Source organism: Flavobacterium soyangense, from assembly GCF_015277675.1.
Classification (GTDB): domain Bacteria; phylum Bacteroidota; class Bacteroidia; order Flavobacteriales; family Flavobacteriaceae; genus Flavobacterium; species Flavobacterium soyangense.
This window is the reverse complement of sequence record NZ_JADHEC010000006.1, coordinates 1-57,671: the sequence shown is the minus strand read 5'-3', so window position 1 is coordinate 57,671 and position 57,671 is coordinate 1. Positions and strand designations below refer to the sequence as shown.

59 protein-coding genes (1 of these 59 running past the window's edge) are annotated in these 57,671 nt (G+C 34.8%); 38 read left to right on the top strand and 21 right to left on the bottom strand.

Annotated features, from left to right (window positions below):
* From IR213_RS04330 to IR213_RS04325, 3 genes are all read left to right on the top strand, one after another.
* A protein-coding gene (locus IR213_RS04330; protein ID WP_194311082.1) for a T9SS type B sorting domain-containing protein crosses the window boundary here: on the top strand, positions 1 to 1,009 show its 3' end. 3,245 nt of this gene lie to the left of the window's left edge; 1,009 of the gene's 4,254 nt are visible here — the last part of the coding sequence; its start codon lies beyond the left edge, outside the window; it ends in the stop codon at positions 1,007 to 1,009.
* A gap of 252 nt (positions 1,010 to 1,261) precedes the next feature.
* Entirely contained in the window at positions 1,262 to 1,690 is a 429-nt protein-coding gene (locus IR213_RS16555) for a carboxypeptidase-like regulatory domain-containing protein (protein WP_317173115.1), read from the top strand.
* Between the two features lie 46 nt (positions 1,691 to 1,736).
* Positions 1,737 to 3,629 carry an outer membrane beta-barrel family protein gene (locus IR213_RS04325; protein ID WP_317173114.1) on the top strand — a complete coding sequence of 631 codons (1,893 nt, stop codon included), beginning with the start codon at positions 1,737 to 1,739 and terminating at the stop codon, positions 3,627 to 3,629.
* A gap of 98 nt (positions 3,630 to 3,727) precedes the next feature.
* On the opposite strand, the gene IR213_RS04320 is transcribed toward IR213_RS04325, so the two are convergent.
* The gene (locus tag IR213_RS04320) at positions 3,728 to 4,735 is read right to left on the bottom strand and encodes a 3-oxoacyl-ACP synthase III family protein (protein WP_194311081.1); all 1,008 of its coding nucleotides are present in this window, start codon (positions 4,733 to 4,735) and stop codon (positions 3,728 to 3,730) included.
* A 197-nt stretch (positions 4,736 to 4,932) separates the two neighbouring features.
* Between IR213_RS04320 and IR213_RS04315 the strand changes: the two genes are divergently transcribed.
* From IR213_RS04315 to IR213_RS04300, 4 genes are all read left to right on the top strand, one after another.
* Positions 4,933 to 5,883: a T9SS C-terminal target domain-containing protein gene (locus IR213_RS04315; RefSeq protein ID WP_194311080.1), complete on the top strand. Its 951-nt coding sequence runs from the start codon at positions 4,933 to 4,935 to the stop codon at positions 5,881 to 5,883.
* A gap of 81 nt (positions 5,884 to 5,964) precedes the next feature.
* Complete coding sequence (locus IR213_RS04310) at positions 5,965 to 7,827, top strand: ABC-F family ATP-binding cassette domain-containing protein (protein WP_194311079.1); 1,863 nt, start codon at positions 5,965 to 5,967, stop codon at positions 7,825 to 7,827.
* A gap of 299 nt (positions 7,828 to 8,126) precedes the next feature.
* Complete coding sequence (locus IR213_RS04305; protein WP_194311078.1) at positions 8,127 to 8,723, top strand: hypothetical protein; 597 nt, start codon at positions 8,127 to 8,129, stop codon at positions 8,721 to 8,723.
* 114 nt (positions 8,724 to 8,837) lie between these two features.
* Positions 8,838 to 9,140, top strand: a complete 303-nt coding sequence (locus IR213_RS04300) for a hypothetical protein (protein WP_194311077.1) — start codon at positions 8,838 to 8,840, stop codon at positions 9,138 to 9,140.
* A 136-nt stretch (positions 9,141 to 9,276) separates the two neighbouring features.
* On the opposite strand, the gene IR213_RS04295 is transcribed toward IR213_RS04300, so the two are convergent.
* Entirely contained in the window at positions 9,277 to 10,041 is a 765-nt protein-coding gene (locus IR213_RS04295) for a hypothetical protein (RefSeq protein WP_194311076.1), read from the bottom strand.
* Between the two features lie 221 nt (positions 10,042 to 10,262).
* On the opposite strand from IR213_RS04295, the gene IR213_RS04290 reads away from it, so the two are divergent.
* The gene (locus tag IR213_RS04290) at positions 10,263 to 10,721 is read left to right on the top strand and encodes an FKBP-type peptidyl-prolyl cis-trans isomerase (RefSeq protein WP_194311075.1); all 459 of its coding nucleotides are present in this window, start codon (positions 10,263 to 10,265) and stop codon (positions 10,719 to 10,721) included.
* 173 nt (positions 10,722 to 10,894) lie between these two features.
* Here the strand turns inward: IR213_RS04290 and IR213_RS04285 are convergent, their stop codons facing one another.
* A complete protein-coding gene (locus tag IR213_RS04285) occupies positions 10,895 to 12,442 on the bottom strand; it encodes an SDR family NAD(P)-dependent oxidoreductase (RefSeq protein ID WP_194311074.1) in 1,548 nt (515 codons plus the stop codon).
* A 159-nt stretch (positions 12,443 to 12,601) separates the two neighbouring features.
* Here IR213_RS04285 and IR213_RS04280 point away from each other — a divergent pair, with 159 nt between their 5' ends.
* From IR213_RS04280 to IR213_RS04240, 9 genes are all read left to right on the top strand, one after another.
* On the top strand, positions 12,602 to 13,381 hold the full coding sequence (locus IR213_RS04280; protein WP_194311144.1) for an O-methyltransferase: 780 nt from the start codon (positions 12,602 to 12,604) through the stop codon (positions 13,379 to 13,381).
* A 156-nt stretch (positions 13,382 to 13,537) separates the two neighbouring features.
* Complete coding sequence (locus IR213_RS04275; RefSeq protein ID WP_194311073.1) at positions 13,538 to 14,224, top strand: ABC transporter ATP-binding protein; 687 nt, start codon at positions 13,538 to 13,540, stop codon at positions 14,222 to 14,224.
* Positions 14,225 to 14,295: 71 nt separating this feature from the next.
* Positions 14,296 to 14,865 carry a cob(I)yrinic acid a,c-diamide adenosyltransferase gene (locus IR213_RS04270; RefSeq protein WP_194311072.1) on the top strand — a complete coding sequence of 190 codons (570 nt, stop codon included), beginning with the start codon at positions 14,296 to 14,298 and terminating at the stop codon, positions 14,863 to 14,865.
* A gap of 195 nt (positions 14,866 to 15,060) precedes the next feature.
* Entirely contained in the window at positions 15,061 to 15,282 is a 222-nt protein-coding gene (locus IR213_RS04265; protein ID WP_007138072.1) for a DUF2795 domain-containing protein, read from the top strand.
* 87 nt (positions 15,283 to 15,369) lie between these two features.
* A complete protein-coding gene (secA, locus tag IR213_RS04260) occupies positions 15,370 to 18,711 on the top strand; it encodes a preprotein translocase subunit SecA (RefSeq protein ID WP_194311071.1) in 3,342 nt (1,113 codons plus the stop codon).
* Positions 18,712 to 18,875: 164 nt separating this feature from the next.
* Entirely contained in the window at positions 18,876 to 19,226 is a 351-nt protein-coding gene (locus tag IR213_RS04255) for a hypothetical protein (protein WP_228479087.1), read from the top strand.
* Positions 19,227 to 19,328: 102 nt separating this feature from the next.
* The gene (locus IR213_RS04250) at positions 19,329 to 20,249 is read left to right on the top strand and encodes a transporter (RefSeq protein WP_194311070.1); all 921 of its coding nucleotides are present in this window, start codon (positions 19,329 to 19,331) and stop codon (positions 20,247 to 20,249) included.
* A gap of 148 nt (positions 20,250 to 20,397) precedes the next feature.
* On the top strand, positions 20,398 to 21,573 hold the full coding sequence (locus tag IR213_RS04245) for an MFS transporter (protein ID WP_194311069.1): 1,176 nt from the start codon (positions 20,398 to 20,400) through the stop codon (positions 21,571 to 21,573).
* A gap of 157 nt (positions 21,574 to 21,730) precedes the next feature.
* A complete protein-coding gene (locus IR213_RS04240) occupies positions 21,731 to 22,978 on the top strand; it encodes a hypothetical protein (RefSeq protein ID WP_194311068.1) in 1,248 nt (415 codons plus the stop codon).
* Between the two features lie 118 nt (positions 22,979 to 23,096).
* Here IR213_RS04240 and IR213_RS04235 read toward each other — a convergent pair whose 3' ends face one another.
* Both IR213_RS04235 and IR213_RS04230 read right to left on the bottom strand, forming a co-directional pair.
* On the bottom strand, positions 23,097 to 23,453 hold the full coding sequence (locus IR213_RS04235) for a helix-turn-helix domain-containing protein (RefSeq protein ID WP_194311067.1): 357 nt from the start codon (positions 23,451 to 23,453) through the stop codon (positions 23,097 to 23,099).
* 4 nt (positions 23,454 to 23,457) lie between these two features.
* The gene (locus IR213_RS04230) at positions 23,458 to 23,784 is read right to left on the bottom strand and encodes a type II toxin-antitoxin system HigB family toxin (protein ID WP_194311066.1); all 327 of its coding nucleotides are present in this window, start codon (positions 23,782 to 23,784) and stop codon (positions 23,458 to 23,460) included.
* Positions 23,785 to 23,892: 108 nt separating this feature from the next.
* Here IR213_RS04230 and IR213_RS04225 point away from each other — a divergent pair, with 108 nt between their 5' ends.
* Positions 23,893 to 24,240, top strand: a complete 348-nt coding sequence (locus IR213_RS04225; RefSeq protein ID WP_194311065.1) for a DHCW motif cupin fold protein — start codon at positions 23,893 to 23,895, stop codon at positions 24,238 to 24,240.
* A gap of 362 nt (positions 24,241 to 24,602) precedes the next feature.
* On the opposite strand, the gene IR213_RS04220 is transcribed toward IR213_RS04225, so the two are convergent.
* Positions 24,603 to 26,066 carry an aminoacyl-histidine dipeptidase gene (locus tag IR213_RS04220; RefSeq protein WP_194311064.1) on the bottom strand — a complete coding sequence of 488 codons (1,464 nt, stop codon included), beginning with the start codon at positions 26,064 to 26,066 and terminating at the stop codon, positions 24,603 to 24,605.
* Positions 26,067 to 26,171: 105 nt separating this feature from the next.
* On the opposite strand from IR213_RS04220, the gene IR213_RS04215 reads away from it, so the two are divergent.
* The 3 genes from IR213_RS04215 to IR213_RS04205 all read left to right on the top strand — a co-directional run bounded on the left by IR213_RS04215 (position 26,172) and on the right by IR213_RS04205 (position 28,552).
* Positions 26,172 to 27,233 (top strand): DUF3810 domain-containing protein, encoded by a 1,062-nt coding sequence (locus IR213_RS04215; protein WP_194311063.1) that lies wholly within the window; start codon positions 26,172 to 26,174, stop codon positions 27,231 to 27,233.
* Positions 27,234 to 27,243: 10 nt separating this feature from the next.
* Positions 27,244 to 27,807 (top strand): Crp/Fnr family transcriptional regulator, encoded by a 564-nt coding sequence (locus IR213_RS04210; RefSeq protein ID WP_194311062.1) that lies wholly within the window; start codon positions 27,244 to 27,246, stop codon positions 27,805 to 27,807.
* A gap of 97 nt (positions 27,808 to 27,904) precedes the next feature.
* Entirely contained in the window at positions 27,905 to 28,552 is a 648-nt protein-coding gene (locus tag IR213_RS04205) for a hypothetical protein (RefSeq protein WP_194311061.1), read from the top strand.
* 62 nt (positions 28,553 to 28,614) lie between these two features.
* Here the strand turns inward: IR213_RS04205 and IR213_RS04200 are convergent, their stop codons facing one another.
* Positions 28,615 to 29,919, bottom strand: coding sequence for an NAD(P)/FAD-dependent oxidoreductase (locus IR213_RS04200; protein ID WP_194311060.1), 1,305 nt, complete (start codon positions 29,917 to 29,919; stop codon positions 28,615 to 28,617).
* A 314-nt stretch (positions 29,920 to 30,233) separates the two neighbouring features.
* Here IR213_RS04200 and IR213_RS04195 point away from each other — a divergent pair, with 314 nt between their 5' ends.
* Positions 30,234 to 30,728: an RNA polymerase sigma factor gene (locus IR213_RS04195; RefSeq protein ID WP_194311059.1), complete on the top strand. Its 495-nt coding sequence runs from the start codon at positions 30,234 to 30,236 to the stop codon at positions 30,726 to 30,728.
* A gap of 1 nt (position 30,729) precedes the next feature.
* Positions 30,730 to 31,365, top strand: coding sequence for a hypothetical protein (locus IR213_RS04190; protein ID WP_317173113.1), 636 nt, complete (start codon positions 30,730 to 30,732; stop codon positions 31,363 to 31,365).
* A 25-nt stretch (positions 31,366 to 31,390) separates the two neighbouring features.
* Here IR213_RS04190 and IR213_RS04185 read toward each other — a convergent pair whose 3' ends face one another.
* A complete protein-coding gene (locus IR213_RS04185; protein WP_194311058.1) occupies positions 31,391 to 32,200 on the bottom strand; it encodes a lysophospholipid acyltransferase family protein in 810 nt (269 codons plus the stop codon).
* 53 nt (positions 32,201 to 32,253) lie between these two features.
* Positions 32,254 to 32,892, bottom strand: a complete 639-nt coding sequence (locus IR213_RS04180) for an NUDIX hydrolase (protein WP_194311057.1) — start codon at positions 32,890 to 32,892, stop codon at positions 32,254 to 32,256.
* 89 nt (positions 32,893 to 32,981) lie between these two features.
* Here IR213_RS04180 and IR213_RS04175 point away from each other — a divergent pair, with 89 nt between their 5' ends.
* On the top strand, positions 32,982 to 33,425 hold the full coding sequence (locus IR213_RS04175) for a DUF4268 domain-containing protein (RefSeq protein ID WP_194311056.1): 444 nt from the start codon (positions 32,982 to 32,984) through the stop codon (positions 33,423 to 33,425).
* Between the two features lie 23 nt (positions 33,426 to 33,448).
* Here the strand turns inward: IR213_RS04175 and IR213_RS04170 are convergent, their stop codons facing one another.
* The 6 genes from IR213_RS04170 to IR213_RS04145 all read right to left on the bottom strand — a co-directional run bounded on the left by IR213_RS04170 (position 33,449) and on the right by IR213_RS04145 (position 39,402).
* The gene (locus tag IR213_RS04170; RefSeq protein WP_194311055.1) at positions 33,449 to 33,679 is read right to left on the bottom strand and encodes a DUF3820 family protein; all 231 of its coding nucleotides are present in this window, start codon (positions 33,677 to 33,679) and stop codon (positions 33,449 to 33,451) included.
* A 147-nt stretch (positions 33,680 to 33,826) separates the two neighbouring features.
* Positions 33,827 to 34,228, bottom strand: coding sequence for an OsmC family protein (locus IR213_RS04165; RefSeq protein WP_194311054.1), 402 nt, complete (start codon positions 34,226 to 34,228; stop codon positions 33,827 to 33,829).
* Between the two features lie 97 nt (positions 34,229 to 34,325).
* Positions 34,326 to 36,254, bottom strand: a complete 1,929-nt coding sequence (locus tag IR213_RS04160; RefSeq protein WP_194311053.1) for a PBP1 and LysM peptidoglycan-binding domain-containing protein — start codon at positions 36,252 to 36,254, stop codon at positions 34,326 to 34,328.
* A 137-nt stretch (positions 36,255 to 36,391) separates the two neighbouring features.
* A complete protein-coding gene (guaA, locus tag IR213_RS04155; protein WP_194311052.1) occupies positions 36,392 to 37,921 on the bottom strand; it encodes a glutamine-hydrolyzing GMP synthase in 1,530 nt (509 codons plus the stop codon).
* Between the two features lie 57 nt (positions 37,922 to 37,978).
* A complete protein-coding gene (locus tag IR213_RS04150; RefSeq protein WP_228479086.1) occupies positions 37,979 to 38,662 on the bottom strand; it encodes a hypothetical protein in 684 nt (227 codons plus the stop codon).
* A 143-nt stretch (positions 38,663 to 38,805) separates the two neighbouring features.
* Positions 38,806 to 39,402 (bottom strand): hypothetical protein, encoded by a 597-nt coding sequence (locus IR213_RS04145; RefSeq protein ID WP_194311051.1) that lies wholly within the window; start codon positions 39,400 to 39,402, stop codon positions 38,806 to 38,808.
* A 354-nt stretch (positions 39,403 to 39,756) separates the two neighbouring features.
* On the opposite strand from IR213_RS04145, the gene IR213_RS04140 reads away from it, so the two are divergent.
* The 7 genes from IR213_RS04140 to mgtA all read left to right on the top strand — a co-directional run bounded on the left by IR213_RS04140 (position 39,757) and on the right by mgtA (position 48,413).
* Positions 39,757 to 40,143, top strand: a complete 387-nt coding sequence (locus IR213_RS04140) for a RidA family protein (RefSeq protein WP_194311050.1) — start codon at positions 39,757 to 39,759, stop codon at positions 40,141 to 40,143.
* Positions 40,144 to 40,209: 66 nt separating this feature from the next.
* On the top strand, positions 40,210 to 41,457 hold the full coding sequence (locus IR213_RS04135; protein ID WP_194311049.1) for a voltage-gated chloride channel family protein: 1,248 nt from the start codon (positions 40,210 to 40,212) through the stop codon (positions 41,455 to 41,457).
* 233 nt (positions 41,458 to 41,690) lie between these two features.
* Entirely contained in the window at positions 41,691 to 42,695 is a 1,005-nt protein-coding gene (locus IR213_RS04130; RefSeq protein ID WP_194311048.1) for a DHH family phosphoesterase, read from the top strand.
* Between the two features lie 6 nt (positions 42,696 to 42,701).
* Positions 42,702 to 43,370 carry a gliding motility-associated peptidyl-prolyl isomerase GldI gene (gldI, locus tag IR213_RS04125; protein WP_194311047.1) on the top strand — a complete coding sequence of 223 codons (669 nt, stop codon included), beginning with the start codon at positions 42,702 to 42,704 and terminating at the stop codon, positions 43,368 to 43,370.
* A 7-nt stretch (positions 43,371 to 43,377) separates the two neighbouring features.
* Positions 43,378 to 44,490, top strand: a complete 1,113-nt coding sequence (locus tag IR213_RS04120; RefSeq protein WP_194311046.1) for a peptidylprolyl isomerase — start codon at positions 43,378 to 43,380, stop codon at positions 44,488 to 44,490.
* Positions 44,491 to 44,531: 41 nt separating this feature from the next.
* Entirely contained in the window at positions 44,532 to 45,752 is a 1,221-nt protein-coding gene (locus tag IR213_RS04115) for a peptidylprolyl isomerase (protein WP_194311045.1), read from the top strand.
* A 141-nt stretch (positions 45,753 to 45,893) separates the two neighbouring features.
* Positions 45,894 to 48,413: a magnesium-translocating P-type ATPase gene (gene mgtA, locus IR213_RS04110; protein WP_194311044.1), complete on the top strand. Its 2,520-nt coding sequence runs from the start codon at positions 45,894 to 45,896 to the stop codon at positions 48,411 to 48,413.
* Positions 48,414 to 48,612: 199 nt separating this feature from the next.
* Here mgtA and IR213_RS04105 read toward each other — a convergent pair whose 3' ends face one another.
* Both IR213_RS04105 and IR213_RS04100 read right to left on the bottom strand, forming a co-directional pair.
* Positions 48,613 to 49,053, bottom strand: a complete 441-nt coding sequence (locus IR213_RS04105; protein ID WP_194311043.1) for a hypothetical protein — start codon at positions 49,051 to 49,053, stop codon at positions 48,613 to 48,615.
* 320 nt (positions 49,054 to 49,373) lie between these two features.
* Positions 49,374 to 49,757 carry an HU family DNA-binding protein gene (locus IR213_RS04100; RefSeq protein ID WP_194311042.1) on the bottom strand — a complete coding sequence of 128 codons (384 nt, stop codon included), beginning with the start codon at positions 49,755 to 49,757 and terminating at the stop codon, positions 49,374 to 49,376.
* 298 nt (positions 49,758 to 50,055) lie between these two features.
* Here IR213_RS04100 and xerA point away from each other — a divergent pair, with 298 nt between their 5' ends.
* From xerA to IR213_RS04070, 6 genes are all read left to right on the top strand, one after another.
* Positions 50,056 to 51,093: a site-specific tyrosine recombinase/integron integrase gene (gene xerA, locus IR213_RS04095; protein WP_194311041.1), complete on the top strand. Its 1,038-nt coding sequence runs from the start codon at positions 50,056 to 50,058 to the stop codon at positions 51,091 to 51,093.
* A 180-nt stretch (positions 51,094 to 51,273) separates the two neighbouring features.
* Positions 51,274 to 53,013 (top strand): trypsin-like peptidase domain-containing protein, encoded by a 1,740-nt coding sequence (locus tag IR213_RS04090; RefSeq protein ID WP_194311040.1) that lies wholly within the window; start codon positions 51,274 to 51,276, stop codon positions 53,011 to 53,013.
* Positions 53,013 to 53,774, top strand: coding sequence for a hypothetical protein (locus tag IR213_RS04085; protein WP_194311039.1), 762 nt, complete (start codon positions 53,013 to 53,015; stop codon positions 53,772 to 53,774). The genes IR213_RS04090 and IR213_RS04085 overlap by 1 nt, the downstream gene beginning before the upstream one ends.
* Before the next feature lie 184 nt (positions 53,775 to 53,958).
* Positions 53,959 to 54,564 (top strand): peptidylprolyl isomerase, encoded by a 606-nt coding sequence (locus IR213_RS04080; protein ID WP_194311038.1) that lies wholly within the window; start codon positions 53,959 to 53,961, stop codon positions 54,562 to 54,564.
* Positions 54,565 to 54,919: 355 nt separating this feature from the next.
* Entirely contained in the window at positions 54,920 to 55,396 is a 477-nt protein-coding gene (locus IR213_RS04075; RefSeq protein ID WP_194311037.1) for a hypothetical protein, read from the top strand.
* Between the two features lie 184 nt (positions 55,397 to 55,580).
* Positions 55,581 to 55,721, top strand: coding sequence for a hypothetical protein (locus IR213_RS04070; RefSeq protein WP_194311036.1), 141 nt, complete (start codon positions 55,581 to 55,583; stop codon positions 55,719 to 55,721).
* Here the strand turns inward: IR213_RS04070 and IR213_RS04065 are convergent.
* Positions 55,718 to 55,882, bottom strand: coding sequence for a hypothetical protein (locus IR213_RS04065; protein ID WP_194311035.1), 165 nt, complete (start codon positions 55,880 to 55,882; stop codon positions 55,718 to 55,720). The two genes, IR213_RS04070 and IR213_RS04065, sit on opposite strands and share 4 nt — an antisense overlap.
* A 246-nt stretch (positions 55,883 to 56,128) precedes the next feature.
* Between IR213_RS04065 and IR213_RS04060 the strand changes: the two genes are divergently transcribed.
* Complete coding sequence (locus IR213_RS04060) at positions 56,129 to 56,386, top strand: hypothetical protein (RefSeq protein ID WP_194311034.1); 258 nt, start codon at positions 56,129 to 56,131, stop codon at positions 56,384 to 56,386.
* On the opposite strand, the gene IR213_RS04055 is transcribed toward IR213_RS04060, so the two are convergent.
* The 3 genes from IR213_RS04055 to IR213_RS04045 form a co-directional block, all read right to left on the bottom strand.
* Complete coding sequence (locus IR213_RS04055; RefSeq protein WP_194311033.1) at positions 56,367 to 56,588, bottom strand: hypothetical protein; 222 nt, start codon at positions 56,586 to 56,588, stop codon at positions 56,367 to 56,369. The genes IR213_RS04060 and IR213_RS04055 overlap by 20 nt on opposite strands.
* A 274-nt stretch (positions 56,589 to 56,862) precedes the next feature.
* Positions 56,863 to 57,255 carry a DNA methyltransferase gene (locus IR213_RS04050; RefSeq protein WP_317173117.1) on the bottom strand — a complete coding sequence of 131 codons (393 nt, stop codon included), beginning with the start codon at positions 57,253 to 57,255 and terminating at the stop codon, positions 56,863 to 56,865.
* A gap of 81 nt (positions 57,256 to 57,336) precedes the next feature.
* Positions 57,337 to 57,507: a hypothetical protein gene (locus tag IR213_RS04045; protein WP_194311031.1), complete on the bottom strand. Its 171-nt coding sequence runs from the start codon at positions 57,505 to 57,507 to the stop codon at positions 57,337 to 57,339.
* Positions 57,508 to 57,671: the final 164 nt, after the last annotated feature.

Sequence of the window (57,671 nt, the reverse complement as noted above, 5' to 3'; positions counted from 1 at the left end):
TGGTCCAAATGATGGTATTTTCCAATTCGATTTGACCACATTAGCCATTAGAAATCAAGTATTAAATGGCCAAACACCTGATGCTAACTTTACTTTAACATTTTTCAATTCTTTGGCTGAAGCCAATAATAGCAATGCAATTCCTATTACGAATCCTGCTGTTTACCAAAACGACAATCCGTTTAATGACAGCGTCTGGATTAGAATAACAAACAATACTGTCACAACTCCATGTTTTGATGTTGTCGAATTAAAATTCATTGTGAATCCATTGCCTATTTCTCAATTAAAACCGGAATATTTTATTTGTGAAGATTATGAAACCGGAACTTTATTGAATTCCGCTATTTTAAACACAGGTATAATCGCATCAAATTATACATTTGAGTGGACCTTTGACGGGAATCCATGTGGAAACACTTCATCAATTACAACGAGTCAAATAGGAAATTATGCAGTAAAAATAACGAACACAAATACAAATTGTATCAATACATCTATAACCAAAGTCACTAAATACTCACCATATCTTGAAATTACATACAGTGATGCATTCGAAAATCCAAGTTTTATTTCTGTAAATGTTTCAGGAGCGGGATCCGGAAATTATCAATATCAAATTGATGATTCATTATTTCAAGACAGTAACATTTTTAATACTATCTCTCCGGGAGAACATACCATTTCAGTTAGAGATAAAAACGGACACTGCAATCCAGCTCCCATTAATGCTGTAATCATAAATTATCCAAAATATTTCACACCAAATGGTGATGGCTATCACGAAACCTGGAATATTACCCATTTAGCATCTACAAATCCAGATGCGCCCATATTTATTTTTGACAGATTTGGAAAACTAATCAAAGAAATAACTCCTTCTACTGATGGTTGGAACGGGATGTATAATGGGGAACCTTTACCTTCTTCTGACTATTGGTTCACGGTTAATTATTCTGAAAAAGGAACTGCAAAATTTTTTAAAGCCCACTTTTCGTTGAAAAGATAACAATAGCTAATTCTAGTTATAAAAAAACCTCAAAGGCATTTATTCTTAAAAATGAACTACTTACACCAACAAAGGTGCAGATTAAGGTTTTTTTAATACTTTTTTTGTAACATTTTGTTCATTACACAGTCTACTTGTTATCTATTCTTAAAAGATAATGGATTTCTATTTGAACCGGAACATACATTTCATTTTTTAGAATCACACGAACAACTTTAAATCATCTAAATCAATTATTAATTAAAAAAACTTATGAACTTTAAACTAATTTTAATTTGCGTCTTGGCTAGCTTTACCACTTTACAGGCACAAAATTCCGTCAATACTATAAATTTAAATCCTTCAGGAAGTATCACCGGAAAGGTTATTGACAAGAAAAGTGGCGAACCGCTTCCTTATGTAAACATCGTTATAAAAGAAAACTCCAAAGTAATTTCAGGCGGCATTACGACTGAAAAAGGAAATTTTGCAATTAAAAATTTAGAATTAAAAAATTACACCGTCGAAATTCAATTTATAGGATATAAAGCCATTTTGGAGAATGTGAGCCTTACGGATAAAGAAAGTACCCTTAACTTAAAAACAATTTCATTGGAGGAAGATGCGACACAACTTTCGGAGGTAGAAATCGTAAAAGAACGCTCGACAATCGAACAAAAAAATCGACAGGAAAATCATTAACGTTGGTAAAGACTTAATTTCATCCGGAGCAACCGCGTCCGAAATAATGAACAACATTCCATCAGTAAGTGTTGATCCGCAGACGAATGCCATAAGCTTGAGAGGAAATTCGAATGTTCGAATTTTAATCGATGGGAAACCAAGTAACATTGATGCTTCGCAATTATTGCAACAAATTCCATCAAGTTCCATCAAGCAAATCGAACTAATCACTAATCCTTCGGCTAAGTATAATCCCGAGGGATTTAGCGGCATTATTAATATTGTGTTGAATAAAAACAGTAAAATTGGTTTTAACGGAAACATCAATAACGGCGTCACTTTTGGAAAAACGCCGAAATTAAATTCTTCATTAGACATGAATTATCGAACAGGAAAATTCAACATTTATGGAAATTATGGTTTGAGTACGGGAATGCATTCGAATCATGGATTCATAAACACATTAGATATTGGAAGAGAAGATTTTCAAAAATTTAATTTTGTTGATAACAACACTTCTCATCTGGCAAAAGTGGGTTTTGATTTTTATGTGAATGATAAAAATACGATTTCCTTTTATACAACACAAAACATATTCAAAGGAATTGGAAACTCGCGGGTAAGTATCGATTATCTTGATGTCGCTCAACCCGATATTATCCAGCTATTTAACAATGAAAACAATAACTACTCTCAAACCTACAATTTAGATTATAAAAAAAATTTAAATAAAGAGGGACATAGCTTAGAGTTTGAGGTAAATTACAATAGCAATGACGACAAAGAGAATTCAATTTACAACACTCCCGCTACAAATTATATAGTCAACAACGGAACGAATACTTTGATAAATTTGGATTACACAAATCCGCTATCAAAGACGTTAAAAATGGAACTGGGATTGGAAAGCCGAATCGAAAACACGCGAAATAATTTTCAAAAAGACAATTCTTATGATTCGGATTTTGCTTATGACAGAGATATTTATTCGGCTTATGCAACTTTCTCTAAACAATGGGGAAAATGGAGTGCACAAGCTGGAACGCGTTTCGAAAAATACAATGCAAAAGCACTATTCAAAAAAGCAAATGAAAATAATGCAACTTTTGAAGATAATTTGCTTACCCTTTATCCTTCAGGCTTTTTAAATTATTCGCCAAGCGAAAAAAACTCCTTTAATTTGAGTTTTTCAAGACGTGTTGACAGACCAAGCATCAATCAAGTAAACCCAATTCGTGAATGGAGCACACCACAAATTGATTCAGAAGGAAATCCCAATCTTTTTCCGCAATTCACTAATTCATACGAATTAAATTATACCCGAAAAACTAAATTAGGTTCAATAACAACCGGCGTCTTCTACCGAAGAATAAATGACGAAATTTCCAGAACCTTATTCGAAAACCCAACAAATCCTTCAAAATTAATTTTGTCATACGACAACCTAGACGACAACAATGCCTATGGTTTTGAAATTTCGGGAAACCTGCAATTCACAAAATGGCTTAGTTCTAATATTAGTTTTGATTCCTATAGCAAAAAATCAAGAGGAATTGTTGACAATGAATCTGTTGAAGTAAATGTTAGTTCCTTCAACACACGAATCAGCAACACCTTTAAGGCTTCAAAAAATTTAAAATTCCAATTATCAGGAATGTACAGTGGACGTGATTTAGGGCTGCAATTTTTAAGACAACCAATGTGGAAAATAGACTTAGGTTCAAGTCTTACTGTTTTAAAAGGCAACGGAACAATTACCGCAAGATTCAGCGATATTTTTAATACAATGCACTTTGCCTTCGAAACGAGTAAACCAAAAAATCAGGTGGGACAATTCAATTGGGAAAGTCAATCCGCTTACATAGGATTTAATTATCGTTTTGGGGCTGGAAAAAACAAAGCATTGCAGCGTAAAGAGAGAGATAAAAACGAAACCCATGGAGGTGGTGGGTTTTAAATAGTAAGTTTTAATAATTTCAGATTGCAAAAAGAAACCCGAAGTATGCCACTTCGGGTTTTTTGATTTATAAATTTCTAGGAAATAAATATTGTTTATTACCATTTAATAATAACACTTCCCCAAGTAAATCCGCTACCAAAAGCAGCCAAAACCACAGTGTCACCTGATTTTATTTTTCCTTGTTCCCAAGCTTCTGTTAACGCAATCGGAATTGAAGCTGCTGTTGTGTTACCGTATTTTTGGATGTTATTAAAAACCTGATCATCTCTCAATCCAAATTTCTTTTGGATAAATTGGGATATCCTCAAATTCGCCTGATGCGGAATGAGCATATCAATGTCTGAAACTTGCAGATTATTGGCTTGCAAACCTTCATTAATAACTTCGGCAAAGCGAACCACGGCATTTTTAAACACAAATTGGCCGTTCATATACGGAAAATAACTCTCGTCGTCTGGGTCTTTATCTGCTATAATATCTGTAATCCAACGACCTCCCATTCCTGGTGCTTTCACAATAAGTTCTGCGGCGTGTTGCCCTTCTGAGTGCAAATGAGTTGACAAAATTCCTTTAGACAAATCTTCTTCCCTACTCAAAATAGCTGCCCCGGCTCCGTCTCCAAAAATCACTGAAACTCCACGACCGCGATCCGTCATATCCAAACCTGTTGATTGCACTTCGGAACCTATAACGAGAATATTTTTATACATTCCGGTTTTAATATACTGATCCGCAACGGAAAGCCCATATACAAAACCTGAACATTGATTTCTTACGTCTAATGCACCTACAGTTTTTAATCCTAAATCACGTTGTACCAATACTCCCGGGCCAGGAAAATAATAGTCAGGACTCAAGGTGGCAAAAACCACAAAATCGATATCTTCTTTGGCTATTCCGGAACGTTCGATTGCAATTTTTGCCGCTTTTACTCCCATTGTTGTCGTAGTATCTTGACCTCGAATGATATGTCTTCTTTCTTGAATTCCGGTTCGCTCTTGAATCCACTCATCATTTGTGTCCATTATTTTAGACAAATCATCATTAGTTACTATATTATCAGGGACATAATATCCTAATCCTGTTATTTTTGAATGAAACATAATAGTGTTGTTTTAATAAAATTTCGTTTGCAATTTAAGAATACTCTAAAATCAAGTACAATGTAGCACTAATTTTGACAGTGCCAATTTTTTGTTTCAATACTCAGAAAAAATCTTTGTTTCAGACTCGAAAATTCGCATAAAGTAAGTTCCAATATAAAAACTTACTTTTGGCAAATTAGTAATTTCCGTTTTTAATGAAAAAAATAGTTGTTTTCCTATTTTGCATCACTTCAGCCTATGGCCAAATTTCGGGCTGTACAGATTCATTTGCAAAAAACTATAATCCAAAAGCAACTAATAATGATGGAAGTTGCCAATATGCTTCTGCCAAAATCAAACCCGAATCTTCTATAAATTTAAGCGATTCTTTAATCGAAACTTCTGGTCTAATTGCTTTCAACGATTTATTCTGGACACACAATGACGATCACGATACAACTATTTATGGCTTGGATTCCAAAGGAAAAATTCAAACTAAAATCAAACTCGAAAAAGTAAAAAATACCGATTGGGAAGAGATTTCTCAAGACAGTTCTTATATTTATATTGGCGATTTTGGGAATAATTATAAAGGTAATCGGACTGATTTACATATTCTGAGAATCGAAAAAAACTCCTTCTTGTTGCATCAACCCGTAATTGATACTATTTCATTTTCGTATTCTAATCAAACGGATTTTAGTGTTCAAAAGCAAAATACCACCAATTTTGATTGTGAGGCTTTTATAATTTCACAAGACAGTATTTATTTGTTTACAAAGCAATGGCATCAAGAAAAAACAAGCGTTTATATGTTGTCAAAAACGCCCGGAAACCATATCGCAATATTAAAAGAAACAATTGATGTAAAAGGATTAATAACTGGTGCCGCTAAATTAGCTTCAAAAAACGAAATCATTCTTTGTGGATATTCTAAAATACTAAAGCCTTTCTTATTCCTATTGTATGATTATAAAAAAAATAATTTCTCATCAGGAAATAAGCGAAAAATTATTCTTTCTCTCCCTTTCCATCAAATAGAAGGCATTGCCACTGATGACGGAAAGTTTTTTTACCTAACCAATGAATCTTTCATTCGAAAACCGATTATCAATACACCTCAACAAATGCATTCGGTTAATTTAAGTCCCTTTTTGAAACCCTAAATTCAAAAATAGAACTCCTTACAAAATAAACAATTCGCAAATAGTGTTATAATAGTTTACTTTTGCAAAAAAATTAACCTTGTGAATTACTTATCAGTAGAAAATATATCGAAATCTTTTGGAGAGCGCACGCTTTTCAAAGACATTTCGTTCGGGATCAATAAAGACCAAAAAATTGCTTTTATAGCCAAAAATGGTTCGGGTAAAACCACTATAATGAACATCATTAATGGCTTTGACGAACCTGACACTGGACAGGTTGTACTTCGAAAAAGCATCAAAATGGCTTTCTTGTCGCAAGACAATAAATTGCAAGATGAGTTAACGATTGAAGAAAGTATTTTTGCTTCGGATAATGAAACTTTGAAAATAATTGAAGCCTACGAAAAAGCATTGGAAAATCCTGAAGACGAAGAAGCCTACCAAAAAGCTTTCGACGGAATGGACCAACATAATGCTTGGGATTTTGAAACCCAATACAAACAAATCTTGTTCAAATTGAAGTTGGAAGACTTTAAACTGAAAGTAAAAAACCTTTCTGGCGGACAAAAAAAACGTTTGTCACTGGCCATTATTCTGATTAATCGTCCCGACTTGTTGATTCTGGATGAGCCAACGAATCACTTGGATTTAGAGATGATCGAATGGCTCGAAAGTTATTTTGCCAAAGAAAATATCACCTTGTTTATGGTAACGCACGACCGTTTCTTTCTGGAGCGTGTTTGCAACGAAATCATCGAACTCGACAACGGAAAGATATACCAATACAAAGGAAATTATTCATACTATTTAGAGAAAAAAGAAGAGCGCATCGCCTCCGAAAATTCAAGTGTTGACAAAGCCCAAAACTTGTTTGTCAAAGAACTTGAATGGATGCGCCGCCAACCAAAAGCGAGAACGACAAAATCGAAATCGCGTCAGGATGATTTCTACGATATTAAGGAAAAAGCCCAAAGTCGTCGTCGCGAGAATGTGGTCGAACTCGAGATTAATATGGAACGAATGGGAAGTAAGATTATTGAACTTCACAAGATTTCGAAAAAATTTAAAGACCACGTCATTTTAGATAATTTCAATTTTGATTTTCAACGTGGCGAACGCATTGGAATCATAGGAAAAAATGGAACCGGAAAATCGACTTTCCTAAATTTATTGACAGGAACTTTGCCTTTAGATTCTGGAAAAGTAGTCGTTGGCGACACCATCAAAATAGGGTATTATACCCAAAGCGGGATTAACCCAAAACCGGGTCAGCGCGTGATTGATGTCATCAAAGAATATGGCGATTTTATTCCGTTGATGAAAGGCAGATTAATTTCGGCTTCGCAATTGCTGGAGCGTTTTCTTTTTGACTCGAAAAAACAATATGATTTTGTCGAAAAATTGAGCGGTGGCGAATTGAAACGTTTGTATTTGTGTACCGTTTTAATACAAAACCCGAACTTTTTAATTCTGGATGAACCCACGAATGATTTAGACATTGTGACTTTGAATGTTCTCGAAAGTTTCTTGATGGATTATCCGGGCTGTTTGCTTGTAGTGTCGCACGACCGTTACTTTATGGATAAAATTGTCGATAATTTATTTGTTTTTAGAGGACAGGGCGAAATAGAAAATTTCCCCGGAAACTACTCTGATTTTAGGGCTTATGAAGACAGTGCGGATGTTGCCCAAAAAGAAGACAACAAAGCCGATAAAAAAGACTGGAAGCAAAACAATCCTACAGGAAATCTAACTTTTAACGAGCAAAAAGAATATCAAAAAATCGAAAGGGAAATCAAAGATTTAGAAATCGAAAAAACCAAAATAGAACAACTTTTTTCTGACGGAAAAGTAGCTGACGCCAATATTTCTGCCAAAGCAAAAGAACTGGAAAATATCAACAATAAAATTGAAGATCGAGAAGAACGATGGTTTGAATTGAGTGCGAAGATAGAAGGATAGAGACTACTATTTGTCATTTCGACGAAGGAGAAATCACATAACGAGAGCAACTAATGTGATTTCTCCCTCTGGTCGAAATGACAAAGTAATACATATTATTACCAACAACCCCAATACTTTTAGCGGTAACGTTGAAAATGTTGGGGTTTTGGTTTTCTACAAATAAAGACTTTATAAATTAATATGAAAAACACCAAAAATTAGAAAGTTATTACATCCATAAATTAAAAAGTTATACATTAGCAAAAGAACCAAATTGTGATTTTATCACAACTATAATCAAATCGCAAACAATTTAAATGGAAGTCCTAGAAGAAATAATCAAGCTATCAATTGGCGGAACTACAGTTGGAATTATAATTGTTTATTTAGGTAAATTTTTCCTAACTAAAAGTTCTGACTTGCTAATGGAAAACCATAAAAATCAACTTGAAATATCAAAAACTGAACATCAAGTTAGATTTTCAAAGCTTCACTCTGAAAGAGGTGAAATTATAAAGTCAATCTATCTCGACTTATATGAACTTGAAAAAAAATTGGAACATTTAACAACTTTATTTCAAGGTCCAGAATGGAAAACAGACAAAGAACGAGATGATGATGCAAGAGCAAAATATAAAGAAACTTTTGAAAGACTTGAGAATAATCGAATTTATTTTTCAGAAGAATTATGCAATCAAATTTCTTTGGGACTAGAAAATTACAACAATATTATTCAGCTGATGTTTAAAGCTAAAAACAAAGCCCATTATGAATCGGATGGAACTGGATACAGATTTCCTGATGGGCAGGGTTCTCTTGATTTATGGAAGGAAGCTGAAAATAAAACAAAAAATGAAATTAGACAATTAAGATTCGAATTAGCTAATGTTTTTCGTAAATTAATAGGAGTTTAAAAAAACACGATTGCTAATTGGAATTGGAACAGAATACAATTCTGCCTAACTAAATACTAGCTAGCGCGAGCATCTTGCTCGTGCCCATAAAATCAAGCAGTTAATAAAAAATAAATGAATCTAAAAAACACTTTGTCAAAATATGCTGGAAAACCCAACTCTTTATTTAAAAAGATCTTTGTGCTATTTTCATTTGCTTATCTACCATTTTTACTATTGTTTGTAATCTTGGTCAGTTTTGGTCTTATGCCAGTAAATTTCAACGATGTAGATTATTACGGTTTAAAAGGCGTTGTTATTATGATTTGCTTTGCCCCTTTTATGATTGTAATGTTTAGTGGCTTTGCTTACTTGTGGTATATATTTGGAAATTTCGTTTTACAACTCTTTATTAGCCTTTTGCCAGAAAAGAAATAATAATGTTGTTAGATTTCTTACCATTTTAAAATCAATATTAGCATATTTATAAACGACTGATTTTTGGATAAATAAGCAGAACGCTCTAATTTAAACAAATTATTCACGTCTATTCAATGTCTCCCGACTTTGTACACTAGTTATAAACCTTTATTTCTTTCAATTTTCGGATTCCTTTCATACGCTTCCAAGCAATTAAATTTCGTTGTTTGTATAACCACAAACATCCTAAATCCAATAAGAAATAAAACAAACTAATTCCACTGGGTGGGTTGGCACTTTTTAAAAAAGGAAATACGCCATAAGCTATTTTTGGCCAAGCCCAACAACGGTAATGGGTTCCTACAATTTCCAGAAAAGCGACGACTATATACATCGTTAAAAAGAACAAACGTTCTCTTGGTTTGTTTCTTAAGAAGTAGATAACTAGCAAAGACATTACAAAACCAAAGATGTCATTTGCAAAAATTAAAAAAAGTGTGGCATATACTAATACGAAAATGGTAAAGAGTATTTCGAGTTGTTTTCTATGTGTTTTAACTATTGCATCTTTACAAAAATACACTGCAGCAATATACACAATGGCATGTCCCGGAGGAACGTATAAAGGAACATTGCCTAATCGATACGCATACATCCCTAAAGCGATTGAAAATAAATGTTCGCCAAAAAAACCAATAATTACTGCAAATAACATTTGCGATTTAATCCTGGATGGTGATCTATAAAACAATATAGAAAACCCTATTAGCATTACTAATGTGGCTAAATGTTGCGTGTTTTCATAAATGGGCACCATATATTTACTATCCAAAAATAACCCAAAGGCAATAAATAGAAATAAATAACCAATGGTTTTATAGAAAGCTAAAAAAAGTGAAATGGCAATTTTACTATTCATGTGGCGAAAATACATACTATTTATAAAAAATTCAATTCCAATTTATCATTTATGGTAAACACTGAAAATCTTCAATTCATTGTAACTAATGAATTTCTATTAAAAAAGACTCTCTTTCATTTTATTAAAATTTACTCCAAAAAAAATAAGAAGCTTTGCAAAGTTTACCAACTTCAAACCATAACAAATTTTACTATATTTGCCGCTCAAAAAAAAATCCAATGAAATACCTCTTAACTGCCCTACTAGCCTTGACTCTTTTTATTTCTTGTTCTAAAGATAAAGAAGCAAATATTGATTATGTTGCAAAAAATGAACTTGAAATTAAGGACTATATTGCTAAAAACAATTTAACTGCCCAAAGAAGTGATACGGGTTTGTATTATGTGATTACTAATCCCGGAACTGGAACACAACCTACTGCAACATCAAATGTTACCGTAGCCTACAAAGGTTATTTTACAAATGGATCTGTATTCGATCAAAGTGGTTCCGCAGGGATTTCGTTTGGTTTGAACCAAGTAATAAAAGGCTGGACTGAAGGCATTCCACATTTTAAAACTGGTGGTAACGGTATTCTTTTGATACCGTCTCAATTAGGTTATGGCAGTAGTTCAAACGGCCCAATTCCTGGAGGTTCAGTACTTATTTTTGAGGTTAAATTAATTTCAGTAAATTAGAAATTATCTGATTTTGCTCCGCAAAGTCTCCGCCTTTGCGGATGTGGCAGTCAGTCTTTTACTGACAAAAAAATCAAATAGTGCATAATCAAATCGGTTAAAAACCGAAATTCACTACCTCAAAGTCGGAGACTTTGCGGAGCAAAAGCAGATCAGAAACTGGAACTTACTTTTTACCAAGGAATCGGATTATAATCTTTCAAAAACTTCCCGCACCAATGTTTTCCTGTATTAATACCGTCAAACAAAGGATCCATAACACGCGCCGCACCATCAACAATGTCTAATGGCGGTTGAAAATCTTCTTCTTCCTGTTTCCTTTTGGCTAATTCTGCGGGATCTTCATCGGTTACCCAACCCGTATCAACGGCATTCATAAAAATTCCGGCTTTCGCCAAAGTTCCTGAGGAAGTGTGTGTCAACATATTCAAAGCGGCTTTTGCCATATTCGTATGAGGATGGCGATCTTCTTTGAAGAAGCGGTGAAACTTCCCTTCCATTGCCGAAACATTGATGATGTGTTTTTGTCCCGTATGGTCTTTTTTCATTACTTCCGAAAGTCGGTTGCACAATACAAAAGGCGCTACCGAATTCACAAGTTGCACTTCAATCATTTCGGTGGTTTCAATTTGCCCCAAACGCAATCGCCAGCTGTTGGTTTTTCGTAAATCGACTTGCTGCAAATCAGCATCGAGTTCCCCTTCTGGAAAAACTTCATTGACCGCGAGCGCATTATCGAAAGAATACGGAATCTGCGATAATTTGGCGGAAGCCCGCAAACCAATTCCAGGTTCCGGTCCGTGCCAAGTCACCGGCATATTTTCATTCGATGAAAAACCAGTTGTTAGTACTTTTAATTCCTCCAAACAATTGGTATGATCCAATAGTAATTCCTGCGCTTCCTTGGGTAAAGAGCCAATTGGCAGTTCTTCGTTCTCCATCAAATGGGAATAAAACCCGGCTGGTCGTCGCACGGTTTGCGCCGCATTATTGATAAGAATATCCAAACGATGGTATTTTTGTTCGATAAAATTGCAGAAAATTTCCACACTCGGAATATGCCGTAAATCCAATCCGTGAATTTTTAAGCGGTGTCCCCATTCCATAAAATCATCTTCCTTAGAAAATCGCAAAGCCGAATCCACCGGAAAACGAGTCGTGGCAATAACAGTCGCTCCGCCACGCAAAAGCATTAGCGAAATATGATACCCAATTTTTAGGCGTGAACCTGTAATCACAGCAATTTGGCCTTTTACATCGGCAGTTTGAAAACGTTTGGCATAATTAAAATCGCCGCAATCCTTACACATAGTATCGTAAAAGTGGTGCATTTTGGTAAATTCCGTTTTGCAGACATAACACTTCCTGGGAGTTTCAAGTTCTAATTGTTCTTTGAGTCCCAAATCGTGCAAAGCCAATAATTTTGGAGCCACAAAAACGCTTGCTTCACGGGCATATCGAATTCCAGTTTCTTTGCGAGCGGTTCTGTCTTTCTTTTCCTGCTTACGCTTAGCCACAGCTTTTCCGTCCTTTTTCCTTTTGGCTAATTCGTCCCGATTAGGGCGTGCAAATTGTCCAGCAGATTTGATTAAAGCTGTACGTTGTGCTGAAGGGATATCAAATATTTGGTCTGTATCCGAGTTTAATTGTGTCAAAATAGCGATGCATCGGTCAATTTCTTCCGATGCTATGGCGTTCTTATTGTTTATTGCTGATGTCATTAGGTTCTAAAAATCAAGGGGACAAAGATAGTCTTTAAAGTGAGACGCAAATCGTGAAAAGTGATGAATGGATAGTGAAAAGTGAAATATCTAAATTCTAACGATTCACTTCTCACGATTCACTTTTTCGTATCTTCGCACTCCTATTTGCAACTTTTTATGTTATTCCAAATAAAATCTTATATCAAATTCCTTTGGAAATCCAAGAACGAACATGCGGTGCATTCACCTTTTGTGTTTAATTTGGTCACCAAATGTTTTTATGATAAAACGAAGTTTTCTAAATATTCCATTTTAAAAAACTATCGGAATACACTTTTAGAAAACAAAAACACCATTAAAGTAACAGATTTTGGAGCTGGTTCGAAAGTTTTCAAATCCAATACAAGAGAAATATCAAAGATTGCCAAAACCGCTGGAATTACTCTTAAACGAGCAGAATTATTGTACCGAATTACAAATTATTTTCAGCCAGATAGCATTTTAGAAATTGGAACTTCATTGGGATTAGCAACTTCTGCACTAGCTTTTGGAAATCCAAAAGCAAAAATTACAACATTGGAAGGTTGTCCGGAAACGGCAAAAATTGCTAAGGAACAATTGGGAAAATTTGGTTTAACCAATGTAAATTCTGTTGTAACAGAATTCAATAGCTACCTGCAAATCTGCAATCTGAAACCTGAAATCTGCAATCTGATTTACTTTGACGGCAATCATTCAAAAAGCGCCACTTTAGATTATTTCGAACTTTTATTACCAACAATAACTAATGACAGCGTTTGGATTTTTGATGATATTCATTGGTCTCCAAATATGGAAGAAGCTTGGAAAATAATTAAAAGCCATCCAAAAGTTACCGTAACCATAGATACTTTTCAATGGGGAATTATTTTCTTTAGAAAAGAACAGCATAAAGAACATTTTGTAATTCGTGTTTAAAAAAGTAACAGTTTTCAGGTTGTATAAATTATATGTAACATTTTTGAAAAACGGCTACTTATTGTAAATATCATCCGTATTTTTGATTTTTGATATTTTGACTGACCCGAGCAAAGCGAACTGACGAAGTAAAACTGCGACTGAAAACTAAAAACTATGAGCAAGCCACTAATAAAAATAACCAATATCAAGAGAGATTTTGTTCTTGGAAACGAAATCGTTTATGTGCTAAAAGGTATTGATTTAGAAATAAATAAAGGAGAATATGTAGCATTAATGGGACCGTCAGGTTCTGGAAAATCTACATTAATGAATCTTTTGGGTTGTTTGGACACGCCAACTTCCGGAACTTATATTCTCAACGGAAAAGATGTAAGCCAGATGCACGATGACGAATTAGCTGAAATCCGCAATAAAGAAATTGGATTCGTTTTTCAAACATTTAACCTTTTGCCGCGAACAACGGCTCTGGATAATGTGGCTTTACCAATGATTTATGCAGGATATTCCAAGTCAGAAAGAAGAGCTCGAGCCACTAAAGTATTGGAACAAGTAAACTTGGCCGACAGAATGGATCACCAACCCAACCAACTTTCGGGAGGACAAAGACAAAGAGTTGCCATTGCCAGAGCTTTGGTCAATAAACCATCCATCATTCTTGCTGATGAACCTACAGGAAATTTGGACAGTAAAACGTCCGAGGAAATCATGGTTCTTTTAGAGGAAATTCACAAAAACGGAAATACTATAATTGTGGTAACCCACGAAGAGGAAATCGCCGCACACGCAAAGAGAATTATTCGTTTAAGAGATGGAATGATTGAAAGCGACACTACAAAGTAATTTTAGATTCCAGATTTAAGATTTACATTTTGTAATCCAAAATCTGGAATTTAAAATCTAAAATCCTTAAAATGAAAATATATACAAAAACAGGCGATAAAGGAACAACAGCACTTTTTGGCGGAACTCGAGTTCCAAAAGACCATATTCGCATAGAAAGTTACGGAACGGTTGATGAATTAAATTCCTATATTGGACTGATTCGGGATCAGGAAATAAATGAGCATTATAAAAAAATCTTGATTGAAATTCAGGATCGATTGTTCACCGTTGGAGCCATTCTCGCTACGCCTCCAGAAAAAGAAGTAAAAAAAAATGGAGAATTGCGTTTGAAAAATCTAGGGATTACAGAAAGCGATATCGAATTGCTGGAAAACGAAATTGATTCTATGGAAGAAGCGCTTCCGCCAATGACCCATTTTGTTTTGCCAGGAGGACACACCACTGTGTCATATTGTCATATTGCAAGATGTGTTTGCCGCCGTGCAGAACGTATGGCAGTACATTTAGACCATAATGAACCCGTTCCCGAAATCGTAATTATGTACCTAAACCGACTTTCTGACTACCTTTTTGTATTGGCACGAAAGTTGTCAAATGATTTAAATGCCAAGGAAGTAAAATGGATTCCGAGGAAGTAATCAGTTTACATATGGCAGTTTTCAGGTTGCAGATTTTCTGCACTTTAAATAGTTTTTCAGCTTACGAATCTGAAATCTGCAACCTGAAAACCGCAACCTGAAAACACGTTCTTAACTTTAATAAAAAATAAATGATTTTTTACTTGTCTTTTTCAGTAAAAAATTTATTTTTGCACAAAACTAAACAGACAAAAGATGTATTGGACATTAGAACTAGCATCCTATCTTAGTGATGCGCCGTGGCCTGCTAACAAAGACGAACTTATCGATTACGCTATTAGAGCAGGAGCTCCATTAGAAGTAGTAGAAAACCTACAGTCTATAGAAGACGAAGGTGAGATATATGAGTCGATGGAAGAGATTTGGCCAGATTACCCCACTGACGAAGATTATCTTTGGAATGAGGACGAATATTAAAAAAATATCCCAAGAAAAAAGTCTCTAAAGAGGCTTTTTTTTTGGTTAAATTTACACACTTTTATAAAATAGAAATACAAACATATTATGAGTTTCATAAACAACATCCTTAAAGCCTTTGTAGGTGATAAATCTCAAAAAGATGTCAAAGCTTTACAACCTTATCTAGCAAAAATTAAAACTTTTGAAAGTACTCTAGCCGCATTATCGAATGATGAACTCCGAGCCAGAACCACTTTTTTTAAAGAAAAAATAAAACAAGATCGCGCTGATAAAGACGCAAAAATTGCTTCGCTTAAAATAGAAGCAGAAAGTATCGAAGATATCGACAAACGCGAAGATATTTATGTGGCTATTGATGCTTTAGAAAAAGAAGCCTACGAAATTTCGGAAAAAACTTTAATGGATATACTTCCGGAAGCTTTTGCGGTAGTTAAAGAAACAGCTAAAAGATTTAAGGAAAATACTCAAATAGAAGTAACTGCGACAGCTAAAGACCGAGAACTTTCTGCTACGAAAACCTATATTACACTTGACGGAGACAAGGCTTTTTGGTCAAATTCATGGAATGCTGCCGGAAAGCAAATTACCTGGGATATGATTCATTATGATGTCCAACTGATAGGTGGAATGGTTTTGCATGAAGGTAAAATTGCCGAAATGCAAACGGGTGAAGGAAAAACATTGGTGGCAACTTTGCCTCTTTATTTGAATGCTTTGACTGGAAACGGGGTTCATTTAGTAACTGTAAATGACTACTTGGCTAAACGTGACAGCACTTGGAAAGCTCCTCTTTTCGAATTTCACGGTTTGACTGTGGATTGTATCGATAATCACCAACCCAATTCTGAAGGACGTAAAAAAGCATATGATTCTGATATAACTTACGGAACGAACAACGAATTTGGTTTCGATTATTTAAGAGATAATATGGCGCATTCGCCGGAAGATTTGGTGCAACGAAAACACAATTATGCCATTGTCGATGAGGTGGATTCCGTTTTGATAGATGATGCCAGAACTCCATTGATTATTTCAGGACCGGTACCGGAAGGTGACCGTCACGAATTTAATGAATTGAAACCAAAAATCGAAAACTTGGTAAGTCTTCAAAGACAATTAGCGAATGGTTTTCTCGCTGAGGCCAAAAAATTAATCAAGGAAGGTAATACTAAAGATGGTGGCTTTTTATTATTGAGAGCGCACAGAAGTTTGCCAAAAAATAAAGCATTAATTAAATTTTTAAGTGAAGAAGGAATTAAACAATTGCTTCAAAAAACCGAAAACTCCTATATGCAGGACAACAATCGCGAAATGCCAAAAGTGGATGAAGCTTTGTATTTTGTAATTGAAGAAAAAAACAATCAGGTAGAATTGACTGATAACGGTATTAAATTCCTTTCAGGAGATACAGACAGTAATTTCTTTGTTTTACCAGATATTGGAACTGAAATTGCCGCAATCGAAAAGAAAAATTTATCCAAAGATGAAGAGGCTGAGGAAAAAGAAAAATTATTTCAGGACTTTGGTGTAAAAAGCGAACGTATTCATACTTTGACACAACTTCTAAAAGCCTACACACTTTTCGAAAAAGATGTAGAATACGTGATTATGGACAACAAGATTATGATTGTCGATGAGCAAACAGGTCGTATTATGGATGGTCGTCGTTATTCTGACGGTTTACACCAAGCGATTGAAGCGAAAGAAAGCGTGAAAATAGAGGATGCAACCCAAACTTTTGCAACGGTAACACTTCAGAATTATTTCAGAATGTACAGCAAATTAGCAGGAATGACGGGAACTGCCGTTACCGAAGCAGGTGAGTTGTGGGAAATATACAAATTGGATGTAGTAGAAATTCCTACCAACAGAGGGATGGCTAGAATCGACAAAGAAGATTATATCTACAAAACTACTCGTGAAAAATTTAATGCCGTAATCGAAGATGTAACCGAATTATCAAAAGCGGGAAGACCAGTATTAATTGGTACAACATCAGTTGAAATTTCGGAATTATTGAGTCGAATGCTTAAAATGCGTGGTGTTGTTCACAATGTTTTGAATGCAAAAATGCACAAACAAGAAGCACAAATTGTGGAAGAAGCAGGAAAGTCTGGCGTTGTAACCATTGCTACCAATATGGCTGGTCGTGGAACGGATATCAAACTTTCTGCAGAAGTAAAAGCTGCAGGTGGTTTGGCAATTGTTGGTACTGAACGCCACGATTCACGTCGTGTTGACCGTCAGTTGCGTGGTCGTGCCGGTCGTCAGGGAGACCCAGGAAGTTCACAGTTTTATGTTTCGCTTGAAGACAACCTGATGCGTCTATTTGGTTCTGAAAGAGTTGCGAAAGTGATGGACAGAATGGGATTGCAGGAAGGCGAAGTGATCCAACATTCGATGATGACAAAATCTATCGAAAGGGCACAGAAAAAAGTCGAAGAAAACAACTTTGGTGTCCGTAAGCGTTTGTTAGAATATGATGACGTTATGAATGCACAACGTGAAGTGGTTTACAAACGCCGTCGTCACGCCTTGTTTGGAGAACGCCTAAAAGTGGATATCGCCAATATGCTTTATGACACTTGCGATTTAATCGTAACAGAAAATAAAGCGAACAATGATTTCAAAAACTTTGAATTCGAATTGATTCGGTATTTCTCAATCACTTCCCCAATTTCTGAAAATGATTTCAATAAATTAACTGAAATAGAATTGACAGGAAAAGTGTATAAATCAGCTTTGGCATTTTATACTGAAAAAACAGAACGCAGCGCTAGAGAAGCTTTTCCAATTATTCAAAATGTTTATGAAGATAAAAATAACCAATTTGAACGTATTGTTGTTCCGTTTACCGATGGAATAAAATCATTGAATGTGGTTACTGATTTGAAAAAAGCCTACGAATCAAACGGAAATCAACTGATTGCTGATTTTGAGAAAAACATCACTTTAGCAATTGTTGATGAAGCTTGGAAGAAACATTTACGTAAAATGGACGAGTTGAAACAATCGGTTCAATTAGCGGTACACGAACAAAAAGACCCTTTGCTTATCTATAAATTCGAGGCATACAATTTGTTTAACTCGATGTTGAATGGTGTAAATAAAGAAGTAATTTCGTTCTTGTTTAAAGGTGATTTACCGCAACAACAAGCTCCTGCAATTCAAGAAGCTAAACAAGTTAAAGTTAAAGAAAATTACAAAACAAGTAAAGACGAAATTGTAAATAGCGAAAATTTGAACCACGAAGCTGGACAAACACAACAACGTCAGATTACTGAAACCATAGTTCGTGATCAACCTAAAATTAATCGTAACGATACAGTAACGATTCAAAACGTTGCCAATGGTCAAACACAAGAAATGAAATACAAAAAAGCCGAAAGCTTAATCGCAAACGGAACTTGGGTTTTAGTTCATTAATAAAATTCAGTTTGCAGAAAGCAGGTTTCAGTTTGCAGAAAGCAATACTAAAAAATAATTCAGTCCTCGATTACAAAAGTAGTCGAGGATTTTTTTTTAAGTTTAATCCAAAATATATATATTCGCACTTTAAAATAAAAAGCCTGAAAAAGTATTTCTTCATATTGCTATCCTTCATCATATTGCTTCCTAGTTTTGGGAATATGGTGGTATATGTGACATTTAAAATCAATCAGGATGAAATTTCTAAAACCATTTGTGTCCAAAGAAAAGTAGCCAATAACACTTGTAACGGACGTTGTGAACTTCGAAAAAGTTTAAAAAAATTCGGGGATAACGAAAGAAAAATGGATAATAATCTAAAAGAAAAATCAGAGTTTGTTTATATTCAAAATAGCGTTGAAACCAATATCTATACTCCAAAAAATATAGAAAGTAGAACAATTCTTTTTTCTCATTTCACGAAGAAACCCATCTCGGTTTCAAATACCACTTTTCGTCCACCACTAGTATAATTATTTTTTAGTTTTTCCATTTCAACCCATTTGAAGTGTATTTTTTCATTGTGATAAAGACAATGAAGAGACAGCTATTTTAAAATAATTTACAAAATAAAAATGAAAAAAATATTATTACTTATCGTCCTTTTATATTCTACAGCACAAGTTTATAGCCAATGTGCATGTTGTGCTGCTTCCGGTGCTAGCGCATCGTCAAACGATTTCAACAACGGAATATTTACTTTACCAAAAAACCAATGGGTTCTTGAAAGCAATGCGGATTATAGAACCATCAAAAAAGGAGATGCGCCGGAAGACGAGGAAAAACTCCTTAAAAATATGTTCATAAGCTCATTGGGCATTCGTTATGGTATCACTGATAAAATTACCATTTCGGCATTAGTACCTTATGTTTTTTTACATACAAACTACGGAAATGACAACGGACTTGGTGACTTAGATCTTATGGCGACATATAATCTCTACTCAAAAAACGGTTATGGCTTTGCCGTTCAGGCTGGTGTTGAACTTCCTACTGGAATTCAGAAAGACTCTAACTTCGATAATACAGCAGTGATTGTAGGTTCTGGTTCATATGACCCAATGGTGGGAATCCTGTTTTCAAAACATTGGGACAAAATGACTTTAATTGGCAATGCCCTTTATAAATACACGACCAACGGTTTTCAAGGGAATTATTATGGAAGCATCGCAATTCAAAACCTGGCATTGTCCTATAAAATAAAGGCAGGAGGAAGATTACTCGCCATGGATGAAAAAGGGGAAAAAGATATGTCAAATTTTGGTTGGAATCTTTTTGGAGGTTATTATGGTGAATGGCTCGACAAAATTAAGGAAGATGGCATTGTTGATGAAAACTCCGGCTATTATCTAGGATTTGCCAATTTAGGAACTACTATTTCTTATAAAAAATGGAGTTTCCCTTTAACCATTTCAGCACCTATCATTAATAAAATGAACGGATTGCAAAATGACACAGGCTATCGATTTCGCATCGGAATTATAAAATCACTATAATAAAATTACTAGATTGCATTAGAAGATTTTTAATCTTAATTCATTTAAAAATTTAAAAGCTTCATAACAGGAGCAATAGAATTTCAATCCTTAATTACGAAAGTAGTTGAGGATTTTTTTTACATTTGAGATAAATAAAAGCATTACTATGAAAACCATTACACGCACCGTTTGGATTTTATCATTCGTAAGTTTGTTTACTGATATGGCAAGCGAAATGCTGTATCCCATAATGCCAATATATTTGAAAACCATCGGTTTTTCGATCGTGCTGATTGGGATTCTTGAAGGCGTAGCCGAAGCCATTGCGGGATTGAGCAAAGGTTATTTTGGCAAACTTTCGGATAATTCGGGAAAGCGAGTTCCGTTTGTGCGCATTGGCTATACTTTCAGTGCTCTTTCAAAACCAATGATGGCATTTTTTGTTTATCCGCTTTGGATATTCTTTGCACGAACCATAGACCGTTTCGGAAAAGGAATAAGAACTGGAGCAAGAGATGCCATTCTTTCGAATGAAGCCACTCCTGAAACCAAAGGAAAGGTTTTTGGTTTCCATCGTTCTATGGATACTTTGGGCGCGGTTTTTGGACCATCATTGGCCTTGCTTTATCTCTATTTTTATCCGGAAGATTACAAAACCTTATTTTACATTGCCTTTTTTCCGGGACTTTTTGCCATTTTGGCTTCCTTCTTGCTCAAGGACAAAAACAATACACATCCAAAAGAGAACAAGTCCGCCTCCCTTTTGGCTTCCTTCAACTATTGGAAAGACAGTCCAATATTGTACCGCAAAGTCGTGATTGGATTATTGGCTTTTGCCTTGTTTAATAGTTCGGACGTTTTCTTGCTATTGAAAGCCAAACAATCCGGTTTAAGCGACACCTTGGTCATTGGAATTTACATTTTCTACAACTTGATTTATGCTTTGGGTGCTTTCCCGATTGGAATTCTCGCGGACAAAATTGGATTGAAAAAGACGTTCATCATCGGATTGTCACTATTCGCCATCGTGTATTTAGGAATGGGTTCGAGCACGAATGGTTACGTTTTAGTTGGACTTTTTTTACTTTACGGAATTTATGCCGCTGCCACCGAAGGCATTGCCAAAGCCTGGATCAGCAACATCACCGACAAAAAAGACACGGCCACGGCGATAGGAACTTACGCCGGTTTCCAAAGCATTTGCACGATGCTGGCAAGTTCCTTGGCAGGGTTGATTTGGTACCGATTCGGGGCAAGCGAAACTTTTATGGTTACGGGAGTTGCCACGATTTTGATTTTGCTTTATTTTGTGTTTTGGGCGAAGTTGAAAGCTGAGAAATAGTGAGTTTTACAATCTGAATTTGATTATATTAGTAGAATAATAAGACAATCATCATTTTAATCAATCTGATTTTGAGTAGATTTGTGTGATAAAATTATACTTAAAAAGAAGTTATCAAACATTTTGCAAAGAATCTTATAAAAAAGAATTATTTATAATGTACAATAGAAGGCGAACATCAAGAATATTTGGACAGGGAAGAATAACAGATATTTTTCAAAACTCATTAAATACAATAAAATCAATAATAGAAAATGAAAAAGAAGATTATATTCTAAATGTAAATATCACGGATTATATTGAACATTTTGTCTCAAAATACAAACTAGAAATTCCTGAAATACATTTTGAAGAAGTTTATGCAGACAGTTATGAAGATGAAGTACCTGCAGAATATTTCCCATTTAATTATAATGTTTATCAAGGAGAAGTATATAAAAAAGAAATTATACAATTTTTTATCCCTTGCAGTGGAAATGTAAATCTACTAAATTATACTCCTGCTTCAAGATATTTTATTGGTAGCAGTGGCAGTAATTTTGAAGTTAGAAAAGATACAATTGTAACAGAATTTATCAACTTTTCAAATGATGCAGATGAAATAAATAAACAATTCAAAAATGAACAAAATGGAATTCAAAATGATTATAATTCATTAAAAGTTGATATAGAAAATTTCAATAAAATTCTTGAAAGTGAAACTTCATCTTACATTTCACAGAGAAAACATAAATTACTTTCAAAAAATAATCTTTTATCTTCACTTGGTGTCCCATTAAGAAAAAAAGATAACGTTGTTTCAACATTTGCCGTACCAAAACCGCTATTAAGAGAAAAAATTATTGTAAAGCCAATTGTTCACGAAAAAGGATTTAAACCTGAACCAACACTAGACAATGAAAATTATCAAAAAATATTAAAACTTATAAATGATGTCGGAAAAAACTTTGAAAGAATGCCAAGTCTTTTTAAAGGAAAAGGTGAGGAAGATTTAAGAGATCATATTTTAATGACACTTGATCCAAATTTTGAATTTGGAAGTGTAAGCGGAGAAACATTTAATAAAACAGGAAAAACTGATATTCAATTAAGACATGATAGTTCTGTGATTTTTATTGCAGAATGTAAGTTTTGGAGTGGTGAAAAAAACTATTTATCAACAATAGACCAACTACTTGGATATTTAACTTGGAGAGACACTAAATCGTCAGTTATATTGTTTGTAAATCAGAAAGACATAACTGCAATAATAAAAAAAGTAGAAACTGAAACAAGTAAACATTCAAATTATTTAAGTTTCACAAATAAATCTGATGAAAATTGGTTCAATTTTAGTTTTCACATCAATGGAGACAGGAATAGAGAAGTAAAATTAGCTGTTCAACTTTATCATTTACCAAAATAAGATAACGACAAACTAGAAGTGAAACCCACAAATATCAAAAAAGAACAATACAAATGACTCTCCTATTCCAAACCATAAACTGGAGCAATATAGAAAAAACGGAATAAATCAGAGCCTTTTAAGCACTGTGCAGGAAAACTTCAGCTGGAATACTAAAATAATCTTTCAGTTTTTGCGCCATTTTTAAGGTTATCTCTCGTTTGCCGGAAAGAATTGCAGAAACGTGTCCTTTGCTTCCTATTATGGGCTCAAGATCTTTGGCTTTCAACCCCATTTCCTGCATTTTATATTTGATGACTTCCAATGCGTCGAGCTCTGGCAATTCATAATGCTTTTCGTCATAATCTTTTACCAAAACCAATAGTAAATCCAGCTCATCACCCTCTGGCGTGTTTGGTTCTGCGTGAAATATTTCCATCAGTCGAATTGAAGCTTTATTGTAATCTTCCTCGGTTTTTAATACTTTCCAGTTCATAATTCTATTTTTTATCGGTTAAGATTGCGGTATCAAAAGTAACAGTTCCCGCATTAATCTTGTCATATCCCGCGTGGGTTCCAAACCAAATTACATAGCAAGCCGTTTGCGAAAAATTGATGGAAACCACCAGTCGAAAATCATTTCCTTTTATATTAAAAACAACTCTGTTATGATTAATAACGCTTGCGTTTCCATAAACCTTTTTGAGTTCATTAAAATTGCTGAACTCTAATTTTGAAAACTCATTATACCAAATTAATAATGGCGTTTCAGCCATTGGATATTTTTTGATATAAAATAAAATCGTTTTCTTTACAAGGATTTTCATAAGCAAATGTACTTAAAAGTTTTCAATTTGCAAACTAATTGTTGAGTTATTGAATTTAAAAAAAAAAAAAAAACGAGGATGATTCAACAACCTAAACCATTATTTTAAATGACCATTCCTTTCCAAACCATCGACTGGAGCAACATAGAAAAAACGGAACACAAAGGTGAAACCGGAACTTCGTTTTGGCAAACAATGCAATTTGCCGGACTTCGGGTTCGTAAAGTGAAATATTCCGAAGGTTATCTGGCGGATCATTGGTGCCAAAAAGGGCATATTGTGCATTGCTTAGAAGGCGAATTCATCAGCGAACTGGAAAACGGCGAGCGATTCCATCTTTCGAAAGGAATGACATATATTGTTTCTGACGATTTGAGTTCGCACCGTTCCATTGCTACAAAAGGCGTAACTTTGTTAATCATCGACGGTGATTTTTTGAAAATTGACGAAGTATGAAAAATGCCTGAAACCTTTTTCTTATAAAAAATATTCTTTATATTTACTCCATTAAAAACAGAAAAGTTAACCTTTAAATATACCTATTATGGCAAAAAGTCAAGACGCAAAAAAAACCGTAAAAAAAGAACCTCTTAAGACCGCCAAGGAAAAAAAGGAGGAAAAAAGAGAAAAGAAAAACAGCCCTAAAAGGGATTAGTTTGCTTCTCCAGTTCGACCTTCGGTCTCGGGTGCAGGTCACAGATTGCAGGTGGCAGAAAAAAAGCAGTTTAAAAATGATTCATTTCATTTTTATACTGCTTTAATCATTTCTACAAAATTGTCTGATTTCTATGTGCTGAAATCTGCCACCTGAAATCTGATTACATCTTCACCGGAATATTTTCAAGAATTTCCAATACAAATTTCCAGAATTTCTGGGAAGACTTTATAGAAGCTCTCTCGTCTGGTGAATGCGCTCCCTGAATGGTTGGCCCAAAAGAAATCATATCCATATCAGGATAATTTGTTCCCAGAATTCCACATTCTAATCCAGCGTGACAAGCCACCACTTTTGGTTTTTCGTCGTTTTGTTTTTCATAGATTTTGACCAATAAATCCAATATTTCAGATTTTACATTGGGTGTCCAACCCGGATAAGAACCCGTCAAATTTACTTCGCAGCCGCATAATTCAAAAGCGGAACGCAAGGCATTGGCCAAATCAAACTTAGAAGTTTCAACCGAAGAACGCGTTAAACATCCAATAGAAATTTCGCCATCTTTGATGATAACACGCGCTACATTATTCGAAGTTTCCACTAAATCTTCCATATCGGCAGACATTCGGTAAACGCCATTATGCGCTGCATAAATAGAACGAATAATGCCTTCCTGCACGCCTAAATCCATCACTTTTTGGGGCAAATCGCATTTCACGATTTCGATGGTCAGGTTCGGTTCGGTAGTTTTGAATTCGGTTTTGATGTCATTAATAACTTCCTGCATATCGAAAATATAGGCTTCGTCATACATTCCGGCTATGATAACTTTGGCAATACTTTCCCTTGGAATGGCGTTGCGCAAACTTCCACCGTTAATTTCGGAAACCTGAAGTCCAAAATTTTCGAAAGCATCAAACAACAAACGATTCATAATTTTATTGGCATTCCCCAAACCTTTGTGAATATCCATTCCGGAATGTCCGCCATTTAGACCTTTTACAGTGATGGTATAACCCACAGAATCTTCGGGAGTTTCCTCTTCGTGATATTCCCTAGTAGCTGTAACATCAATTCCTCCGGCGCAACCAATGTCGATTTCGTCATCTTCTTCGGTATCCATATTCAAAAGAATTCCACCTCTCAGAATTCCACCTTTTAGATTCAAAGCACCTGTCATTCCCGTTTCTTCGTCTATCGTAAACAAAGCTTCAATCGCTGGATGTTTGATTTCTTTAGATTCTAAAATTGCCATAATCATCGCCACTCCAAGACCATTATCGGCGCCAAGTGTTGTTCCTCGCGCACGCACCCAATCCCCGTCTACATACATATCGATTCCTTGGGTATCGAAATCGAAAACGGTATCAGAATTTTTTTGATGTACCATATCCAAGTGCCCTTGGAGCACTAATGCTTTACGATTTTCCATTCCTGCAGTTGCTGGTTTTCGGATAATTACGTTGCGAATTTCATCTTCAAAAGTTTCTAATCCTAAAGAATTACCGAAGTTTTTCATAAATTCAATAACTCGATCTTCTTTTTTAGAAGGCCGAGGAACTGCGTTTAAATCGGCAAATTTGTTCCAAAGTGCTTTGGGTTCCAGATCTCTTATTTCTTGGCTCATTATATATTTTTTTTAATTATAGTTTAAAATTCGAAAGTTCAAAGTTAGAATAATGTATTTTAAAAGTCATTTATTTTGTGCTAATTTTACAAAAATTCATTTTAAATGCAACGCAAATACATTCTTCCACTATTCCTACTGATCCAGATTCTGGTTTTGCAAATCATTCCGTTTTTTCCCGAGTTTGTGGAACGATTTTACAGCAATGGATTGTATGTGTTTACTTCTAAAATTTCACGGCAAACATTGGGGAAACTTCCGTTTTCTTTTGGAGATATTATCTATGGAATCGTGATTATTTATGTATTGAAATCGATTTGGGACAGCCGAAAATCTTGGCGATTCGAAAAGAGAAACACCGCTTTGAAAATAGTAGGCATACTGTCAGTGATCTATTTCCTTTTCCATTTCTTGTGGGCAATGAATTATTACCGCCAACCGCTATTCGAAAAAATGAAAATAGAAAGGGATTATACGGATGCAGATTTATTGACTTTCACCAAAAAACTAATTGCCAAAACAAACGAAATTCAAAGCCAAATTATGAAAGACGACAGCTCAAAAGTTGTATTTCCCTATTCGCAAGAACAGGTTTTCGAGATGAATTTAAATGGCTATAAAAAGCTTTCCGACCAATATGCTTTCTTTGAATACACGAATCCCAGCATCAAGAAGTCACTTTTTAGTTTGCCTTTGACTTATATGGGTTTTGGCGGATATTTGAATCCGTTTACCAATGAAGCACAAGTAAATTATTTGATGCCAATGTACAATTCACCAACGACCTCTTGCCACGAAATGGCGCACCAAATGGGTTTTGCCAGCGAAAGCGAATGCAATTTCATCGGGTTTCTGGCTTCCGTGAAAAATGATGATTTGTATTTTAAATATTCGGGATACAGTACTGCATTGCGTTATTGTTTGGCCAATTGGCAAGTTCGTGACGAAAAAGTTTTTGAAGAACTACTGAAAACTGTTCATCCCGGAATCCTGGAAAACTACCAGGAAAGCGAGGATTTCTGGAAACAATACGACACTTTTATAGACAAGGGTTTCCATATTTTTTACGACAATTTCCTGAAATTCAATCAACAAAAAGACGGTATGGAAAGTTACAGCAAATTCGTGAATTTGATGGTGAATTATTATAAAGACAAAAAATTATAACAGTAGGAATATGGAAAAAGTGAAAACATATTTTCAGGAGATTGGATTTGAGGGAGAAAGCCTGAACAGAATTTTGGATGCCTTTACCTATCAAGAATTCGAAAAAAATGATTTCGTTGTTGAATATGGAAAAACCAGCAGACATATAGGTTTTATAGAAAGTGGCCTGTTTCAATATTATGTCATAAAAGAGGGGGAAGAAAAAACCACTTATGTGTCGATTACCAATACTTTTTTCGCTTCACTACTAAGTTTTATAAGTGAAAAACCCGCCCTTGAAAACGTAAAGGCATTCACTAAAGGAAGTATTTCACTCATAAGCAAAACGGAACTTAAACAATTAGTGAACGAAGTTCCAGGCTTCAAAGATTTTTATATTGGGCTACTCGAAAGTTCGATTTGCGGCATTGATTCAAGTCGGTTTGACTTAATTGTACTCACGGCAGAGCAACGTTATGCCAAAATGCTGCAAACCGAACCGCATTTGTTACAACAAATACCGCTATTACATCTTGCCTCGATGCTTGGAGTAACGCCACGTCATTTGAGTAGAATTCGCAGTAATATCAAATAATTTGATTTATGGACATTTGTCCAGTTAGTTGTTGTCCCTTCACCCGAATTTTGCATCGTTAATTAAAAACATAAACAATATGCAAAATTTTACAACTATGAAACATTTTACAATTACACTCGCTTTTATTTTTGGATTAAGCAACCACGGATTTTCACAAACTATTGAACCTTCAACTTCTGACTCGAGCCTTCAGGACGAACAGACGCAGCCAAAAAAGGAATGGAAAATTTTTTCTGAACTTGATTTGGGGTTATTAGCATTGACAGGCGGAATTGGCAGTTATTCTGGAGTACGCAAAGGACCACATAGTTTTGAAGTGGGTTATCAAAAATTCAAAAGTCCTGAAGGGTTTGGGGGTACACCAGAAGGATTTGATTTGAAAGTAGATTATATTTATTCTGTACATTATAGCTATTTTTGGAATGGCAAAACCGACAAAGGATTGTATACCCGCATTATGTACCAAAATAAAAAACAAATCGTGACAGAGGAAAGCACGGGCATCTCGGAAAATTTATATTCTGATTTAGTTGGAGTTGAGCTTGGCTATATCTTTCGCATTTACAAGGGATTATATGTAATGCCAAGAATTGGCGCCTTATACTACCTTAAAAGCCCACAAGGGAAAGACAACAATCCGGTTCCTGTTGGGGATAGCTTTTATGACAATGACAGACATAAAACTTGGGATACTTACTTTATTCCGACCGTTTCTATTGGATATTCTTTTCCAATAAACTAAGCTGCAAATTCTTATTGGGAACCAAGATTCAAAAAGGGATAACAAATCGTTATCCTTTTATATTAAACCTCGTCACTCGTAAAAGTGACAAAACTTTTCTTTTTGAACGGGCGAATAATCAATCGGCCTTCACGGTCAAAACGGATGTAGTTGTAAACCCAATTCAAGAAAACCACGGCCTTTTTTTTGAATCCAATGAGGGAGAACAAATGCACGAACATCCAGACAAACCAGGCAAAAACACCACTGAAATGGTAATGCGGCAAATCGACAACAGCCTTGTTGCGACCAATGGTTGCCATTGCACCTTTGTCTTTATACTTGAAAGCTTCCATTGGTTGATTGTCTACTAATCTGGCCAAATTTTCTCCCAGTAATTTTCCTTGTTGCAAGGCCGGTTGCGCCATCATGGGGTGACCTCGCGGATACTCTTCGAGTTCCATCAGCGCAATATCGCCCACGGCAAAAATGGTATCGTAACCCACGACTTGATTGTATTGATTTACCCGGATGCGTTTTACATTTTCAACAAGGGATTTGGCATCAAGACCTGCAACGACAGCACCTTTAACTCCTGCAGTCCAGATTACGGTGGCGGTTTCGAAAGTTAAATCGGAATTGGTGGTAATGGTGCGACCGTCATAATTAGTGACACGGACATTTTTCCAGATTTTTACGCCTAATTTTATCAGGAACTTCTCGGCTTCTTGCGATGATTTCTCGCTCATCGAATCCAAGATTCTGTCGCCTCCTTGAACGAGATTGATTTCCATTTTGGCAATATCGAGATCGGGATAATCTTTTTGGAGGATTTCTTTTTTCATTTCGGCAAGAGCGCCGGCAAGCTCCACGCCTGTTGGTCCACCACCCACGAGTACAAAATTGATTAAACTATTTTTTTCGGTGCTGTCATTCATCAGAACGGCTTGTTCGAAATTCTCTAGAATCAGGCTTCGAATATTGAGCGATTGCGGAATGGTTTTCATCGCCATCGAATTGCGTTCAATTTCTTTGTTGCCAAAATAATTAGTTTTGGAACCTGTAGCAATTACGAGATAATCATAACTTAAATCTCCTATTTCGGTGATTACTTTTTTATTTTCGGTATCAATTTCCTTTACTAAAGTGAGTCGAAAATAGAAATCGTCGAATTCCTGAATGACTTTCCGAATGGGATATGCGATAGAACCGGCTTCGAGACCGCCAGTGGCGACTTGATACAATAAGGGTTGAAATGTATGATAATTGTGTTTGTCCAATAGAACAACCTGCATCTTTTTGTTTCGCAATTGTTTGGCTAATGCAATTCCTGCAAAACCTCCGCCGATAATGACTATTCCGGGATTTTCTGATTTTGGAATGTTCATATTTTTGTCGTTGAATTACAAATATACGAAGTTTAGTTTTAAAGCTTTTCGGGGAAGTTTATAAAGAAAATAAAAGGTTTAGAATAGCCCAGATTACTTCACATAGCTTTTATTTTCATTGGAGTTCAGTGAACTTCGTTTGAAGTGAAAATCCTTTTTTTTACAGACCTATAAGGTTTTAAAAACCTTATAGGCTTAAAAAAAGATTGCAACGAAAAGCGGGACGACTGTATATTAAAAACACGAAACTTTGTGCTCCTGAAAAAAAACACTTAATTTGTAACAAAATATGTCTTTTGTCCACTAACAATACTATGAGCGACAGTTTAGAACAATCATTTGTGAAGCAATTGAAGACCAACCAGAATATAATCCACAAAATTTGTAGGTTGTATACGAATGGTGAGGATGCACACAAGGATTTGTTTCAGGAGATTACTATCCAGTTGTGGAAGGCGTTCCCGAAGTTTCGTGGCGACAGCAAGTTTTCGACTTGGGCGTATCGTGTGGCTTTGAACACGGCGATTACTTTGTACCGGAAAAGTAGCCGAGCCATAAAAACGGTGGATTATGAAAATCATCAATTTTTTATTGGGCAGGAGGATTATAATTATGAAGAAGAAGAACGGCTGAAGCTGATGTACAAAGCGGTATATCAATTAAACGATATTGAAAAAGCTTTGGTTTTTATGTATCTTGAAGACAAGGATTATGCAGAAATATCGGAAACATTGGGAATTACGGAAGTGAATGCAAGGGTTAAAATGAATAGAATTAAAGGGAAATTAAAAAAAATATTAAATCCTTAACATGATTATGGAAGAGCTGGATTTATTGAAAAAAGATTGGCAAAAAAACGCCGCTTTTGAACAGGTTTCAGAAGGCGAAATTTACAAGATGCTGCACATGAAATCATCCTCAATCGTGAAGTGGATTTTTATTATTAGCATTCTGGAGATTTTGCTTTGGACAATGATTAGCGTATTTTTTAATACTGACGATTATTTGAAAAACACTAAATATGAAGAACTAAACGTCTATTTTGAAGGGTTGACGGTTTTAAATTATGCGGTAATATTGGTTTTCATTTATTTGTTTTATAAAAATTATGTTTCCATTTCGACCACCGTATCTACAAAACAGTTGATGAAAGACATTCTTAAAAGCAGAAAAACAGTGCAATGCTATGTTTGGTACAATCTTGGAATGGTTGTTTTGAGTTTAATAATTGGCTTTTTAATTGCTTTTACTTCCAATCCAGAAGTAATGGTTTTGAGAGATAAAATCGCCAGTGACGGAAAGATTATGGTAATCACGATAGGGATTTTGATTTTGACAATTGCTGTGTTTTTGAGTCTTTTTTGGTTATTTTACAAATTGCTTTACGGAATTTTACTCAAAAGATTGTATAGGAATTATAACGAATTAAAGAAAATAGATTTATAAAAAAGAGGCAATTGCCTCTTTTTTATTAATATTCCCATTTTCTTAATTTGTTAAGTTCTTCTGCTTCTTTTAATTCTTGGGCAGGAATCACTTTTAAAAATGATGGATGTTGCTCGATTGCATATTCAATTTTTTCGACAATTTGATCGATGGTATCGTTGTCATAATCAATTTCTAAAGGTGGTTTGATGGTGAATGATTGCAGAATGCCTTTCTTTTTCATACGCAATCCTTTTTTGTCAAACGAACGACGGAATCCATCAATTACTATTGGAACTACGATAGGTCTGTGTTGTTTTATGATATGTGCGGTTCCTTTTCGAACAGGTTTAAATGACTTTGTTGTTCCTTGCGGAAAAGTAATTACCCAGCCATCATTTAATGCGATTTTAATATTTTCAGTGTCGCTAGGATTCACATCGCGCTTTTCGGTAACATCTTTACCGCAAGAACGCCAAGTTCTTTCGACGGTAATAGCTCCAATGTAGGACAAAATTCTTGGCAATAATCCTGCTTGCATAGTTTCTTTAGCAGCTACATAATAAATATTCATCTTGGGTTTCCAGATATATCCAATATTTTTTATGGAATCTTGACGACCACTCAAACTGGCATTAAATACATGAAACATGGCGACCACATCAGCAAAATAAGTTTGATGATTGGATATAAAAAGGACATTTGTATCTGGTAATGCAGGTATTATTTCTGAACCCTCTATTTGCAAACTATTAAACCCTCTATAGCGTCTATGCGTCAAAATTGCAAAAATATGTATCAAAAATCTTTTAATAAAAAGGATGTGTCCAAATGGATTTCTCTTAAATAATCCCATAGAAAATTGTGCTTTGTGTATATTTGGAGGACAAACTTACGAAAACTAATAAATTAAAGCACCTTTTTTAAGACTTCTTTCAATTCACTCAACATCATAGCCGTTGCACCCCAAACTATATGCTCATTAATTTTAAAAGCCGGAATAAGCATATTTTCAGCATAAGAAGTTGAAATTTGTGTACTTACAACTAAATTATCATCCAAAAAAATAGATAATGGCAATTCGATTATTTTCGCAACTTCATTAACATCAGGAATAAAAATAATTTCCTCTCTACAAATTCCCAGATAAGGGTATACCATAAAATTACTGGGTTGAATGTACAAATTAGTAAAAGGCATTATGATTTCAATGCTTTCGGGATGAATTCCAATTTCCTCGTGGGTTTCTCGTAAAGCAGTTTGTTCAAAAGTTTGATCTCCTGATTCATATTTTCCGCCGGGAAAAGCTATTTGGGCAGAATGCACACCTTCATAAGAATTTCGGACAATAAGAACCAAATGTGTTCTTCCATTTTTAGGATAAAACAACATCATCACTGCAGCAATTTTTGGGTTTTTAGTTTCAATTTTAATGTTTTTCATTCCTTCAATTCTTTCTAACGGAGCCATTCTGAAATGTGCTTCAATGCCAGGAAGGGTAACTTCCAAAAATTTAGGAACATATTTTAAAAAATCTTGAAAATCCATAATCAAAGTCTATTTTTGTAAACCAAAATGTATTGAAAATATAAATATAGCGTTTTACAAATTTACCAAAATAAAAACTAACTAATAAAATGTATAGCAAAGAGGAAACTCAAAGATTAAAGCGAGAATTCTGGATTGATTTTGCAGAAAAATATCCTCGAAAATGGGTCTTATATGATACAAAAATCAAGGACTTTTCGTTTAAATTTTATGTTGACAACAAAAAAGCCCAGATTCTAATTGACATTGAGCATCGAAATGATGACAAGCGAAAAATCTATTTTGAAAAACTGGAATCTTTAAGAAGCATTTTGGAAGATGATTTTGTAAAAGACCTTGTTTTTGAGAAAAACTTTGTGCTTGAAAACGGCAAAACCATCAGTCGTATTTGGGTTGAAAAAACCGGAGTAAGTGTCAGCAATAGAAAGTATTGGAATGAAATATTTGACTTTTTCAACGAGAAAATGCATGCCCTCGAAATGTTCTATTTAGAATATGGAGATTACATTCGGGATTTGGAAACTAATACATAAAAACGAAAGGTTTTATGTTTAAACTATGGTTTTGGATACCGTTTCCGAATATTTCTTATTAACTCCTCAAGTCCGTTGAGTTTTAGTTCATAAATGAGCTGTAGTTGCTCTCCCAGTTCTCCTTTTGGAAAACCTTTGTTGGAGTACCAAACCACATAATATTCCGGCAAATCGATAAGATATTTGCCTTCGTATTTGCCAAAAGGCATTTTGGTATGAGCAAGTTTGATGAGTTGTTTTTGGTTTTGATCCAAGTTTAAAAGTTTAAGGTTTTGTCAGCAAACTAAATGGTATTTAATCTTTTATTATTATATTTAAGATTAAAACTCACTTAAATAAGTACTATTTCGTCAGAATGACAGATTTATAGGATTCTAATCTAGAAAAATTAAACACAAGTTTTACAACCAATTAAAACTAATCCTCTTATCAATTTCTCTATTCAAACTCAGAAAAACGGGACAAGTCATTGCAGTTCTTTCAAGAATAGTTTTTGTTTTTTCATCTGTAGCGACATTCATATCAAAAACAATTTCGATAGCGCTGATTCTTCTTGGTTCGGCTTGCATAATTTTGGTTACTTCGGCTGTGGAACCTTTGAAATCAACGTTTAAATCTCGTGCTTTTATTCCCATAACAGTCATCATACAACTGGCCAAAGCATTGGCAACTGTATCTGTTGGCGAAAAAGCCTCACCTTTTCCGTTGTTGTCCAGTGGTGCATCTGAGATGATTTCGCTACCGGATTGCAAATGTATCGACGAGGTTCTTAAATCGCCTAAATAAGTTACTTTTGAGGTCATTGTAGAAGTTATGAGTTATGAGTTATGAGTTATGGTAATGGGTTATGGGTTATGCAACTGATACTAGTCTTAATACTCAATACTTCAGTCTTAATACTTAATTCGCTTCTTTTATGGTTAAATCGGTGTCGTAATACAAGATATAAATCCCTTTATTGGTGTAACCACCGTCTGCTTTTTTGTAATATTCAAACTTGTTGTCCACTTGTTCAGTTGCAATAGAATCAGCGGTTTCCTGATAACTTTTATCTTGCGACAATCGCATCATGGTATCAAAAGTCACATCAAAACCACGAGTGGCATACGTGCTTGGAGAAATTTTGTTGTCCTTTCTATATTCTTTTTCGAAAATTTTAGCTTCAGGAGATTCGTTTTCACGAGTTATGGATGGATACATCAAATTTAGTTTCGTCAGATTTTCAAAATTAATTTCGTCGGTATCCAAAGTTTCGTTAGGTTCTAAAATAACCAACTGCACTTTGTAATTTGCCATAACGCTCATCATAGCTGCCATAGTTGATTTTATCATTCCGGTATTGGCAGTTTCCATAACCACATAATTCGTTTTGTCTTTTACAAATAAACCTTTCAGACTTTCGACAGATACGCTTCCGTTTTCAAGGAGAGATGCAAATTTTACATCCGAATGGTTTTGTTGAATATATTGCCTAACAGATTCTTTTTTCTTATCGACAACCGCAATTATATTTCCACCTTTCAACCTCATAAAATCAAACATAGCATTTTTTAAAGCTTCATTGGTTGGGATTGTTTGGTACAAATTTGGAAATGCATTTCCAATGTCTTTTGACAAAGGAGAAATCACGGGGACATTATTTTTACCTAATAATTCGGCAGTTTTTTCGACATTATTTTGGTAAAAAGGACCAATTATGGCATCAGCCGTTTCCAGATTATTTTCCTGGTTAATACTTAAAATATTCGAAGCGTTTTTAGTTTCTTGGGAATCAAATATTTTAACGTCAACATTAATTCCAAGGCTTCTTGCAGAATCAATAGCCATTAAAGCCCCTGAATAAAAATCCAAAATTATATTCAAAAACTTGTCTTTTTTCAATCGCATTGAAGTAGAATTTACGGTATCGCCTTCAATCTTTGACATATTGAAAGGCAACAATAAAACCAGTTTTTTTCTGTCATTAGAATTGCTGTTTTTCGACAAAGAAGCATATGTTTTTTTAGTTTCTGTTTCTTGTGGAATTGAAGCTGTTGACGGTACTTTTAAAATCATTCCTACTTCAACGGCATTGGCCAAAGCCGGATTCAATTTAACCAATTCGTCTTGTCCCAAACCGGACATTTTTGACAGGCTGTATAAAGTTTCTTTGGGTTTTACCTTGTAGTTTACGTAATTAATAGTCGGAGAAACTTTAGGAGAAATTGGTTTCGGCATTTCTTTTTTAGGTTCCACTGCTGAAACTTTTTCGGTTTTCGGAGCGTTTCCTTTAATTATCAATTTGTATCCAATGGTTAAATTAGGAATCACTTCTGGATTTCTTTTTTCCAATTCTTCGATTGTAATCCCGTATTGCTTTGCAATGGAATATTTCGTTTCTTTTGGAAGTACTTCGTGATAAACTACTTTTTCGGGAGTTGATGCCACAGTTTTCGAACTTGTATTCGATGGAATAATAAGCGTTTGTCCTATTTGCAATCCTAATTTTTCTAATTCAGGATTGGCTTTCTTCAAAGCTTCATCTGAAACATTGTATTTTTTTTCGATGCCAAATAAGGTTTCTTTTGGCTCCACTTTGTGAGTTACCGCTTTTGCAGTTGCTTTTTGCATCCCTGCTTTTTTTGGAATAAGCAAAACGCTATCCGGCTTCAAACCAGCCTGTGCATCCGGATTTAGTTTATAAATATCATAAGGAGTGACATTATATTTTTGGGCAATTTGTGCAACAGTCTCCCCTTTTTCAACCTTATGAGTTGTGTTTTTTTCCTGTGAAAAACCGTTAAAAGAAAAAACCAAAATAGCCAAACAAACCGTTATAAAATATTTCATCCTTTTGATATTGTAAAAAATTAGTTTTTCAAAGATAGCAAAACGGCATCAAATTTTATTCCTAAAATTGATACCGTTTTTTATATAATTCACATTAAATTAATCCTGCAGGAAATGAATAAAAATATGACACTATTTTATTCCCACTCTATTGTTGCTGGCGGTTTTGAGCTTATGTCATAAACTACTCGGTTAACTCCTTTTACTTTATTGATAATGTCATTAGACACTTTCATCAAGAAATCATAAGGCAAATGCACCCAGTCTGCGGTCATTCCGTCTGTAGATTCAACGGCACGAAGCGCTACCACTTTTTCGTAAGTACGCTCATCACCCATTACTCCAACGCTATTCACGGGAAGCAAAATCGCTCCGGCTTGCCAAACTTTATCATACAATCCCCAAGACTTTAATCCGTCGATAAAAACTTTGTCTACGTCTTGCAAGATTTGTACTTTTTCGGGTGTGATATCTCCCAAAATACGAATGGATAATCCTGGACCCGGAAAAGGATGTCTTCCCAACAATTCTGGATCAATACCTAAAGTTGCTCCTACTCTACGCACTTCGTCTTTGAAAAGCATTCGCAAAGGTTCCACAATTTTTAATTTCATGTAATCAGGCAAACCGCCCACATTATGGTGCGATTTTATGGTTGCCGATGGTCCTTTTACCGAAACTGATTCGATAACATCAGGATAAATAGTTCCTTGAGCCAACCATTTTACGTCTTCAATAAGGTGAGATTCATCGTCGAAAACTTCGATAAATACACGCCCGATGATTTTACGTTTGGTTTCAGGATCGCTTACTCCGGCCAGTTCAGACAGAAAACGATCTCCTGAATCAACTCCTTTCACGTTCAATCCCATTCCTTTGTATTGGTCTAAAACCGATTGGAATTCATTCTTGCGAAGCAAACCATTATTTACGAAAATGCAATACAGATTTTTGCCAATGGCTTGGTGCAATAAAACCGCTGCCACAGTAGAATCTACACCACCCGAAAGTCCAAGAACTACTTTGTCGTCTTTTACTTTTTCTTTTAATTCCGCTACCATTTCTTCGACAAAAGCATTTGGCGTGAAGTTTTGGGGAACCTGGGCAATTTTTACCAAGAAATTCTCCAACATTTTGGATCCATCCGTAGAGTGGAAAACTTCAGGATGGTATTGAATGGCATACGTTGTTTCTCCTTCAATTTTGTATGCGGCATATTCAACATCGTGTGTGCTTGCGAGTTTTATTCCATTAGTAGGTAACGCTTTGACACTATCACTATGACTCATCCAGACTTGGCTGTTTTCAGAAACGCCTTCAAAGAAAACTTCGTCCTCTTTAATATACGACAAGTTGGCTCTACCGTATTCTCTTGTGTTAGATGCCGCAACTTCGCCTCCACTAAAATGGGCTAAATATTGTGCTCCGTAACAAACGGCAAGCATTGGTAATTTTCCTCTAATTTGTGATAAATCTGGGTGTGGAGCATCTTCTCCGCGAACAGAAAATGGGCTTCCGCCAAGGATTACTGCTTTATATGATGATAAATCATCCGGAAAATGATTGTAAGGAAAAATTTCGCAGAAAATATTTAATTCGCGAACTCTTCGGGCAATAAGTTGTGTGTATTGCGATCCGAAATCTAAAATAAGTACGTTGTGTTGCATTTTGCAAAAATACTTTATATAATCGGAATTGAAAAATCGAAATTTAGAAAAGTCGTATTATTTTTCTTTGGTAATAATGATAGTGGCTTTAAATCCTGTACCAAGATTCCATTGGCTTGCCGAAATAAGCGTTCCTTTGTCATCATATACTTGAAATTCAGCCGTGTTTGGGCCCAAACGACCTTGATTAAGTGCCTCAAAATCAATCTTGTTAAAACCATCTAAAAGCGTTATCTCGAAGCCTTGAAATTTACTGTCCAGTATAATTCCTGTGACAATCGCTTTATCGTTTAGCAATACTCTTATCTCGTCTCCATCAACTTCTCCATAATCACGATAAGTAACTCTTGCGGTAAGCGATTTAGTTTTGAAACTTCCTAAATCCTGATTTCTTCTATAGACGATTTGATCTTCATTATCTGCCTTTTTATTCAATCTATTAGCAACTAAATCACCAGGATTAACAAATTTATTTGTTGGAGTCATCGAAAAATGATTCTCGGCTGTACCAATTTCAAATGAATTATCAGTTTTAGGTTTTGTGTTAAGAATATTGGTGTTTTTAAACACATTAGGAGAAACAATTTTAGGCAAATCTGTTGGTGGCGGCAAGGTTTCTTTTTTAGGCTTAGGCTTAGTATTTAGCGGCGGAATTGCTTTAAATTTAGTGTTGAATTCACTCTGCCCAAAGCTTTTTGAAGCAAACCCAATTATAAAAATTAAAAGAAAAAACTGTTTCATAAGTGTTGACTACTGATAAATCAATATTTGAAAAGTCCAAAAATAATAGAAATCTATAATCAAAAGTCACAAAAATAACATAAAATAATTTTCTCTGCCATATTTATCGAATTGGGAAATTGAACTTTAAAAACATCCGTTTTTTATTCTTTCATAAGGATAATTGTTGCCTTATAACCGGTTCCCACATTCCATTGGCTTGCCGAAATTGCGATTCCTTTATCATCATAAACCTGAAATTCTGCCGTGTTTGGAGAAGCGAAACCTTCGTTCAAGGCTTCAAAATCAATCTTGTTAATTCCATCTACTAATGCTATTTTAAATCCTTTAAACTCGCCATCCAATGCAATTTCGGGTTCAATTATTTTATCGTTTAAATAGACTCTTATCTTGTCGCCATCTACAAAAGCAGCATCCCGATACCGAATTGTTGACGTAAATGATTTGGTTTTGAAACTTCCTAAAAATTGGTTTCTTCTGTAAAAAATCCCTTTCGTATTGGCCTCTTTTTTGTAAAGATTACTATTCAAAAAAATATCTTCCGGATTAACAAAATCGCTTACAGGTGCTTTTACAACCTCTGGCGGTGTGATTTTTGGCGATATTACCTTTGGAGGAATTACTTCCTTTATTTTCGAGTTCTTGGCTGGAATTGGTTTAAATTTGGTTTTGAATTCCTCCTGCCCATAACCATTCAAAGACAAGCTTATTACTATAACAAAAAACAATATTTTTTTCATAACATACACAATTAGTAGATAAGGGAATCTATCCTTTATAACACTCAATTATTGAATTTATTACATTTTAATCTCTTTAGGTTTAATTCCTCGAAGCTCTGCTTCGATTTTTTTGCCACAGATTCACAGATTAAAAAAGATTTTTGAAAATCTGTGAATCTGCGGTATTATTTCGCTAATACCTCTCAGAGGTAGTTTATTGAATGAGCCCTTTTGAAATTCATTCACGGAATTGAACTTTTTAGTTTCAAATCAGGGTTTTTTATTTCTCTATTTTTTTATAAATTGCAAAAATTAAACCAGAATTGGATTTATACTTCAAAACATTAAAAATCAACACAACAACAAAAAAAAATGAAAAGAGAAAACATCTTGACTGGATCACCTTGGGAAGACAAAATGGGCTATTGCCGTGCGGTTCGTATTGGAAACGTCATTGAAGTATCAGGAACAGTGGCGATTGTGGATGACGAAAAAGTAAAAGCCGATGATGCTTATGCGCAAACGCTAAACATTCTCGAAAGAATAGAAAAAGTACTCGAAGACCTGAATGTGGGAATGAAAGACGTGATTCGCACTCGAATATTCACTACTGACATTAAAAGTTTTGAAGATGTTGCCCGAGCACACTCCACCTTTTTTAAAGATATAAAACCCGCAACTGGTTTTTATGAAGTGAGTAAATTAGTCGCTCCGGAATACTTGGTAGAAATAGAATTTACGGCTATCGCTACTGAATAATTCACTTCAATTTTTACACCTGACAGGTTTTAAAAAACTGTCAGGTGTAAAAAAATAAATCCAATTATGAACTCAAAAAACGCCTTTCTTTTCACCTTCAAATGGATTCTCATTTGTGTTTTGATAGGCGTTTTTTCGGGTTCAGTTTCGGCATTTTTTTTAGTGTCTTTAGAATGGGTTACACCATTTAGGGAACATAATATTTGGATTATCTGGCTTTTGCCAATGGGCGGTCTTGCCATTGGATTACTGTATCATTATTACGGAAAAGAGGTCGTAAAAGGCAATAATATATTGCTGGAAGAATACGAAAAACCTCAGAAAACCATTCCGCTAAAAATGGCTCCGATGGTTTTAATTGGAACCTTAATAACGCATCTTTTTGGAGGTTCTGCCGGTCGCGAAGGAACGGCTGTCCAAATGGGCGGTGCAATCGCCGACCAACTCAAAAATGTTTTCAATCTCAATAATTCTGATAGAAAGACACTAATAATCCTGGGAATCAGTGCTGGGTTTACTTCTGTTTTTGGAACACCATTAGCCGGAGCATTGTTTGCTTTGGAGGTTTTATACTTTAGCAAAATCAGTTTTAAAAGTGTTATTTTTTCATTTCTGGTGGCTTATGTTGCATATTTCACAGTGGAGTTTTGGCAAGTAAAACATACCCATTACCATATTCCCATTGTTCCCCAAATGACGATAATTAATTTTGGTTGGATTATTATTATTGGCATTTTATTTGGATTGACTTCAATGTTGTTTTCCAGAACCACTCATTTTTGGGGGCGATTATTTTCGAAAACCATTCAATACGCTCCGCTTCGTCCGTTTGTTGGCGGAATCATTTTGGCTGTCGCCATTTACTTTATTGGAACCACAAAATACATTGGTTTGGGAATCCCGACCATTGTTGAATCTTTCTCCACTCAAAATGCTTCCTATGATTTTCTTCTCAAAATATTGTTTACCGGTTTCACGCTTGGTGCCGGATTCAAAGGTGGCGAAGTAACGCCGCTGTTCTTCATTGGCGCCACATTAGGAAGTGCTTTATCAATTTATGTTCCCTTGCCCATTGCCCTTTTAGCCGGAATGGGATTTGTGGCCGTTTTTTCGGGAGCAACCCACACTCCTATTGCGTGTACAATTATGGGTATGGAACTTTTTGGGATAGAAAGCGGCGTGTTTATTGGCATCGCCTGCGTGGTTGCTTATTTTTCTTCGGGTTCCATTGGGATTTATCATTCGCAGATTGTAAAAGGTGCAAAACACCGTTTGTATCAGCGAATTAAAAGACAAAATCTAGAAGATTTCTAGTATTGAAGTGATTTAAACTTTTTCAATTGGCTGCAAAATGGTTCTTTTGCCCCATATTTTATCTTTTTCTTACTCCGTAGCTCTGTGCTATGCAGTTCATAAAAGCTTAAATCTGGAACAAAAGTCCCGATTTTTCGCTTCAATCAAAAAAGGTTAAATCACCTCATTGTAAAAGTTTGTTAAAAATAGATTTGATATAAAGATTACACTAAAAAAATGTAAATTCGCAAACTATGAAAGAACAAGATATTCAAGCGATACAGCAGTTGTTATCAACACCAAAAAAAATTGCCATTATTCCGCATCGAAGCCCAGACGGTGATGCTATGGGTTCCACCCTTGGATTGTATCACTTTTTATTAAAAAACAATCACCATCCCGTTGTGGTTTCTCCGAATGAATTTCCGGATTTTTTGGCTTGGATTCCGGGTTCAGAAACCGTTAAAATATTCGAAAAAGACAAAAAAAACAGCACCAAAATACTCGAAGAAGCTGAACTTATTTTTACCCTTGATTTCAATGCCCTTCACCGCGTAGGCGAAATGGAAAATGTGCTTAACAAACTCAAAGCGCCTTTCGTAATGATTGATCATCATCAATCGCCCGATGATTATGCAGCTGTTACTTATTCGGATACCGCTTTTGGTTCCACCTGCGAAATGTTGCATAATTTCATTTGTTTCCTTGGAAAAAAATCAGACATTGACAAAACCATTGGAACCTGCATTTACACCGGAATTCTTACCGATTCAGGTTCGTTTCGTTTCCCAAAAACAACGGGAACAACCCACAGAATCATTGCTGATTTAATAGATTTAGGTGTTGAAAACACGGAGATTCCAATGCTGCTTTACGACAACAGTTCTTATGGACGATTGCAATTGCTGGGAAGAGCGCTTCAAAACATGAAGGTGATTACCGATCATAAAACGGCCTACACGACTTTGACACAGGAAGAATTGGATCTATTTGATCACATCAAAGGAGATACTGAAGGCATTGTAAATTATGGATTAAGTATAAAAGGAATCGTTTTTACAGCAATTTTCATCGAAAATGCAGAAGAAAAAATCATCAAGATTTCGTTCCGCTCGCAAGGTGATTTTGATGTCAATCAATTTGCCCGTGAGTATTTCAATGGCGGCGGTCATCGCAATGCTGCCGGAGGAAAATCGGAATTGACGATGGAAGAAACCGTTAAGAAATTTGAAGATTTGGTAACCAAATTAAAAATATAAAGCGCTATGAAATATTGCAAACTTATTCTTTTTGTATTCTTGGTCACTATTTTGGTAACCAGTTGTAAACAACATCAGGAAGCCAGAAGACCAATTTCTCAAAAATCGGGAACTTTTATGAAAAAATCGATTGAAAGAAACAAGAAGTTAAATGCTGGCGAAGAAGGTCAAATTGACTCCTTAATTAAAAGCAATCCTAAAGTAAAATATTTCGCTTCGACTAAAGGATATTGGTACACTTATGTAATTCAAAATACCTTGGACACCATAACTCCAAAAAAAGGAGATGTCGCCTTTTTTGATTATGAGGTAAAAGATTTAAAGGGAAACGTAATTTATTCTGAACTCGAATTAAGACCTCAAACTTATGCTGTTGATAAGCAAAATATAATGACGGGATTGAGAGAGGGTATCAAATTGATGCATAAAAACGAGAAAGTAATTTTTCTTTTTCCCTCGCATATTGCTTATGGATATCACGGTGATGACAAAAAAATTGGTACCAACCAACCATTAATATGTACTGTAACACTCCATAATTTCATATCGGAAACAGCATTTAAAAAAGAAGTTCAACTAAAAGCAACAACCCCTGAAAAACAGGACACGAGCAATATTGAACCCGCAAAGCAAACTAAACCCGTAAATAAATCCAAAGACACTATAACAAATTAAAATTCATATGAAAAAAAGTATTCTATTAGCATTCGTACTAATCGCCTCATTGTATTCATGTAAAGATGAAAAAAATAATCTTCCTGATGGGTTGTATGCCCAAATTGAAACCAATAAAGGAACAATAATTGTCCAATTGAATTATGAAAAAGCACCAATCACAGTAGCAAACTTTGTGACTTTGGCTGAAGGAAAAAACGAATTTATAACCAATGAAAACCTTAAAAAGAAACCCTTTTATGATGGACTGAAATTTCACAGAGTCATTAAGGACTTTATGATTCAAGGCGGCGATCCTTTAGGAACGGGTTCTGGTGATGCCGGCTATAAATTCAAGGATGAAATTTCAGACTTGAAATTTGACAAAGGCGGTGTTTTGGCAATGGCCAATAATGGCCCGACAACTAACAGTAGCCAATTTTTTATTACTCATCTAGAAACCCCTTGGCTTGAAGGAAAACACACTATTTTTGGTCAAGTAGTCGAAAAAGGGATGGATGTGGTAAATAAAATTGAGCAAGGAGATTATATGGTTAAGGTAACTATTATCAGAAATGGAGAAGCCGCTAAAAAGTTTGATGCCGTGAAAACATTTCGGGATTATTTTTCTGTAGAAGCCGAAAATCAAAAGAATAAATTGGCTATTGAAGCCGCTGCAAATGCAAAATACAAAGCAGTTTTTGACCAAAAAGCTGCGTATTTTACCGCTTTAAAATCCAAATCAATACAAACTCCAACAGGATTACAATATGTCATAACTAAGAAAGCTGGAGGCAAAAAACCTGCAAATGGGGCTAATGTCTACATTCATTATGCCGGTTTCCTGGAAAATGGAAGCTTATTTGATTCCAGTATTGAAGATGTTTCAAAAACTTTTGGAAAATATGATGCCAACAGAGCTGCGCAAAACGGATACCAACCTATTCCATTTCAGGCGGGACGAAAAGACGGAATGATTCCAGGTTTTATCGAAGGATTGGAAAAATTATCTTTTGGTGACAAAGCAGTAATCTTTATCCCTTCAAAATTGGGTTATGGAGAAGCTGGAGCGGGGGGAGTAATTCCGCCAAATGCCAATATTATTTTCGAAATTGAATTATTAGAAAAAATGCCTCAATAATTATTAACCACTAAAAAAGTCAGACCTTAAAATTATTAAAAATGAAATCTAAAATCCTATTATTATTATTGTTTTTGGGAATGTTGAACATTCAGGCCCAAACTGCAAAAAAACCAGTTGCAACAACAAAGAAACCAACCACAACTGCTAAACCAACTGCTAAAACCCCAGTGGCAATCGAAGGAATTTTTGCCACAATTTCTACAAATAAAGGAAATATTGTCGTGCAATTAGAATACAAAAAAGCACCTGTAACCGTTGCAAACTTCATCGCTTTGGCAGAAGGAAAAAATACTTTTGTAACCAATGAAAAACTAAAAGGAAAACCTTTTTATGATGGTTTAAAATTTCACAGAGTAATCAAAGATTTTATGATTCAAGGCGGTGATCCATCAGGGAATGGCTCTGGCGGCCCGGGTTATGCTTTTAAAGATGAATTTACGGATTTAAAATTCGAAAAAGGTGGCGTTTTGGCAATGGCAAATTCTGGCCCTACAACTAACGGAAGCCAATTTTTCATTACACACAAAGATACACCTTGGTTAAACGGAAAACACACTATTTTTGGCCACGTAACACAAGGAATGGAAATAGTCAACCTGATTGCTCAAAACGATGTAATATTGAAAGTCACAATTACCAGAAAAGGAACTTTGGCAAAAGCATTTGATGCCCCAAAAGTATTCTCGGATTATTATTCCAATAAAGCTGAAGACGCCAAAAAACAAGCAGTAATTGATGCCGAAAACCAGAAAAAGCAAGCAGAAATTCAGGCTGAAGCCAAAAAGGTTTATCTGGAAAAATACGGTAGCATTATCGCTGCAAAAGCATCTTATATTGCCGAAAATAAAGCCACTGGAACTAAAACTTCTTCCGGTTTAATCTATAAAATTACACAAAAAGGAACTGGCGTAAAACCAGCAGACGGAACTATTTTTAACTTTAATTATGCAGGTTATTTTGAAGACGGAACTTTGTTTGACAGCAGTTACGAGGACGTTTGTAAAACTTATGGAAAGTACGATGCTAACAGGGCAGCCCAAAACGGATATCGAGCATTTCCTTTTGAAGCAGGAAAAAAAGACGGTATGATTCCTGGATTTCTTGAAGGATTGAACCTGATGTCCTATGGAGATAAAGCCATAATCATCATTCCGTCGAATCTAGCCTATGGCGAAAAAGGAGCTGGTGGAGTTATCCCACCGAATGCAAATCTTATATTTGAGATTGAAATGATAGAAAACAAAGTGGAGCCTAAATAATAAAACCGATTTTATTTCGGCTTTTTCTAAGACTGAATAATATAAAGAAACCCGACAAGATTCAAAACTTGTCGGGTTTCTTGTTATTTATGCTTATATTTGAGAATATGTTTGCTCATAATCAATTAGATACCTTTTTTTATGCAAACTCAACCAACAGCTACTTTTTGGCAATTTGACACCAATTATTGGTTCCAAAAACTGGGCAGTTCTCACAAAGGACTTTCCCAAATTGATGTCAATAAAATCCTTGCCCAAACCAACCATTACAAGAAAAAAAAGTCCATTTTTATAAAAGAAGGATTTCTTTTTATCAGTCAGTTCAAAAGTCCTTTGATGCTTTTGCTTATTGGCGCGGTCATTTTATCGGCATTTCTGGGTGACACTTCTGATGTGTTTATTATTCTCTTTATCGTTTTATCTACCGGTTTACTTAGTTTTTTTCAGGAAAGAAATGCGGGTCGAATTGTTGAAAAATTGCAATCCATAATTGCCCTAAAAAGTAAAGTAATAAGAGAAGGAATAGAAAAAGAAATTATTTCTTCTGAAATTGTATCTGGCGATATCCTATTATTGAAAGCCGGAGATATGCTTCCCGCGGATTGCCTTATTATAGAATCTAATGAATTGCACGCCAACGAAGCCAGCCTGACAGGAGAATCCTATCCAACGGCAAAAGCGGCAGGAATTCTTGTCGAGAATACTGAACTGGTCAAAAGAACCAATTGTCTCTGGGAAGGAACAAACATTGTCAGTGGCTCAGCAAAAGTCCTGGTTATCAACACGGGTAACGAAACCATTTTTGGTAATATTGCCAAAAGCGCAGCCACGGTGGTAGAAACTACGTTTGAAAAAGGAATTAAAGACTTTGGTTTTTTCTTGATGAAAATAACCTTGGTACTTTCGCTTTTTATCTTGGTAGTCAATTTACTGAATCACAAAAGTGTTATTGAATCCGCGCTGTTTGCCTTGGCTTTAGCCGTAGGAATGGCACCTGAATTGCTTCCGGCAATTACCACCATTGCAATGAGTGCCGGAGCAAAACGAATGTTGAGCAAAAAAGTAATCGTAAAGAAACTGGCTTCCATTCAAAACTTGGGAGAAATAAATCTTTTGTGTACGGACAAAACCGGCACCATTACCGAAGGTTCAATTAAAGTTGCCGGAACCGTGGATGGTTTGGGTATCGAAAGTGAATTTGTCAAAGAACTGGCGTATTGGAATGCCAATTTTGAAACCGGTTATGCTAATCCTATAGACGATGCACTGAAACAATTGGCATTGGTAACCAAAATAAAACCCACGAAATTCGGAGAGATTCCCTATGATTTCATTCGGAAACGGCTGAGTATTACCGTGAGTACTAATGAGGATAAAATATTGATAACCAAAGGTGCTTTTGCCCAAATCATTTCTATTTGTTCCTTCATCAGATTGGGAAATGGCGACATCGAAAACATCGAATCACATCAAGCGGCAATCGAGAAAAAATTCGAACAATTTGGCATCGACGGATTGCGGGCAATTGGGGTTTGTTACAAGAAAATTATTGCTAATTCCATTACAAAAGAAGACGAAACCAATATGATTTTTGGAGGTTTTATATTGCTCGAAGATCCCATAAAAGAAGGAATTGACCAAACCATCGAGGAACTGTTAAAACTGCAGGTGCATTTAAAAATAATATCCGGCGACAATAAAAATGTGGCCAAATCCATAGCGTTAAAAATTGGAATCAAAAATCCTGTGGTAATGACTGGTCAAGAAATTTTTAATGTAAGTCCCGAAGCATTGAAACATTTAGTTCGAAAAGTACACATTTTTGCCGAAGTCGAACCCCAGCAAAAAGAACACATCATACAAGCCTTGCGAAAAACATACTCCGTGGGGTATATGGGTGACGGCATTAACGATGTTTCGGCAATAAGTGCCGCCGATGTTGGGATTTCAGTAGAAAATGCGGTTGATGTTGCCCGCGAAGCCGCTGACTTTGTACTGATGCAAAAAGACTTGATGGTCATTATTGATGGCATTAAAGAAGGACGAAAAACGTTTGCTAATACACTGAAATATATCTTTATTAACACCGGTTCAACCTTCGGGAATATGTTTAGCGTAGCCATTGCTTCCTTAATATTGCCGTTTCTACCGATGCTGCCAAAGCAAATTTTGCTAATGAATTTCATCACCAGTTTTCCTTATCTCACTATCGCCTCTGACAACGTAGACCAAGAACAACTGGATAAACCCGGAAAATGGAATTTAAAATCCATCCGAACTTTTATGGTAATTTTCGGGATTCACAGTTCTGTTTTTGATGTGATTACCTTTCTGACCCTTTATTATGTCTTAAAAGTAAAAGAATCCGATTTTAGAACAGGCTGGTTTGTAGAATCTATCCTGACCGAATTATTTATTCTGTTTATCATTCGCACCCACAAAAATTTCTTCAAAAGCAAACCCGGAAAATACCTGTTTATTTTGAGCATTATCGGGTTGATAGTAACCCTTTCTCTGCCCTATATGCCCTTTGCAGGCCAAGTGGGATTGTCACCGCTGCCCTTGCTGAATTTGGGAATAATGATAACCATTGTTCTTGCCTACATCATTACTGCTGACTTACTAAAAGTCTGGTTTTTTAAAACATATAGAAGTAGGTGATTCCTAATAAAGAGTAGTTGTTACAACTAATTTTGTCATTTCGACCATAAGACTCAAGCGATAGCGAACAGGCGAAGCAAATCGCATTAGTTGCTCCTATGGTCGAAATGACAAATAAATACTATTATATTCCCGTTTACAAAAAACCAAATACCATAAAAAAACCGACAGATTTAAAAAACTTATATGGTTAATTGTATTATTTCTTTCCAAATTTCCAATCAAATTCATCCTTGGCATTGATGATGGCGCCAATTTCAAATTTTACCACTTCATCAAATTCCGTCTGCAGGATAAACCAATTATCCTCGTTGAAATAGTTTTCGAAAGTGTCGAAATCTTCTTGGGTGAACTTGGTAATTACTTTGGCAGCCAATTCCTTTTTGACTTCGCTGATTTGTTTACCAATGATTTTGTTACCAAATAACTCCAAGTCTGAACTCGAAGCCACGATGTAACCCAATTTGAATTCCTCGTCTTTATAGAAAGTCAACCGCATTTTAAGTTTGTTGTAGGCAAAAATAACGTTATCGTCTTCGTCCTTGTAATTTCGGTTAGGTTTTCCGTATATAGCGGTAACATCCTTTTGTTTCATTCCGAAAAGGAGCTTGTCGATTCCGTTTTTTGGATTTATTTTCATATTCAATTATTTACTGCAAAGTTCGCAAAGTTTTTCGCAAAGTTGGTCATATTCTATAAACAAAGAGTGAGCTAATACTAAAACTCAAATGGTGCTCGTACAATATCATCAAATTAAGCAAAAAAAAGTCCCGACTTTGTCATTTTGACGAAGGAAACCCGAGAGCTCTGCTCGAATAGGCGAAGTAAATCACATAACGGGAGCAATAGATTTGATTTCTCCTTCGTCGAAATGACAAAAAAACCTTATTGGACTCGCCTGCGATGAGCACCCACTTAAATCAATAATCAAATCGTAGCATTTACAATGCGCCCCCCCTATTATCGAATCCTTTTATAAGTCAATTTGTTCAAGGTACTTTTCAAATATCTTGAGGGTTTGTATATTATTTTTGCTCCTTTAATGCTAGATTTTCCCAAATCATCTGGAGAATCTGCGGGCAAACCTTGCAAAGTGATTTGAAAAGTCCCCAAATCCTCAATCTTTACGATATGTCCCTCGGACAACGAATCGCCAATAGCTTGTGTCAAGGCAACAATAACGGCATAGCAATCAGCGCGACTAACTGTCGATTGCGAAGCCACAATGAAAGCCAATCGATTTAGATTGACTTCGCCTGTGTTTACAGCACAAGGATAATATTTTGTTACTGGTGGCGATGCCATAATATTTTTTTTAGGCACCATTTTGAAAGATATAGCCATACCATAAAAGTGTTTAGGTTATTAAAATTATTTCATAAATATAAAGATATTAATAAATATATAGAAAATTATTAATTTCTATATATTTTTTTAATTAAAGATATATAGAAATTTATTAAAAAATATATAGTAATTTAAAAAAAATAGACATATTTTGAAACCTTAAGCTTATAGTTTTAAAAATTTAGACCAATAAAAGCAAAGACAAGCCAATTAGAAACACTTTTACATTGCCAATATGACTGATTTTTAAAACTAAGGCTATTTTCTTTACATTAGCAAAACCAAAACACTGATTATGAACTGGAATTCCAAAATCATCACACACCGAGGCAGCAAGCGAATTGCGGTCTATTTCGAAAAGAATGCCGAATTAATCACTCGAATAAAAAAACTCGAAGGCTCGCGCTGGAGTCAAACTTTGGGGGTTTGGCACCTTCCAGACACGGAGGAAAACCGAATTCGGTTCAAGCTTACACCCCTATCACACACCATTCCTTCCAGTGAAGGCATAACCCAAATAGAAAAATTCAAACAATACTTGCGTTCCAAACGGTATAGCGAAAACACGATAATGACCTATAGTGAAGCTTTGAAGTCATTTTTAGTGTTTTATCGCGAAAAACCAATTGCCAATATCACTAACGAAGATGTGATTGTGTATAACAACGAGTATATTTTGAAAAACAATCTTTCGGCTTCGTATCAAAACCAGATCATTAACTCTATAAAATTATTCTTCAAAATCATTAAAGATTCAAAAATTGTAATTGCAGACCTTCACCGTCCCAAAAATGCAAAAAACTTACCAAACGTTTTGAGCAAAGAAGAAACGTTTAGGCTGATTGATTTAACCACTAATTTAAAACACAAAACCTTGTTAGCTTTAATATATTCAGCTGGTCTCCGCATTAGCGAAGCTATAGACATGAAAATTACCGATATCGATAGTCAAAGAATGCTCATTCATGTTAAAAATGCAAAAGGTAAAAAGGATCGATACACATTATTATCAAATAAAGTTTTGGGGCTGCTCAAAGAATATTATACTATTTACAAACCCAAAACATTCTTGTTTGAAGGACAATACGGAGGGCAATACAGCAGCAGAAGTGCGCAATCTGTATTACATCAATCTGCAAAAAAAGCTGGAATCACAAAACAAATTAGTTTACATACGCTTCGCCATAGTTTTGCCACACATTTATTAGAAAACGGAACTGATTTGCGCTACATTCAAGACTTATTGGGTCACAGTAGCCCCAAGACAACAATGATATATACCCACGTAAGCAGTACTTCTTTAAAAAACATAAAAAATCCTTTTGATATGTAAGATTTTTATTTAAATTTGTAGAGTATAAATTAAAAATTATACGCATAAAAAAAGAAAAGAACTTGCGCATAACATACCCAAATGGAATAAAAAAGGTAATTTTATGCGCCTATAAGATAGTTATAGGATATGCTAGGACGACCACCAAAACATGAAATCATGCATAAAATGAAAAATAGAATGAAACAAACAATTAAGCTTTTAGGACTATTCCTAATGTTGACAGTTAGCCAAATTTCTTACGGACAAAAACAAGAGAAGATTTACTACGACAAAAATTGGAAAGTTACTACTGAATCAAAAGCTTCTTACTACAGAACTACAGCCTTTGATGTGAACGGTAAACCAGTTGGCATAACCAAAGACTATTACATTACAGGAGAGTTACAATGGGAAGGTAAAATGTCTTATATAGACAAATACGATAATAGTAAAGATATATCCGATGGTAAATGTACATGGTATCATAAGAACGGAAAGAAGTCAAGGGAAAGCACTATGGTTGGTGACAAAGAAGATGGCCTAACAATATTTTGGCATGAAAACGGCCAAAAGGCAAGAGAAATTGAATACAAATTAGGCGTTCCAAATGGAAAATGGATTGATTACTATGAAAGTGGCAAGGTTAAATTTAGAATTGATTATAAGGATGGAAAACCGACAGAAAAATGGTTTACAGAATGTGATGAATTTGATAAATGCCAGAAAGTATTTTTTGAAGGATTTAAAACTACAGAAGATGAAAATAATTGGGAGCCAGCTGACTTAGATGATTATAAAAGTGAAATTATCGCTGGCGAAGGTTTGCTCATGAAAACTAAAACAGATAAAGGCTACGCTCAATGGATACATCTTCCGATTGATATATCAAATAATTTTTCTATTGAAACAATTATCAACTTCAAAAGTGGTGAAAAAAACAGTGCTCAAGGTATTATATATGGCTTTAAAGATTGGAGTAACTACTATTATTTTTATATAAGTGCGAATGGTTTTTATCGAATAGGAGCAATTACTGAAGGATTGAATTTAGAATACGAAAAATGGACACAGTCAAGTAATATAAATCAAAATTATGAACGTAATCTAGTAAAAATAAATAAGATAAAAGATAAAGTATATTTTTCGATTAATGGGCAAATTATTGCAAGCGAGGATTTTTATGCTTTTAAAGGGAATAATATAGGATTCTATATTCCATCAGGAAAAAAAGAAGTGTTATTTGAGAGGTTATTAGTAAGACAAGATATTGGGGAAAACAATGCCATTTCTAAATTTTCAAACAGCTCAGATTGGAAAGGAAATGGAACAGGATTTTTTATTGATGCAAGGGGATATATCACGACAAATTATCATGTAATCGAGGATGCATCTGAAATAGAAGTTGACTTAATTCAAAATGGTCAAAAAAAATCATATAAAGCGAAAGTCATTACAAGTGATAAACAGAACGATTTAGCTGTTATTAAAATAGATGACCCCAACTTTAAACCATACAGTAAATTACCATACAATTTCAAAACTCAAATTAGTGATATTGGTTCAAATGTTTTTGCGTTGGGCTATCCAATGGCACTTTCTGCTATGGGAAGTGAAGTTAAATTTACAGACGGCAAAATAAGTTCAAAGACGGGTTATCAAGGTGACATTACAACCTATCAAATTTCAGTACCCGTTCAACCCGGTAATAGTGGAGGTCCATTATTTGATTATGATGGAAATATTATTGGTGTTGTTAGTGCTAAAATCATGGCTGCTGATAATGTTTCATATGCAATTAAATCAAGTTACCTAAGGAACTTACTAGATGTTTTGCCCGAAAATATTAATATTCCTAACGACCAAGGATTAGCAGGAATTTCTTTAACTGAAAAAATTAAATTATTATCAGATTATGTTGTTCTAATCAAAATTAAGTAATGGGTATTTGTAAACTTTGCCTCCAAGAGAAAGTATTAATAAAACGTTCTCATTTGTTTCCAAACTTTCTATATAAAGGTATTGGAGACGAAAAAAATAGAATGTTTGAAATATCATCATCAGACCCGATTAGAAAAAAAACGGTTCAAAGTGGTGCATATGAAGAACATATTTTATGTGCTGATTGCGACAATAATATTTTATCTAAACTTGAGAGATATGCAAATAATAATTTGTACTCACAATCTTTTAGACAGGAAAACGAAAATTTTGAGCAAATAACAAATGTTCATGGTATCAATGCCATTCGTTGTAAAAATATCGACTATAAGCAATTTAAATTATTTCTTCAATCTTTAGTTTGGAGAGCCAGTGTTTCCGAGCATGACTTGTTTAGTAATTTCAAATTGTCTAGTGAACAAGAAGAAGAATTGCGTGCTTCACTTTTTAATTCTATGCCATTGGAAGAGAACGAATATGCCTGTTTAATAATGACCCATCAAAATGAAGAAGAAGCAATGACTGATTTGGTCTTTATAAATCCAAATAATCCAAAAAAAGTTTCATTTTTCATCAATCAGTTCATTTATCTATTTCACATAGACAAAACGACTGTTGATGATGCAGTAAGTCAAATAAGTCTATCTAGGAAAAACGAAATGGGCATAACTAAATTACCAGAAGGAGAATGGTCAAAATTACGAGCATCCGTTTTTAATGGAGTGGCTGAATTAGCTAAGAAAAACTTAGATAGAAAATAAAATAATATGCTCGACCGACAAATAAGCACATCCTATAACAGCACCTACAAGAAATTGGCGGTTCAGTGGTTAAATAAAGCTTTGTGCTTCGTATCAAGTTCAGTGCTGGCAGACAGTTTTCGTCTCCGAAATCGCCAACTTCTTGTAGCTGCCAAACGTTATGTGTAACTCTAAAAAACCAAAAATGAAAAAACTCATATTATTCATAATTATTTTTATTTCGTTTCAATCATTTTCTCAAACAATAAAAGAGCAGTTAAAACAAATAATTACAATTGATGATGCTAAAAAATTAGCGACAGAAAATCCAAATCTTGAAGCAGAACTTTTAAACATACATCCCGAAATTGAAACTGATGATTTTGCAACTAAATTAGCTGATGCGAAAACAGGCGAAATATTCTCAGATTTAGATTTTACCTACAAAATACTTTTTGAAACAAATATAAATGCTTTTCGTGTTAGTTATATTTTTCTTGATGCAAGTAAAATTTCACTCGCAGAAATTGAAAAATTAAGAACTGAAATCTTGGAGGAATATAAAAATGGAATTTCATTTTCGAATTTAGCTAATAAATACACAATGGACAATGGTAAAGATGGTGATTTAGGTTGGTTTGCTGAAGGAATGATGGTTCCAGATTTTGAAAAAGCAGTGAAAAATCACAAACAAAATGATATTTTTAAAGTAGATATTGAGAATGAAAAATGGTATTACATTGTTCTGAAAACATTTAACGACAAACCAATAAGAGAATTCACGGTACTGAAAATAAAGAGCAACACATAACAGCTGTTTTGAGCTAGCTGGAGTTTAGTGGAATTATCGTTTCGCATCAAGTTTTCGTTAATCCGAAAATTGATCGGTTACGATTTTCCAGCCATCTCAAAGCACCAAAACGTTGGCAGACAGTTGTTGAGAATCAAAAGAAACGATAATTAAAAAACAGAAGTATTTAATGGCAAAATATGAATTTGAATATGTAAACCAAAAATATTCATTAACACTTTTTTTAATATCATTTGCAACTTTTTTTGCGTTGATATTCACATTGGTTGAATTTAAAAAATACTTCAATATTTATTTTACAATGATTCTATCATTTGGAATTCCAATTTTAATTTTTTGGCTGAATAAACACAAAATGAAGAAAGTTGGTTTTGCAATTTTAGAAGAAAATTATACTGAAATAAATAAAAATGACAAACTGGAGAGAATAAATTTTGATGAAATTAAAAATTACCAAGTACAAGTTTATAATGGAAGTATTAGTTTGCTTATAAACTTAAAAAGCGGAAAAAGAATAAGTTTATCTTCAAGTCCTACGTTTTGTAATACAGAATATTTTGATAAGTATTGTCAAGAATTAGAAAGTAAAATTGAAAAATACCTAAGTCTCCATCAATTAGAAACAATACGAAAAAAGACTTTTTTTGAAAAAACTTGGATATATCCATTTCTTATTATTATAACTGGAATAGTTATAGTTTTTATAATTATTTTAATAAATAAAGGCAATGGATTCCCAATTTCACTAATTGGAGCTATCGCACCTTTATTGGCACTTTGGGGTGGATATTTTAGTGCTAAAAATAAAAACCAACAAACTGAAAGTAAATAAAAAAGCAACCGATCTGCCAACAGCTGTTTTGATATAGCTGGAGTTTAGTGGAATTATCGTTTCGCATCAAGTTTTCGTTAATCCGAAAGTTGAAAGGTTACGAATTTCCAGCCATCTCAAAGCAGCAAAACGTTGGCTGTCAGTTTATAGAAACAGAAAGTATAACCAAAATAAATATAATACTATGGACGAATTACAGGACGAAATCAGAAGATTAAGACAAGAAATCCAATCTTTACACGGTGAAATCGACAAATTAAAAGGAGATGTAGCCGAAAACAATACTCTTTTAAAAAGAATATGGTCTGCGGTAAATAGAAATTAACTTATTTTATTTTCTCCAACAGCTCTACGAATACAATGAAGCAACTCTTGTGCTTCATTAACCGTTAATCCTATTAGCAATTCTTCTATTTTAGAAGCGATTTCCGTTTGCTTTGAACTTAAAAATTCATAAGCATCATTTTGTTTAATTGTTTCTGACATTTTTTTTGTTTTAGTACGGTTCCGAAGAACCGATGATTAGTAATTTGATTTGAAATAAAAAAGGGAGGAGCAAACAGTTAGTGGTTATTACGTAATATTGTTGTTTACATTTGGGCGAAATGGTTTTTTGCAAAAAAAATGTAAACGGTAATCAAAGGTATTGATTACCCTCGAAATGGTATTATTTAGTAATGCTAATCATCCTCCCTTAATTTTTAATTTTAACCTTAAATAATAAATATGAATATGAGTTTACAAAGTGATGAATACAAAATAAAAAATGAAATGTTTCAAAAAGGCTTAATAGAAATTGATGAAAAATACATTGAATATTTCGAGCCAAGGCCTCGTAAGTTTCTATCACAAAAACACGATGGGATAATAAGTCATTTTACAACTAATAATTTAGCAAATGGAAAAATTATGATTAATAATATTCCTGATGAACTTCCATTAGAAATAAAAAATGACTTACTTGAGCTTTTTAATCGTTGTTGGGGTTAAAACTCCCATAAGCGTTTACGGTTAATGGGTCGTTGGTAACTCTATTAAGTATTGTGTGTAACATTGCTTTTGACATTGAGAAAGTTTGTGTGGGATTATCACCTACTAACCCTCTAAAATGCAAATGAATAGTTTGGTCGTCCGAAGACAAACATTTAAACTGATTGGTACTTGTTTCTATTATTAAATCTGAATCCGACATATTGTTTGTTTGTTTGTTTTACATCGATTCCTGCCAAAATAAATAGCGAGAAAACCGAACCGCCAACGGCTATTTTGAGATAGTTGGGATTTAGTGGAATTACCGTTTCGTATTATAAATCTGTATAACAGAAAAATAACTATTTCGCAATCCCCACCATCTCAAAGTAGCAAGACGTTGGGCAAAAGGCGCGAGCACCTTTTGCCCAATGGGCGCGCCCTTCGCCCAACTCGACGCTTGAAGAAATCAAGCGACTTCGTCAAGCGCGCGCCCATTACCAGCAACCTTCAAAAGACATCGTGCCTTGAGAAAGTTTTTGATTAATTCTTTTAATTGATTTATTATAATAATGTTCATCTAACTCAATAGCGGTAAGGTGCAAATCCATTTTATCTAAATTATTTACTTTGTTAACCGCTAATGCAATAGAACCGCTTCCAAAATGCGTATCAATTATTTTGTTGCCTTCCTTTGCGTAATTTTTCAATAACCATTCATAAAGTTGTATTGGTTTTTCGTTTGGATGAATACGCTTTTGTTTGTCTTTCATATTTTGCTGTAACATTCCGTTCCAAGTCCATTTGAATTTTCTAACTGCAGTATCAAATGAAGTCCAAGCAAGTTCGCAATCAGCAAAATCGCCAGTATTATCTTTATCCCAAACAATCCAACAACTACTATCAAATGGTAATTTGCTTATAAAATGATTTGCACCCCAAACGATTTGATTTTTACTAATTCTTAATAATTAATCCCAATATTCTTTTGATGGTGCGTTTACATCATTACCAGCGTATGGTTTATAATCTTGTGGTTTTGCAAGTTTGCCTCTTGTATGGTTTTTACTTCCATCTTCGCCAATACCGTAAGGGACATCTACAATCGCTAAGTCAAATTGTTTATCTTTAAATGTTCGCATAATTTCTAAACAATCAGATAAGTAAACCGACAAAAAAGGCTGCTGGTAACAGCTAGGGGTTCGTTGCGGCTGCAAGCCGAACAATGAACCCCGTGTTGAACGGAACCGGAGTACCTGCCGTTAACACTATGCAGTTATCGTAAAAAAATTAGAGAGAATTTCAA

Bases quoted from the DNA above. Each gene is read 5' to 3' on its own strand.
- IR213_RS16555 (WP_317173115.1), top strand. From the start codon at position 1,262: ATGAACTTTAAACTAATTTTAATTTGCGTCTTGGCTAGCTTTACCACT.
- IR213_RS04320 (WP_194311081.1), bottom strand. From the start codon at position 4,735: ATGTTTCATTCAAAAATAACAGGATTAGGATATTATGTCCCTGATAAT.
- gldI (WP_194311047.1), top strand. From the start codon at position 42,702: ATGAAATATTGCAAACTTATTCTTTTTGTATTCTTGGTCACTATTTTG.
- IR213_RS04215 (WP_194311063.1), top strand. From the start codon at position 26,172: ATGCAACGCAAATACATTCTTCCACTATTCCTACTGATCCAGATTCTG.
- IR213_RS04100 (WP_194311042.1), bottom strand. From the start codon at position 49,757: ATGGCTATATCTTTCAAAATGGTGCCTAAAAAAAATATTATGGCATCG.
- IR213_RS04120 (WP_194311046.1), top strand. From the start codon at position 43,378: ATGAAAAAAAGTATTCTATTAGCATTCGTACTAATCGCCTCATTGTAT.
- IR213_RS04300 (WP_194311077.1), top strand. From the start codon at position 8,838: ATGAATCTAAAAAACACTTTGTCAAAATATGCTGGAAAACCCAACTCT.
- IR213_RS04265 (WP_007138072.1), top strand. From the start codon at position 15,061: ATGTATTGGACATTAGAACTAGCATCCTATCTTAGTGATGCGCCGTGG.
- IR213_RS04160 (WP_194311053.1), bottom strand. From the start codon at position 36,254: ATGAAATATTTTATAACGGTTTGTTTGGCTATTTTGGTTTTTTCTTTT.
- IR213_RS04225 (WP_194311065.1), top strand. From the start codon at position 23,893: ATGACCATTCCTTTCCAAACCATCGACTGGAGCAACATAGAAAAAACG.
- secA (WP_194311071.1), top strand. From the start codon at position 15,370: ATGAGTTTCATAAACAACATCCTTAAAGCCTTTGTAGGTGATAAATCT.
- IR213_RS04075 (WP_194311037.1), top strand. From the start codon at position 54,920: ATGAAGAAAGTTGGTTTTGCAATTTTAGAAGAAAATTATACTGAAATA.
- IR213_RS04070 (WP_194311036.1), top strand. From the start codon at position 55,581: ATGGACGAATTACAGGACGAAATCAGAAGATTAAGACAAGAAATCCAA.
- IR213_RS04285 (WP_194311074.1), bottom strand. From the start codon at position 12,442: ATGACATCAGCAATAAACAATAAGAACGCCATAGCATCGGAAGAAATT.
- IR213_RS04270 (WP_194311072.1), top strand. From the start codon at position 14,296: ATGAAAATATATACAAAAACAGGCGATAAAGGAACAACAGCACTTTTT.
- IR213_RS04165 (WP_194311054.1), bottom strand. From the start codon at position 34,228: ATGACCTCAAAAGTAACTTATTTAGGCGATTTAAGAACCTCGTCGATA.
- IR213_RS04065 (WP_194311035.1), bottom strand. From the start codon at position 55,882: ATGTCAGAAACAATTAAACAAAATGATGCTTATGAATTTTTAAGTTCA.
- IR213_RS04045 (WP_194311031.1), bottom strand. From the start codon at position 57,507: ATGCGAACATTTAAAGATAAACAATTTGACTTAGCGATTGTAGATGTC.
- IR213_RS04325 (WP_317173114.1), top strand. From the start codon at position 1,737: ATGAACAACATTCCATCAGTAAGTGTTGATCCGCAGACGAATGCCATA.
- IR213_RS04130 (WP_194311048.1), top strand. From the start codon at position 41,691: ATGAAAGAACAAGATATTCAAGCGATACAGCAGTTGTTATCAACACCA.
- IR213_RS04080 (WP_194311038.1), top strand. From the start codon at position 53,959: ATGAAAAAACTCATATTATTCATAATTATTTTTATTTCGTTTCAATCA.
- IR213_RS04135 (WP_194311049.1), top strand. From the start codon at position 40,210: ATGAACTCAAAAAACGCCTTTCTTTTCACCTTCAAATGGATTCTCATT.
- IR213_RS04060 (WP_194311034.1), top strand. From the start codon at position 56,129: ATGAGTTTACAAAGTGATGAATACAAAATAAAAAATGAAATGTTTCAA.
- IR213_RS04185 (WP_194311058.1), bottom strand. From the start codon at position 32,200: ATGGGATTATTTAAGAGAAATCCATTTGGACACATCCTTTTTATTAAA.
- IR213_RS04220 (WP_194311064.1), bottom strand. From the start codon at position 26,066: ATGAGCCAAGAAATAAGAGATCTGGAACCCAAAGCACTTTGGAACAAA.
- IR213_RS04175 (WP_194311056.1), top strand. From the start codon at position 32,982: ATGTATAGCAAAGAGGAAACTCAAAGATTAAAGCGAGAATTCTGGATT.
- IR213_RS04230 (WP_194311066.1), bottom strand. From the start codon at position 23,784: ATGAAAATCCTTGTAAAGAAAACGATTTTATTTTATATCAAAAAATAT.
- IR213_RS04200 (WP_194311060.1), bottom strand. From the start codon at position 29,919: ATGAACATTCCAAAATCAGAAAATCCCGGAATAGTCATTATCGGCGGA.
- IR213_RS04055 (WP_194311033.1), bottom strand. From the start codon at position 56,588: ATGTCGGATTCAGATTTAATAATAGAAACAAGTACCAATCAGTTTAAA.
- IR213_RS04210 (WP_194311062.1), top strand. From the start codon at position 27,244: ATGGAAAAAGTGAAAACATATTTTCAGGAGATTGGATTTGAGGGAGAA.
- IR213_RS04150 (WP_228479086.1), bottom strand. From the start codon at position 38,662: ATGAAACAGTTTTTTCTTTTAATTTTTATAATTGGGTTTGCTTCAAAA.
- IR213_RS04085 (WP_194311039.1), top strand. From the start codon at position 53,013: ATGGGTATTTGTAAACTTTGCCTCCAAGAGAAAGTATTAATAAAACGT.
- IR213_RS04190 (WP_317173113.1), top strand. From the start codon at position 30,730: ATGATTATGGAAGAGCTGGATTTATTGAAAAAAGATTGGCAAAAAAAC.
- mgtA (WP_194311044.1), top strand. From the start codon at position 45,894: ATGCAAACTCAACCAACAGCTACTTTTTGGCAATTTGACACCAATTAT.
- IR213_RS04180 (WP_194311057.1), bottom strand. From the start codon at position 32,892: ATGGATTTTCAAGATTTTTTAAAATATGTTCCTAAATTTTTGGAAGTT.
- IR213_RS04115 (WP_194311045.1), top strand. From the start codon at position 44,532: ATGAAATCTAAAATCCTATTATTATTATTGTTTTTGGGAATGTTGAAC.
- IR213_RS04235 (WP_194311067.1), bottom strand. From the start codon at position 23,453: ATGAACTGGAAAGTATTAAAAACCGAGGAAGATTACAATAAAGCTTCA.
- xerA (WP_194311041.1), top strand. From the start codon at position 50,056: ATGAACTGGAATTCCAAAATCATCACACACCGAGGCAGCAAGCGAATT.
- IR213_RS04295 (WP_194311076.1), bottom strand. From the start codon at position 10,041: ATGAATAGTAAAATTGCCATTTCACTTTTTTTAGCTTTCTATAAAACC.
- IR213_RS04105 (WP_194311043.1), bottom strand. From the start codon at position 49,053: ATGAAAATAAATCCAAAAAACGGAATCGACAAGCTCCTTTTCGGAATG.
- guaA (WP_194311052.1), bottom strand. From the start codon at position 37,921: ATGCAACACAACGTACTTATTTTAGATTTCGGATCGCAATACACACAA.
- IR213_RS04290 (WP_194311075.1), top strand. From the start codon at position 10,263: ATGAAATACCTCTTAACTGCCCTACTAGCCTTGACTCTTTTTATTTCT.
- IR213_RS04140 (WP_194311050.1), top strand. From the start codon at position 39,757: ATGAAAAGAGAAAACATCTTGACTGGATCACCTTGGGAAGACAAAATG.
- IR213_RS04240 (WP_194311068.1), top strand. From the start codon at position 21,731: ATGTACAATAGAAGGCGAACATCAAGAATATTTGGACAGGGAAGAATA.
- IR213_RS04280 (WP_194311144.1), top strand. From the start codon at position 12,602: ATGTTATTCCAAATAAAATCTTATATCAAATTCCTTTGGAAATCCAAG.
- IR213_RS04275 (WP_194311073.1), top strand. From the start codon at position 13,538: ATGAGCAAGCCACTAATAAAAATAACCAATATCAAGAGAGATTTTGTT.
- IR213_RS04250 (WP_194311070.1), top strand. From the start codon at position 19,329: ATGAAAAAAATATTATTACTTATCGTCCTTTTATATTCTACAGCACAA.
- IR213_RS04145 (WP_194311051.1), bottom strand. From the start codon at position 39,402: ATGAAAAAAATATTGTTTTTTGTTATAGTAATAAGCTTGTCTTTGAAT.
- IR213_RS04305 (WP_194311078.1), top strand. From the start codon at position 8,127: ATGGAAGTCCTAGAAGAAATAATCAAGCTATCAATTGGCGGAACTACA.
- IR213_RS04195 (WP_194311059.1), top strand. From the start codon at position 30,234: ATGAGCGACAGTTTAGAACAATCATTTGTGAAGCAATTGAAGACCAAC.
- IR213_RS04090 (WP_194311040.1), top strand. From the start codon at position 51,274: ATGAAACAAACAATTAAGCTTTTAGGACTATTCCTAATGTTGACAGTT.
- IR213_RS04245 (WP_194311069.1), top strand. From the start codon at position 20,398: ATGAAAACCATTACACGCACCGTTTGGATTTTATCATTCGTAAGTTTG.
- IR213_RS04315 (WP_194311080.1), top strand. From the start codon at position 4,933: ATGAAAAAAATAGTTGTTTTCCTATTTTGCATCACTTCAGCCTATGGC.
- IR213_RS04205 (WP_194311061.1), top strand. From the start codon at position 27,905: ATGAAACATTTTACAATTACACTCGCTTTTATTTTTGGATTAAGCAAC.